The 57,671-nt window shown below is 69.1% G+C and carries 51 protein-coding genes (1 of these 51 running past the window's edge); 11 read left to right on the plus strand and 40 right to left on the minus strand.

Features of this window, described 5'->3' with window-relative positions; genetic code table 11:
- The 4 genes from IT359_20940 to argF form a co-directional block, all read right to left on the minus strand.
- Positions 1-1,545, minus strand: partial view of a sigma-54-dependent Fis family transcriptional regulator gene (locus IT359_20940; protein ID MCC6931468.1) — the 5' portion only. 171 nt of this gene lie to the left of the window's left edge; only the first 1,545 of its 1,716 coding nucleotides appear in the window; its start codon is at positions 1,543-1,545; its stop codon lies beyond the left edge, outside the window.
- The gene (locus IT359_20945) at positions 1,542-2,051 is read right to left on the minus strand and encodes a MogA/MoaB family molybdenum cofactor biosynthesis protein (GenBank protein MCC6931469.1); all 510 of its coding nucleotides are present in this window, start codon (positions 2,049-2,051) and stop codon (positions 1,542-1,544) included. The genes IT359_20940 and IT359_20945 overlap by 4 nt, the downstream gene beginning before the upstream one ends.
- A 35-nt stretch (positions 2,052-2,086) precedes the next feature.
- Complete coding sequence (gcvT, locus tag IT359_20950; GenBank protein MCC6931470.1) at positions 2,087-3,199, minus strand: glycine cleavage system aminomethyltransferase GcvT; 1,113 nt, start codon at positions 3,197-3,199, stop codon at positions 2,087-2,089.
- A gap of 66 nt (positions 3,200-3,265) precedes the next feature.
- A complete protein-coding gene (gene argF, locus IT359_20955; protein MCC6931471.1) occupies positions 3,266-4,177 on the minus strand; it encodes an ornithine carbamoyltransferase in 912 nt (303 codons plus the stop codon).
- Positions 4,178-4,473: 296 nt separating this feature from the next.
- Here argF and IT359_20960 point away from each other — a divergent pair, with 296 nt between their 5' ends.
- Positions 4,474-6,672, plus strand: coding sequence for a PAS domain-containing protein (locus IT359_20960; GenBank protein ID MCC6931472.1), 2,199 nt, complete (start codon positions 4,474-4,476; stop codon positions 6,670-6,672).
- A gap of 48 nt (positions 6,673-6,720) precedes the next feature.
- Here the strand turns inward: IT359_20960 and hslU are convergent, their stop codons facing one another.
- The 23 genes from hslU to IT359_21075 form a co-directional block, all read right to left on the minus strand.
- On the minus strand, positions 6,721-8,181 hold the full coding sequence (gene hslU, locus IT359_20965) for an ATP-dependent protease ATPase subunit HslU (GenBank protein ID MCC6931473.1): 1,461 nt from the start codon (positions 8,179-8,181) through the stop codon (positions 6,721-6,723).
- A 97-nt stretch (positions 8,182-8,278) separates the two neighbouring features.
- Positions 8,279-8,839 (minus strand): ATP-dependent protease subunit HslV, encoded by a 561-nt coding sequence (gene hslV / locus IT359_20970; GenBank protein ID MCC6931474.1) that lies wholly within the window; start codon positions 8,837-8,839, stop codon positions 8,279-8,281.
- Between the two features lie 4 nt (positions 8,840-8,843).
- Positions 8,844-9,782, minus strand: a complete 939-nt coding sequence (locus tag IT359_20975) for a tyrosine recombinase XerC (GenBank protein MCC6931475.1) — start codon at positions 9,780-9,782, stop codon at positions 8,844-8,846.
- Positions 9,779-11,140: a methylenetetrahydrofolate--tRNA-(uracil(54)-C(5))-methyltransferase (FADH(2)-oxidizing) TrmFO gene (trmFO, locus tag IT359_20980; protein MCC6931476.1), complete on the minus strand. Its 1,362-nt coding sequence runs from the start codon at positions 11,138-11,140 to the stop codon at positions 9,779-9,781. Before trmFO ends, IT359_20975 begins: the two co-directional genes overlap by 4 nt.
- Before the next feature lie 136 nt (positions 11,141-11,276).
- On the minus strand, positions 11,277-13,841 hold the full coding sequence (topA, locus tag IT359_20985; protein MCC6931477.1) for a type I DNA topoisomerase: 2,565 nt from the start codon (positions 13,839-13,841) through the stop codon (positions 11,277-11,279).
- Between the two features lie 3 nt (positions 13,842-13,844).
- On the minus strand, positions 13,845-14,276 hold the full coding sequence (locus tag IT359_20990) for a DUF494 family protein (GenBank protein MCC6931478.1): 432 nt from the start codon (positions 14,274-14,276) through the stop codon (positions 13,845-13,847).
- A gap of 3 nt (positions 14,277-14,279) precedes the next feature.
- Positions 14,280-14,834, minus strand: coding sequence for a hypothetical protein (locus IT359_20995; protein ID MCC6931479.1), 555 nt, complete (start codon positions 14,832-14,834; stop codon positions 14,280-14,282).
- The gene (gene aroC / locus IT359_21000; GenBank protein MCC6931480.1) at positions 14,831-16,141 is read right to left on the minus strand and encodes a chorismate synthase; all 1,311 of its coding nucleotides are present in this window, start codon (positions 16,139-16,141) and stop codon (positions 14,831-14,833) included. Before aroC ends, IT359_20995 begins: the two co-directional genes overlap by 4 nt.
- A gap of 109 nt (positions 16,142-16,250) precedes the next feature.
- On the minus strand, positions 16,251-18,707 hold the full coding sequence (locus tag IT359_21005; GenBank protein MCC6931481.1) for a hypothetical protein: 2,457 nt from the start codon (positions 18,705-18,707) through the stop codon (positions 16,251-16,253).
- Positions 18,708-18,728: 21 nt separating this feature from the next.
- A complete protein-coding gene (locus IT359_21010) occupies positions 18,729-20,819 on the minus strand; it encodes an AMIN domain-containing protein (GenBank protein ID MCC6931482.1) in 2,091 nt (696 codons plus the stop codon).
- The gene (locus IT359_21015) at positions 20,816-21,427 is read right to left on the minus strand and encodes a hypothetical protein (protein ID MCC6931483.1); all 612 of its coding nucleotides are present in this window, start codon (positions 21,425-21,427) and stop codon (positions 20,816-20,818) included. Before IT359_21015 ends, IT359_21010 begins: the two co-directional genes overlap by 4 nt.
- Positions 21,424-22,044 (minus strand): type 4a pilus biogenesis protein PilO, encoded by a 621-nt coding sequence (gene pilO / locus IT359_21020; protein ID MCC6931484.1) that lies wholly within the window; start codon positions 22,042-22,044, stop codon positions 21,424-21,426. The genes IT359_21015 and pilO overlap by 4 nt, the downstream gene beginning before the upstream one ends.
- Before the next feature lie 2 nt (positions 22,045-22,046).
- Positions 22,047-22,808 carry a PilN domain-containing protein gene (locus IT359_21025; protein MCC6931485.1) on the minus strand — a complete coding sequence of 254 codons (762 nt, stop codon included), beginning with the start codon at positions 22,806-22,808 and terminating at the stop codon, positions 22,047-22,049.
- Between the two features lie 22 nt (positions 22,809-22,830).
- Positions 22,831-23,874: a type IV pilus assembly protein PilM gene (pilM, locus tag IT359_21030; GenBank protein ID MCC6931486.1), complete on the minus strand. Its 1,044-nt coding sequence runs from the start codon at positions 23,872-23,874 to the stop codon at positions 22,831-22,833.
- Between the two features lie 332 nt (positions 23,875-24,206).
- The gene (locus IT359_21035; GenBank protein MCC6931487.1) at positions 24,207-25,355 is read right to left on the minus strand and encodes a hypothetical protein; all 1,149 of its coding nucleotides are present in this window, start codon (positions 25,353-25,355) and stop codon (positions 24,207-24,209) included.
- On the minus strand, positions 25,352-26,293 hold the full coding sequence (locus IT359_21040) for a hypothetical protein (protein ID MCC6931488.1): 942 nt from the start codon (positions 26,291-26,293) through the stop codon (positions 25,352-25,354). Before IT359_21040 ends, IT359_21035 begins: the two co-directional genes overlap by 4 nt.
- Positions 26,284-26,658: a prepilin-type N-terminal cleavage/methylation domain-containing protein gene (locus IT359_21045; GenBank protein ID MCC6931489.1), complete on the minus strand. Its 375-nt coding sequence runs from the start codon at positions 26,656-26,658 to the stop codon at positions 26,284-26,286. The genes IT359_21040 and IT359_21045 overlap by 10 nt, the downstream gene beginning before the upstream one ends.
- 179 nt (positions 26,659-26,837) lie before the next feature.
- Positions 26,838-27,245: a prepilin-type N-terminal cleavage/methylation domain-containing protein gene (locus tag IT359_21050; protein MCC6931490.1), complete on the minus strand. Its 408-nt coding sequence runs from the start codon at positions 27,243-27,245 to the stop codon at positions 26,838-26,840.
- A gap of 381 nt (positions 27,246-27,626) precedes the next feature.
- Entirely contained in the window at positions 27,627-28,406 is a 780-nt protein-coding gene (locus IT359_21055; GenBank protein MCC6931491.1) for a glycosyltransferase family 2 protein, read from the minus strand.
- On the minus strand, positions 28,403-29,992 hold the full coding sequence (locus tag IT359_21060) for a hypothetical protein (GenBank protein MCC6931492.1): 1,590 nt from the start codon (positions 29,990-29,992) through the stop codon (positions 28,403-28,405). Before IT359_21060 ends, IT359_21055 begins: the two co-directional genes overlap by 4 nt.
- The gene (locus IT359_21065) at positions 29,992-31,662 is read right to left on the minus strand and encodes a glycosyltransferase family 39 protein (protein ID MCC6931493.1); all 1,671 of its coding nucleotides are present in this window, start codon (positions 31,660-31,662) and stop codon (positions 29,992-29,994) included. Before IT359_21065 ends, IT359_21060 begins: the two co-directional genes overlap by 1 nt.
- On the minus strand, positions 31,659-33,086 hold the full coding sequence (locus IT359_21070; GenBank protein ID MCC6931494.1) for a sigma-54-dependent Fis family transcriptional regulator: 1,428 nt from the start codon (positions 33,084-33,086) through the stop codon (positions 31,659-31,661). Before IT359_21070 ends, IT359_21065 begins: the two co-directional genes overlap by 4 nt.
- A 2-nt stretch (positions 33,087-33,088) precedes the next feature.
- Positions 33,089-34,762 (minus strand): PAS domain-containing protein, encoded by a 1,674-nt coding sequence (locus IT359_21075; protein ID MCC6931495.1) that lies wholly within the window; start codon positions 34,760-34,762, stop codon positions 33,089-33,091.
- 353 nt (positions 34,763-35,115) lie between these two features.
- Between IT359_21075 and IT359_21080 the strand changes: the two genes are divergently transcribed.
- The 7 genes from IT359_21080 to IT359_21110 all read left to right on the plus strand — a co-directional run bounded on the left by IT359_21080 (position 35,116) and on the right by IT359_21110 (position 39,032).
- Complete coding sequence (locus IT359_21080) at positions 35,116-35,868, plus strand: methyltransferase domain-containing protein (GenBank protein ID MCC6931496.1); 753 nt, start codon at positions 35,116-35,118, stop codon at positions 35,866-35,868.
- Positions 35,869-35,890: 22 nt separating this feature from the next.
- The gene (locus IT359_21085) at positions 35,891-37,210 is read left to right on the plus strand and encodes an HlyC/CorC family transporter (GenBank protein MCC6931497.1); all 1,320 of its coding nucleotides are present in this window, start codon (positions 35,891-35,893) and stop codon (positions 37,208-37,210) included.
- A 9-nt stretch (positions 37,211-37,219) separates the two neighbouring features.
- Positions 37,220-37,699, plus strand: a complete 480-nt coding sequence (gene arfB / locus IT359_21090; GenBank protein ID MCC6931498.1) for an aminoacyl-tRNA hydrolase — start codon at positions 37,220-37,222, stop codon at positions 37,697-37,699.
- A gap of 73 nt (positions 37,700-37,772) precedes the next feature.
- Positions 37,773-38,024 carry an AbrB/MazE/SpoVT family DNA-binding domain-containing protein gene (locus IT359_21095; GenBank protein ID MCC6931499.1) on the plus strand — a complete coding sequence of 84 codons (252 nt, stop codon included), beginning with the start codon at positions 37,773-37,775 and terminating at the stop codon, positions 38,022-38,024.
- Complete coding sequence (locus tag IT359_21100) at positions 38,015-38,161, plus strand: type II toxin-antitoxin system PemK/MazF family toxin (GenBank protein ID MCC6931500.1); 147 nt, start codon at positions 38,015-38,017, stop codon at positions 38,159-38,161. Before IT359_21095 ends, IT359_21100 begins: the two co-directional genes overlap by 10 nt.
- The gene (locus tag IT359_21105) at positions 38,158-38,343 is read left to right on the plus strand and encodes a type II toxin-antitoxin system PemK/MazF family toxin (GenBank protein ID MCC6931501.1); all 186 of its coding nucleotides are present in this window, start codon (positions 38,158-38,160) and stop codon (positions 38,341-38,343) included. The genes IT359_21100 and IT359_21105 overlap by 4 nt, the downstream gene beginning before the upstream one ends.
- A 128-nt stretch (positions 38,344-38,471) precedes the next feature.
- Positions 38,472-39,032 carry a DNA-3-methyladenine glycosylase I gene (locus IT359_21110; protein ID MCC6931502.1) on the plus strand — a complete coding sequence of 187 codons (561 nt, stop codon included), beginning with the start codon at positions 38,472-38,474 and terminating at the stop codon, positions 39,030-39,032.
- On the opposite strand, the gene IT359_21115 is transcribed toward IT359_21110, so the two are convergent.
- From IT359_21115 to IT359_21140, 6 genes are all read right to left on the minus strand, one after another.
- Positions 39,016-39,681 carry a cyclic nucleotide-binding domain-containing protein gene (locus IT359_21115; protein MCC6931503.1) on the minus strand — a complete coding sequence of 222 codons (666 nt, stop codon included), beginning with the start codon at positions 39,679-39,681 and terminating at the stop codon, positions 39,016-39,018. The two genes, IT359_21110 and IT359_21115, sit on opposite strands and share 17 nt — an antisense overlap.
- Positions 39,682-39,797: 116 nt before the next feature.
- Entirely contained in the window at positions 39,798-42,935 is a 3,138-nt protein-coding gene (locus tag IT359_21120) for a hypothetical protein (protein ID MCC6931504.1), read from the minus strand.
- Between the two features lie 138 nt (positions 42,936-43,073).
- A complete protein-coding gene (locus IT359_21125; GenBank protein MCC6931505.1) occupies positions 43,074-43,730 on the minus strand; it encodes a hypothetical protein in 657 nt (218 codons plus the stop codon).
- An 816-nt stretch (positions 43,731-44,546) separates the two neighbouring features.
- The gene (locus tag IT359_21130) at positions 44,547-45,446 is read right to left on the minus strand and encodes a DUF4105 domain-containing protein (GenBank protein MCC6931506.1); all 900 of its coding nucleotides are present in this window, start codon (positions 45,444-45,446) and stop codon (positions 44,547-44,549) included.
- Positions 45,447-45,448: 2 nt separating this feature from the next.
- Positions 45,449-46,729 carry a dicarboxylate/amino acid:cation symporter gene (locus IT359_21135; protein MCC6931507.1) on the minus strand — a complete coding sequence of 427 codons (1,281 nt, stop codon included), beginning with the start codon at positions 46,727-46,729 and terminating at the stop codon, positions 45,449-45,451.
- Positions 46,730-46,832: 103 nt separating this feature from the next.
- Entirely contained in the window at positions 46,833-47,597 is a 765-nt protein-coding gene (locus IT359_21140; protein MCC6931508.1) for a hypothetical protein, read from the minus strand.
- Positions 47,598-47,826: 229 nt separating this feature from the next.
- On the opposite strand from IT359_21140, the gene IT359_21145 reads away from it, so the two are divergent.
- The gene (locus IT359_21145) at positions 47,827-48,822 is read left to right on the plus strand and encodes a threonine/serine dehydratase (GenBank protein MCC6931509.1); all 996 of its coding nucleotides are present in this window, start codon (positions 47,827-47,829) and stop codon (positions 48,820-48,822) included.
- Positions 48,823-48,873: 51 nt separating this feature from the next.
- Here IT359_21145 and IT359_21150 read toward each other — a convergent pair whose 3' ends face one another.
- On the minus strand, positions 48,874-50,835 hold the full coding sequence (locus tag IT359_21150) for a PAS domain S-box protein (GenBank protein MCC6931510.1): 1,962 nt from the start codon (positions 50,833-50,835) through the stop codon (positions 48,874-48,876).
- Positions 50,836-50,953: 118 nt separating this feature from the next.
- On the opposite strand from IT359_21150, the gene IT359_21155 reads away from it, so the two are divergent.
- On the plus strand, positions 50,954-51,358 hold the full coding sequence (locus tag IT359_21155; protein ID MCC6931511.1) for an RNA-binding S4 domain-containing protein: 405 nt from the start codon (positions 50,954-50,956) through the stop codon (positions 51,356-51,358).
- A gap of 44 nt (positions 51,359-51,402) precedes the next feature.
- On the opposite strand, the gene IT359_21160 is transcribed toward IT359_21155, so the two are convergent.
- The 5 genes from IT359_21160 to IT359_21180 all read right to left on the minus strand — a co-directional run bounded on the left by IT359_21160 (position 51,403) and on the right by IT359_21180 (position 54,457).
- Positions 51,403-52,113 (minus strand): hypothetical protein, encoded by a 711-nt coding sequence (locus tag IT359_21160; GenBank protein ID MCC6931512.1) that lies wholly within the window; start codon positions 52,111-52,113, stop codon positions 51,403-51,405.
- Positions 52,110-52,871 (minus strand): LysM peptidoglycan-binding domain-containing protein, encoded by a 762-nt coding sequence (locus tag IT359_21165; protein ID MCC6931513.1) that lies wholly within the window; start codon positions 52,869-52,871, stop codon positions 52,110-52,112. Before IT359_21165 ends, IT359_21160 begins: the two co-directional genes overlap by 4 nt.
- Complete coding sequence (locus IT359_21170; GenBank protein ID MCC6931514.1) at positions 52,868-53,425, minus strand: hypothetical protein; 558 nt, start codon at positions 53,423-53,425, stop codon at positions 52,868-52,870. Before IT359_21170 ends, IT359_21165 begins: the two co-directional genes overlap by 4 nt.
- Positions 53,426-53,536: 111 nt before the next feature.
- A complete protein-coding gene (locus IT359_21175) occupies positions 53,537-53,791 on the minus strand; it encodes a hypothetical protein (GenBank protein ID MCC6931515.1) in 255 nt (84 codons plus the stop codon).
- Positions 53,792-53,899: 108 nt separating this feature from the next.
- Complete coding sequence (locus IT359_21180) at positions 53,900-54,457, minus strand: thioredoxin family protein (GenBank protein MCC6931516.1); 558 nt, start codon at positions 54,455-54,457, stop codon at positions 53,900-53,902.
- Between the two features lie 248 nt (positions 54,458-54,705).
- Here IT359_21180 and IT359_21185 point away from each other — a divergent pair, with 248 nt between their 5' ends.
- The gene (locus tag IT359_21185) at positions 54,706-56,808 is read left to right on the plus strand and encodes a S9 family peptidase (GenBank protein MCC6931517.1); all 2,103 of its coding nucleotides are present in this window, start codon (positions 54,706-54,708) and stop codon (positions 56,806-56,808) included.
- 67 nt (positions 56,809-56,875) lie between these two features.
- On the opposite strand, the gene IT359_21190 is transcribed toward IT359_21185, so the two are convergent.
- Positions 56,876-57,610, minus strand: a complete 735-nt coding sequence (locus tag IT359_21190) for a FadR family transcriptional regulator (protein ID MCC6931518.1) — start codon at positions 57,608-57,610, stop codon at positions 56,876-56,878.
- Positions 57,611-57,671: the final 61 nt, after the last annotated feature.

Consider the following 57,671-nt stretch of genomic DNA (forward strand, 5'->3'; position numbering starts at 1 on the left):
CACTTCGGCGGCCTTTCGACGGTTGCCCCTGGTGTTTCGCAACGCGGATTCGATCGCGGCGCGCTCGATCTCGGCCATGGTCATCCCCGGCCGCAGCGTGACGCCGACATCCGCAGGCGCCACGCCGATGGGCTCGAGCCCACCCACCAGCCCGGCGTATCCATCCGGAGCGCGCACGTCACCGATCCATTGCCCCGCCACCTGGCCGGCGAGCGTGGCCGCCGAGCCGTGGGGCCCCGACAAGTGCGGGAAATGCGCGCCAGGCCCCCCAATCGGCTGCGACGCCTCGTCCATCCGGCGGCGGAGTTCCTCGACTTGCAGCTTGAGCTCGAGGAGTGAGCGCACGATGAACTCGAGTTCTCGCCCCTCGGCCCCCGCGTGCGCGCGCACCACCGGGCCGATGGGGACCGGGAGGAGGCGCGAGCCGCCATCTCGAATCTGCGGCGGGATGTCGGCCGGCCCTATCTCGCGACCGGGCGCCAGCACGACCATGCTCTCCACCAGGTTCCGCAGCTCGCGCACGTTGCCCGGCCACGGATAGTCGATCAGGCGCTGCATGGCCTCGGCGCTGATGCCATGGAACTGCCGGTCGTGCAGCTGCGACAGCTCGCGCACGAAGCGGCGCACCAGGATCGGGATGTCGCCGCGGCGCTCGCGAAGCGGGGGGAGGTAGATCTGCAGCACGTTGAGCCGGTAGTACAAGTCGGCGCGGAATGCCCCCTGCTCCACCGCTTCGCGGAGCGGGGAGTTGGTCGCCGCCACCACGCGCACATCGACCGGTATGGTCGCCGTGCCGCCCACGCGCGTCACCTCGCGCTGTTCCAGGACGCGCAGGAGCTTGACCTGCACGTTGGGCGGGATCTCGCCGATCTCGTCGAGGAAGATGGTCCCGCCGTGCGCGAGTTCGAAGCGCCCCAGGCGTCGCTCGGCGGCTCCAGTGAACGCCCCCTTCTCGTGCCCGAACAGCTCGGACTCGAGGAGCGTCTCGGGGAGCGCCCCCACATTCACGGCGATGAACGGCTTGTTGCGCCGCGGACTGAGCTGGTGAATGGCGCGGGCGATGAGTTCCTTCCCGGTCCCGCTCTCTCCCTCGATGAGGACGGTGCTGCTGACGGGGGCGATCTGCTCGACCTTCACCAGCACTTCGCGAATTGCCTCCGACTCGCCGATGAGCCCAGTCTCGCGCGCGAGGCGTTGCCGCTCGAGGATGCGACGCACGCCGGCAGAGGCCTCGTCGATCACCACCGGCTTTCCGAACACCTCGACATACCCAACGAGGCGCAACCGCTCGTCGATGGCGGGATCGCGCACGTCGGCGAAGCCGATGACGGCCACGTCCTGCCACAGCAGCTCGCGCACGACGGCCACGTTGGCCGGATCGAGGAGCCCGCCGGTGAGGACGACGACGGTCGGCTTGGTGCGGCGAATCGTGGCCCGCACGTCGTCGAGCGGGGAGACGACTTCGGTGTCGATCCCCGACTGCTCCAGGGCGGCGTTGAGCCGCACCGCCGGCTCGACATCGGTGAGGGTGATGAGGACGCTCATGGAGCCGCGCGCCCCGCAGCGCCGGGGGAGTGATCGGTGGAGTGGTCGCGTATGACGGCGACGGCGTGCTCGAGGACCGGTTCCAGCGCGGCGAGGCCGTCGCGCACACCGCTGGTGGAGCCGGGAAGGTTGACGATCAGCGTGCGAGCGCGCGTGCCGGCGATGGCGCGTGAGAGCGCCGCGCGCGGGAAGCGTTCGATCTCGACGCCGCGCATGCGCTCGGCGAGCCCCGGCGCCTCGCGCTCGAGCACCGCGCGTGTGGCCTCGGGGGTGACGTCGCGCGGGGAGAGCCCGGTGCCACCGGTGGTGAAGACGACGTCGGCCTCGTCGCCGTCGCACCACGCGACCAACGCCTGCACGATGGCCACGGACTCGTCGGCGACGAGTCGGCGCGCGGCCAGCGTATGGCCATGCGCCGCGGCCCACGCGGCGATGGCATCGCCCGACGCATCGGCGCGCAGCCCGCGCGCACCGGCGTCGGAGACGGTCAGGATGGCGAGGCGCATGCCGTCACGGCCCCGTGCGTGGGCGCTGCCAACGCTTAGAGGTGGGAGGCGTTCTTGTAGAACGGCATCTTCACCACGGTGGCGGCGACGCGCTTGCCGCGAATCTCGACCTCGAACGCGCTCCCTTCGCCCGACGGTGCCGTGGGCAGGTAGCATGTCCCGATCGGAATGCCGAGCGATGGGCTCATCGTCCCCGAGCAAACCGTCCCCGAGGGCTCGCCGTTGCAGAAGACCGGATAGCCATGGCGCGGGATGGCGCGCTCGGTGAAGGTGAAGCCGACGAGCTTGCGCGGGACACCGGCCGCCTTCTGCCTGACGAGTGCCTCGCGCCCCACGAAGTCGCCCTTCGAAATCTTCGTGATCCACCCGAGGTTGGCCTCGAGCGGAGTCACAGTGTCGTCGATGTCGTTCCCGTACAGCGCCATCCCCATCTCCAGGCGCAACGAATCGCGGCAGCCGAGTCCCGTGGGGGTCACGCGCGCATCGGCGGTGAGGGCGTTCCACACCGTCACGGCATGCGCCGGCGGGAAGTACAGCTCGAAGCCGTCCTCGCCGGTGTACCCCGTGCGCGAGACGCACACGTTCGGCACGCCGGCCACGCTCCCCATCACGAAGTGATAGTACTGGATGGCCGAAAGGTCGACGTCGGTCAGCGGCTGCAGGACGTCCTTGGCCACCGGCCCCTGCAGGGCGAGCAGGGCAACGTCGTCGCTGACGTCGGTGAGGGTGCAGTCGAACTTCGCGAGCTGGGTGGAGATGTGGGCAAAGTCCTTGTCCTTGTTGGACGCGTTCACGACCATGAGGATGCCGTCACCTTCGCGATACACGAGACAGTCGTCCTCGAAGGTCCCGCGGTCGTTCAGGATCCCCGAGTATTGCACCTGGCCACTGGCGAGCGAGGCGGCGTTGTTGGTGGTCACGTAGTTCACGAAGTCCACCGCCTGCGGGCCGCGCACGAGGAACTCGCCCATGTGCGACACGTCGAAGAGACCGCACTGCTCGCGCACCGCCTTGTGCTCCACGGTGATCCCAGTGGGATACTGCACCGGCATCTCGTACCCAGCGAAGGGGACGAGCTTGGCGCCCAGGGCTACGTGGAGGTCGTGGAAGGGGGTGCGCTTGAGGGGGGCGGTCGTCGCGTCGGACATGATGGCTCAGGAAGGAGGAAAGCTGCGGAGGAAATATGCCCGCGGGGGGTGGCGAAGGCGACCGGCCTACAGCGCCTCGCCACCCATCAGCACGGCCATGATCGCCTTCTGGATGTGCAGCCGGTTCTCGGCTTCGTCCCAGACGCGGCTCTGATCGCCGTCGATCACCTCGGCGCTCACCTCCTCACCGCGATGCGCGGGAAGACAATGCAGGAAGATCGCGTTAGGCTCGGCGTTGGCCATGAGGGCGCGATCGACGGTGAAGCCGGCAAAGGCCCGCTCGCGCGCCGCCTGCTCCTCTTCCTGCCCCATCGATGCCCAGACATCGGTGGTGACGACGGTGGCCCCCCGCGCCGCCTCGCGCGGGTCGCGGACGAGCTCGACGCGCGTTCGCTCGCGGGCCCGCGCGAGGAGCCCGGCGTCGGGATCGAATCCCTCGGGACAGGCGAGGCGCAGCTCGAAGCCCAGGCGGTACGCGGCGTTGATCCAGGAGTTGGCCATGTTGTTCCCGTCGCCAACCCAGGCCACCACCTGCCCCTCGTGCGTTCCCAGGTGCTGCCGCATGGTGAGCACGTCGGCGAGCACCTGGCACGGATGCAGGAAGTCGGTGAGCCCGTTGATCACCGGAATCGACGCGTGCGTCGCGATCTCCACCGCATCCTGATGCGAGAAGGTGCGGATCATGATCCCGTTCACGTACCGGCTCAGGACGCGCGCCGTATCGCCAATCGGCTCGCCACGCCCGATCTGCACGTCGCGCGGCGAGAGGAACCAGGCGGCGCCGCCCAGCTGCCACGTCCCCACCTCGAACGAGACGCGGGTGCGGGTGGACGACTTCATGAAGATCATCGCCAGCGACTTCCCTATGAGCGGCTTCTTGTCGTACCGCCCGCTTCGCATGGACTCGGCGAGGTCGAAGAGCGCCAGCAGCTCGTCGCTGGTGAAGTCGGGAATGGCGAGGAAATCGCGGTGCGACATGTGCGGGATATGGCGGGAATTCGTCGAGCGGCCGAGGCGTGCGCGCCTGGAGGCGTGCGCCCAGCCGGGCATCGATCCAGAGGGGGGAATAAGCTAAGGGCGCCTCGCGGGGGGCGGCACCCCACGCAGGGCTCGGCGGGAGCCGGAATACCCTCGCAATCCTTCAAACGACTTCATCCCGGATCGCCTCCAAAAAACCGCAGCGCCGCGCTCCACTTTCCCTGCGCGCGGGTCGAGACTTCGAGGCGGGTGGCGGCGGACGCACGGCGTCACCTCGTTCCCGTCACCAACTCCGAATGCCGGATCCCGTCCATCCGTCAACCGTTTCCGTTGCTCCTGACGCCTCGTGCGCCGCGGAGCACACGCGCGACCGGTCCCACCTGGTCGCGCAGAGCGCGCGCGATGGCCTCTGGGACTGGGACATGCGCACCAATGCGATCTTTCTCTCGCCCGAGTGGAAGCGCATTTGCGGCTACGCGGACGACGAGCTCCCTAACGAGCTGGTGACGTGGCCGCGGCTGGTGCACCCGGACGAGTTGCCGGGCGCCCTCGCACAGCTGCAATCGGCCATTGCCGGGGAGTCGGCCGTGTACGAGGCCGAGTTCCGCATGCGGCACAAGGATGGCTCGTACCGCTGGGTCGTGGCGCGCGCCGTGGTGCTGCGCGACGAGCAGGGGGAGCCGGTGCGCATGACCGGCTGGCACCGCGACATCACGGATCACATGCGCTCGCTGGAGCGCGTGGAGCGGCGCCCCGCGCAGGGGGCGATGGAGCGCGCCTACTCCAACCAGCGCGTGCTGACGTCGCTGTTGCGCGCCGGCCTGGACGACGCCGAGCTCCCCGAGCTGTTGCGCCGGGCGCTGGAGACGATGGCGTCGGCGCCGATGTTCGGCCCGCGGGCGCGCCTGGCGATCGTCCTCGCCGACGAATCGTTCGGATCGCTCAAGTGCGCGGCGAAGTGGGGGGCGGGGGCATGCGATGCGGCCATGGAGCAACTCGCCCATCGCGTCGCGGAGGAACAGCCACTCGCCGCGCGCATCTTCACCTCGACGCCCATCCATCGCTCGGCCACGCTGAGTGCTGCCGCAGGCGACGGCGTGACCGCCGAGTCGACGTGCGCGGTTCCGATCATGTCGGACGGGGCAACCATCGGCCTCTTCCTGTCGCAGGCGCTGGAGGCGAGAGCGAACAACGCGCAGGACGACGAGTTCCTCTTCGCGGCGGCGAGCATCCTGGCGGGGATGATCCGGCGGCGGCGCATGGAGGAGGAGCTGCGTCGCGCGCGCGACGCGGCGGAGGCGGCCAACCGCGCCAAGTCCGACTTCCTGGCGACGATGAGCCACGAGATCCGCACGCCGATGAACGGGGTGATGGGGATGCTCAGCCTGCTCCTCGACACGCCGCTCTCGCACGACCAGCGCGAGTTTGCGGAGACGTCGCTGGCGTCGGCGCAATCGCTGCTGTCGATCCTGAACGACATCCTCGACCTCTCGAAGATCGAGGCCGGCAAGCTGGCGTTGGAGCCGGTGCCGTTCGCGCCGGGGCCTGCGCTGCGCGACACGGTGGAGTTGCTGCGCGCGGGGGCGCAGGCCAAGGGGCTGGCGCTTACCATGACGTGCGCGCCGGACCTTCCCGGGCGCGTGCTGGTCGACGCCACGCGCCTGCGGCAGATCGTGACCAACCTCGTGGGGAACGCCGTCAAGTTCACCGCCAGCGGCGGCGTGCACGTCGCGCTCGAGACCGCGGGCGACCGCGCGCATCCGGCGCTGCAGCTGACGGTGAAGGACACGGGGATCGGCATCGCCCCCGAACAGCGGAAGTACATCTTCGAGAAGTTCACGCAGGCCGACACGTCGACCACGCGGCGCTACGGCGGGACCGGGCTCGGGCTGGCCATTGTCCAGCACCTCGTCGTGCTCCTGGGGGGGACGCTCACCGTCGAGAGCACCGTGAACGTGGGGAGTTCCTTCGCGGTGACGATCCCGGTGGAGGTGCTGGACTGGCTCCCCTCGGAATCGACGCTCAGCGATGAGCGGCTCGGCGTGCGGGCGCGCGCGCGCACCCCGTCGACCATCGCCTCGCTGCAGGCTCCGCGGCATGTCCTCCTCGTGGAGGACAACGACATCAACGCGCTCGTCGCCTCGCAGCTCCTGCAACGCGCGGGGCACCGGGTCACGCACGCCGGCAACGGGCGCGAGGCCATCGAGGCATTCGAGCGGGCGACGCTTGCGATGCACGCCTTCGACCTGGTGCTGATGGACTGCATGATGCCCGAGATGGACGGCTTCGAGGCCACCTCGCGCATCCGGGCGCTCGAGCGCCCGCGCGGCATGCATACGCCGATCGTGGCGATGACGGCCAACGCCTTCCAGCAGGATCGCGAGCACTGCCTCGCGGCGGGGATGGACAACTACATCGCCAAGCCGCTGGACCAGCGCTCGATTGCGCGCCTCTTCGAACTGTTAGGCGCCGACAACCCCGTCACCGCCCGGTAGCGCGCACTGCGCGAAGCCGCGCACCCGCCAGGTGCACGGCACCGCCGGTCAGAGGATGTACTTCCGCAGGTCCTCGTCTTCCAGCACGCCCTTGAGGCGAGCCTGCACCATGGCCCGGTCCACGGTCACCAAAGTGGTGTCCGGGTCAGGGAGCGTGTAGAGGATCTCCTCGAGCAGCGTGGTCATCACCGTGTGCAGCCGCCGTGCCCCGATGTTCTCCATGCGCACGTTGGCCAGCGCCGCCAGGCGCGCCAGCTCCGCCACGCCGTCGTCGGTGAAGGTCAGCGACGCCCCATCGGCCTCGACCAGCGCCGCGTACTGTTTTGTCAGCGCATTCTCCGGCTCCGTCATGATGCGGACGAAGTCGCCCTCGGTGAGCGGCTTGAGCTCGACGCGGATCGGGAAGCGACCCTGCAACTCGGGAATGAGGTCGCTCGGCTTCGACACATGGAAGGCGCCGGCGGCGATGAAGAGGACATGGTCCGTCTTCACCATCCCGTGCTTCGTCTGCACGTTGGAACCCTCGACAATGGGAAGGAGGTCGCGTTGCACCCCCTCGCGCGACACGTCGGGGCCGTGCGTCTCGCCGCGCGTGCCGGCGATCTTGTCGATCTCGTCGAGGAAGATGATCCCCATCTTCTCCACACGGTCGAGCGCATCGGTCACCACGTCTTCCGTGTCGATGAGCTTTTGCGATTCCTGCTCCAGGAGGATGCGCCGAGCGTCGGCGACCTTGAGCATGCGCTTCCTGGGGCGCCGGTGGAGCATGTCCTGGAGCATGTCGGAGATCGACTCCATCCCCTCCCGCGACCCCGGCATCGTCGACACGTCGAACATGGGCGCTGGCGGCGGCATGACCTCGACCTCCACCTCGCGCTGCTCGAGCTGCCCGTCCTTGAGCAGCTGACGGAGCTTGTCGCGCGTGCGCTGGTAGCGTTCGCGCGCCGCGTCGGTGTCCTTCTCCTGCTGCACGGCGCCGCTGGAGGACACGAGGAAGACGTTGCTGCCTGACGAGCCATCGCCCCCTGGCTCAGTCGCTGCCGCTGGTTTGGCTTCGGCGGGGACCGGGAGGAGGAGGTCGAGCAGGCGCTCGTCGACGCGCTCCTGCGCGACGTCCTCGACCTCGCCCTCACGCTCGGTGCGCACCATGTCGATCGCGCTCTCGACCAGGTCGCGCACCATCGCCTCCACGTCGCGCCCCACGTACCCCACCTCGGTGAACTTGGAGGCCTCGACCTTCACGAACGGCGCACCGGAGAGGCGCGCCAGCCGCCGCGCAATCTCCGTCTTCCCCACGCCAGTGGGGCCGATGAGGATGATGTTGTTCGGCGAGATCTCGGTGCGGATCGGCTCCGCGGCGCGCTGCCGCCGCCAGCGATTGCGGAGCGCGATGGCGACGGCCTTCTTGGCGTCGTGCTGCCCGACGATGTAGCGATCGAGCTCGGCGACGATCTGCCGCGGGGTCAGGTCTGCAAGGCGCTCGAGCGCCTGGTCGATTCTCGAGTTCATGACGTTCTCTGGACGGGAGACGGGGGAACGCTTGCCCCAGCGAAGGCTGGGGGGGGACGGAAGTGCGGCGGCCGCGGGCCGCGCGCTCGCGTCCTCGTCAGGCGGTCGGCTCCAGGACGGTGATGTTCTGGTTGGTGTAGACGCAGATGTCGCCGGCAATCTCCAGCGACTTGCGGACGATCTCGGCCGGGGTGAGGGTCGTGTTGCCTGCCAGGGCGCGCGCAGCGGCGAGCGCGTAGCTCCCGCCGGAGCCAATGGCGAGGATCCCGTCGTCGGGTTCGATGACGTCGCCGGTGCCGGAGAGGAGGAAGCCGTTGTTGGCATCGGCCACGATGAGGAGCGCCTCGAGGCGTCGCAGGACGCGGTCGGAACGCCAGTCGCGCGCGAGCTCGACGGCGGCACGCGGCAGGTTGCCGCTGTAGCGCTCGAGCTTTTCCTCGAACTTGTCAAAGAGGGTGAAGGCGTCGGCGGTGGCCCCGGCAAAGCCGGCGACGATGCGACCGCCGGCCAGCGTCCGCACCTTCTGGGCGCGCGCCTTCATGACCGTGTCGCCCTGTGTCACTTGTCCGTCGCCACCAATGGCGATCTTGCCGTCGCGGCGCACGGCGATGATGGTCGTGGCGTGAAAGCCGGGGAACGAGGCGGAGTGCGAAGACATGGCGTTAGGCTCGGGGGTGTGCCTTCTGGTGCACCTGCTTGAGGCGCTCGACGCTGGTGTGCGTGTAGATCTGCGTGGTGGAGATGCTGGCGTGGCCCAGGAGCTCCTGCACGGCGCGCAGGTCGGCGCCGGCGTCGAGGAGGTGCGTGGCAAAGGTATGGCGCAGCGAGTGCGTCGAGAGCCCCGCGTCCTCGTCCACCTGGTCCAGGAAGCGCGTGACCACGAGCTGGATGGCACGGGCACTCATCCGCTTGCCGGTGCGCGAGAGGAAGAAGGCGCGCCGGTCGCCGGCATTCCCCACCTGGCGCAGCAGCTCGTCACGCCGCGCTTCGTAGTTCCGCAGCGCGCGCTGCGCGTGGTCGCCAACGGGTACAATGCGTTCCTTGCGCCCCTTGCCGCGCACCTTGACCTGCTGCGAGACCAGGTCCAGGTCGCCCGTGCTGATCCCGCGCAGCTCCGACAGGCGCAATCCGGTGGAGTAGAACAGCTCGAGGATGGCGAAGTTGCGCACGTCGGGAAACGCCCCCTCCCACGCGCGCGCCTCGGCTGCCTGGAAAAGGATGTCCACCTGGGCGCGATCGAGGTAACCGGGGAGGTACTTCTCCAGCTTCGGCGAGCCGACGGCGCGTGCCGGGTTGGCGTCGACGACCTCCTCGCGCTGCAGGAAGCGATAGAAGGTGCGCAGCGCCGACAGGGCGCGCGCAATCGACCGCTTGCCCAGTCCCTTGCGGGTGAGGTAGCCCAGGTAGCCGCGCATCACCAGGCGGTCCACGCCATCCCACGCCAACGACTCGCTGCCGCGCTGCTGCGAGAGATAGCTCACGAAGCCGTCCAGGTCGCGCGCATACGCCTTGAGCGTGTGCGGCGACACGTCGCGCTCCTTCTCCAGGTGGAGGAGAAACTCGGCGAGCTCGCCGGGGCGGGGCGGCCGCTCGTCGCTCATCGCGCGCCGACGCTCACCGGCGCCTCGCCGGTGGCGGCCATCCACTCCGCCAGCTCGCCTAACGCGCGCTCCGACAGCCGCTCCTTCTTGAGCCGCTTGTCGCGCGGCGGGTCGGGGAGCTCGTCCAGCAATCCGAAGTTGGCGTTCATTGGCTGGAAGTGGCGCGGATCGGCCTCGCGCAGGTAGCGATAGAGCGCACCCAGCATGGTGCGTGGCGGCGGGAGCACCGGCGCCTCGCCGCGCAGGAGTCGCGACAGGTTGATCCCCGCCAGCAGCCCGGTCGCCGAGCTTTCCGTGTATCCCTCCACCCCGGTGAGCTGCCCGGCAAAGAGCAGCTGCGCATCGTCGCGCAGCGAGAGATGCGGCGTGAGCGAGGCCGGCGTGTTGAGGTAGCTGTTGCGGTGGATGGAGCCGTAGCGCAGGAACTCGGCCTCGGCGAGCCCCGGGACCATGCGGAAGACGCGCTGCTGCTCGGGGATCCGAAGCCGCGTCTGGAAACCCACCATGTTCCACATCTGGCCACCCTTGTCCTCGCGCCGCAGCTGCAACGCCGCCCACGGACGGCGCCCGGTGCGCGGGTCGGTGAGCCCCACCGGCTTCATGGGCCCGAACCGCAGCGTGTCGCGCCCGCGCTTCACCATCTCCTCGGCGGGCATGCACCCCTCGAAGTACGGGACCGCGTCGAACTCATGCGCATGAAACTGGTCCGCCGAGCCTAACGCGTCGATGAAGGCCTCGTACTCGGCGCGCGTGAACGGGCAGTTGAGGTACGCCCCTTCGTCACTCGCCCCATCCATTGTCTCCTTGTCGTAGCGCGAGGCGCGAAAGGCGACCGTGTGGTCGATCGAGTCGACGGCGATGATGGGCGCGATGGCGTCGTAGAAGGCAAGCGCCTCGCCGCCCAGGCGCGCGCGGATCGCCTCGGCCAGCGCGCTGGATGTCAGCGGCCCCGTAGCGATGATTCCCGGCGAGGGAAGCGCGGTCACCTCCTCGCGCACCACCGTCAGGCGCGGATGCGCCAGCAGGCGATCGTGCACTCCCGCCGAGAAGAGGTCGCGGTCCACCGCCAGCGCCGAACCGGCCGCGACACGTGCCTCGTCGGCCGCCGTGAGGATGAGCGAGCCGAGTGCGCGCATCTCGGCTTTGAGCAGTCCGTGCGCGTTGGAAAGTTCGGTGCTCTTGAAGGTGTTGGAGCAGACGAGTTCGGCCAGCCGGTCGGTCTTGTGCGCCTCCGTGCCGCGCACCGGCCGCATTTCATGCAGCACCACCGCGTGCCCACGCTCGGCGAGCTGCCACGCCGCCTCGCTCCCGGCGAGCCCTCCGCCGACGATGTGAACCGCGCTCCCGGACTTCGACATACCGCGACAATCTAGAGGACGAGAGGACGAGAAGACGAGAAGACGAGAGGACGAGAAGGGCGTACCCCGCGCCGAGTCTGGCGCTCGAGGGTCCAAACCTCGTCTTCTCGTCCTCTCGTCTTCTCGTCTTCTCACCTCAGACTGCTGCCGCCACTTCCTCCTCGGGGCGCGTCACGTCCCACTCGTTCTGGCACTTGAGGCAGCGGCGGTACTCGCCGCGCGTCTTGTTCGACTTGCCCTCGGCGCCGACGTAGCCGCACTCCGGGCAGGTCTCGGCAACGGGGCGGTCCCACACCACGAAGTCGCAGTTGGGGTAGTTCTCGCAGCCGAAGAAGATCTTCCCGCGCGCCTTGCTGCGGCGCTGGGCGATTTCTCCGTTGTCCTTGGGGCAGCGCACCCCGGTGGGCATGGAGCGCGTGCCGCGACACTTGGGAAACTTCGAGCAACCGAGGAAGTCGCCGGTGCGGCCATGGCGCACGACCATTGGCGCGCCGCATTCGTGGCACTTGTACTCCGTCAGCTGCGCCGGCTTGCGCTCACCGGAGACGGGGCGCGTGTAGTCGCAGTTCTTGGGATGGTTCTCGCAGGCGACGAACGGGCCGAAGAAGCCCCCCTTGGGCACCAGCTTGCCACCGCACTTGGGGCAGCGCTCCTTGTCCAGCGCCGAGAGGTCGTGCGCCTCGCCGATGAGCGCCGGAAGGTCGACGTCCTCGAGCGATTCCTCGAACGGGCGCCAGAAGTCCTTCAGCACGCGGCGCCACTCGAGCGAGCCGTCCTCGATCTTGTCGAGTTCCTCCTCCATCTCCGACGTGAAGCCCACGTTGAAGACGTTGGGGAACTGCTTGACCATCACCTTCTCCACGCTCTCGCCTAACGACGTGGGGGTGAAGCGGCGCTGCTCCAGCAGGACGTAGCGCCGGTCAGCCAGCGTGGAGATGATCGACGCGTACGTCGACGGGCGCCCGATCCCCAGCCGCTCCAGCTCCTTCACCAGCGACGCCTCGGAGTAGCGCGGCGGCGGCTCCGTGAAGTGCTGGTTGGGGGTGAGCGCGTTGAGCGGGATCTTCTCCCCCACCTCGGCCACCGGGAGCGCCTGCTCGTCCTCGAGCGCCTTCCCCTCGCCGTCCTCGCGCGCCTCGCGATAGAGCGCCAGGAAGCCGCGGAACTTCACCACGGAGCCGGTTGCACGGAACTGGTAGCGCCGCGCGTCGCCCTCGACCTTGAAGTCGATGGTGGTCGTGTCGAAGATCGCCGGCGCCATCTGCGACGCCATGAAGCGCTGCCAGATGAGCTGGTACAACTTGAACTGGTCGTCCTTGAGGTACTTCCGCACCGAATCGGGGGTGCGCGACGGGTCGGTGGGGCGCACGCTTTCGTGCGCGTCCTGCGCGTTGGCCGCCTGTGCCGCCTGTCCGCGCGCCGACGTCGAGCCGTAGAGCTGCGGCGCCGTGGCCAGGTATCCCTTGCCGAACTGCTGCTCCAGCACCTCGCGCGCCTGCAGCGCCGCGCTCTCCGCCACGCGCGTGGAGTCGGTACGCATGTACGAGATGAGGCCGACCGCCCCTTCATCCTTCCCCAGCTCGATCCCCTCGTAGAGATCCTGCGCCAGGCGCATGGTGCGCTTGGAGCCGAAGCCGAGCTTCTTGGCCGCCTCCTGCTGCAGCGTCGAGGTGGTGAACGGCGCCGCCGGGTTCTTGCGGCGCTCGCGGCGCTTGACGTCGGCGACAGGAAAGACGCCTAACGCCCCCTGCGCCGACTTCTTCAGCGACGCCGCCAGCTGCGCCGCGGCGCGCGTCACGTCGTCCACGATCCCCGTCGCCATTCCCGCGTTGGGGATCTCCACCTTCTTCTCGTCGATCGCGTGCAGCTTGGCGGTGAACTTCTGCCCGCCCTTCTCCAGCTCCGCGGCAACCGACCAGTACTCCTGCGCCCGGAATGCGCGAATCTCGCGCTCGCGCTCGACAATCAGCCGCAACGCCACGGTCTGCACGCGCCCCGCCGAGAGCCCCTTCTTCACCGTCTTCCACAGCAGTGGCGACGCCTTGTAGCCGACGAGGCGGTCCAGCACGCGCCGCGCCTGTTGCGCGTCGACGAGCTTCATGTCGATGTCGCGCGGGCGATCCATCGCCGAGCGCACCGCATCCTTGGTGATCTCATGGAAGAGGATGCGCCGGATCGGCGCCCCCCCCTTCCGGCGGATCTGCTCCGCCACGTGCCAGCCGATTGCCTCGCCCTCGCGATCAGGGTCGGTGGCGATGAAGACGGCGGTCGATTCCTTCGCCGCAGCCTTCAACTCGGCCATCGTCTTCTCCTTCCCGGCAATCGTGACGTACTCGGGCTCGAATCCCTTGTCGACATCGATCCCCAGCTTCTTCTCCGGGAGGTCACGCACGTGCCCGATGGTCGCCTTCACGCGATAGCCGCGCCCCAGGTACTTCCCGATGGTCTTGGCCTTGGCCGGCGACTCGACGATCACCAGCGCCGACGTTCCGGCGACAACTGGCTCCTCGACCTCGGCGACAGCGGCGCTTCGCCGAGTGCGCGTCGACGCGGCGGGAGCCTTGGTCGACTTGCTCCGCTTGGCCGCCGCCGTGCGCTTGGTGCTCTTCTTGGCCGACGGTCGTGCAGAAGCGCCACGCCCCGCAATGCGGCGCGTGGTTGGCGCTTCGGTCTCGTCGACAGCTTTCTTCTTGACTGGCATGGCTCAGTGTATGGTCACATGGTCGGGAGGGGGGCCCAACTCGTCGGGCCCTCCCGACTCCATCAGTGCGCGAAGATCATCCAGGGCGATGCGTCCCTCGAGCTGCGAGAGCGCGCGATCGATGACCCCTTCCAGCTCGGTGGCGGTCACCAGGCCGGCGTGGGAGAGCGAGAGCAGGTGCCCCCACGCCTCGGTCGTGAAGCGCCCGCGCTCGTGCGGGCCGAGTACCCGGAACGGGATGGACGACGACTTGACCGAAGCCGGCCGGGGTTCGGCGTGCAGTGAATTATCGGTGAGCCAAGCCAACATGATCTCACCGATTTCGCGCCGATCGTACCCTTCCGACGACAGGAATGCCTCGACCTCCGAGACCTCCGCGCCGCCGGGAAAGCGTTCGCGGAGCCGGGTCAGGAGGTGCGACAGGCGATCGTCCATGGCCTAACCTATCCCCACGCCCCAAGACGTGGCAAGCTCGGCCGCCCTTGAGACAAGTTCTTGCAACGCAAGAGTTTCGGTATCCAGTACGGCGTCTGCCGTGGCGTACGCCGCCGCTCGTTCCCGCTCCAGGCGGGCCAGTTGGGCCAGCGGATCGCTCCCCCTAAGTAGAGGACGGAGGCCCACTTCGTTCCCCATCCGGGCCAGCGCGGTGGCCGGCGAGACGCGCAGGTGGACGATGCGCGCGGGGGGGCGAAGGAGCGACACCACGTCGGGCTGCGTGATCCATCCCCCCCCCGGCGACACCACCCCTGACGGGGCCAGCGCCAGTCGCCGCGTCGCCTCCCGTTCCAGGGCGCGAAAGCCCCCTTCCCCGTCGCGCGCGAAGATCTCGGCGACGCTTTGCCCCGCCTCCCGCTCGATTTCCCGGTCCAGGTCGACGAACGGGACGCCGAGGTGCGACGCCAGGCGCTCGCCCATCGTCGACTTCCCCGCCCCCGGGAGCCCGACCAGGACGAGGTGAACGCTGCGAGCCGCTGTCGCTGCCGGCGCGCTCACGCGGGGTCCGCGACCGTCGCGCCGTCTGGCCGCGCGGCGGCAGGCGCCGGAGCGCTGTCGGGCGCCGCATCGCCGGTGGAACTTCCGTCAGCCGCAACGGCCGCCGCCAGGCGCCCGCTCCCCACGCGCTGCGCCACGCGCCCCAGGTAGCCCTCGACGTTGCGCCTGGTCTCGCGCAGCGAGTCGCCGCCGAACTTCTCCAGCCACGCCTGCGCGAGCACGAACGCAACCATCGCCTCGGCGATGACTCCCATTGCCGGCACGGCCGTGACGTCGGAGCGCTCGGCCACCGCCGCCGCCGCCTCGCCCGTGGGAATCTCCACCGTGCCTAACGGGCGCATGAGCGTGGCAATCGGCTTCATGGCCACGCGCACAACGAGCGGCTCCCCCGTGGTGATCCCTCCCTCCAACCCGCCGGCGCGATTGCTGCGCCGCTGGACGTTGCCGGCCAGCGTGCGGCCGGCGGCGGCGTCGATCTCGTCGTGCACCTGCGAGCCCGGGCGCTCGGCCGCCTCGAAGCCCAGCCCGATCTCGACCCCCTTCACGGCGGGAATCGACATCACGGCCGCCGCGAGCCGCCCATCGAGCTTGCGGTCCCACGACACGTGCGACCCCAACCCTACGGGGAGCCCGCTCACCAGCACCTCGCACACGCCGCCTAACGTGTTGCCGGCGCGCTTGGCCTCGTCGATCAGCTCGATCATCCGCTGCTCGGCATCGGGGTCGAGCGTGCGCACGGGCGAGGCGTCGGCCACCAGGTTGAGGTCGTGCGGAAGAAGCGCCGGGATCTTGGCATCGATCCCGCCCAGCGAGATGACATGCGACTCGACGCGGACGCCAAAGGCGGCGAGCAGTTGGCGGCAGATGGCGCCGGCGGCCACGCGCGCCGTCGTCTCGCGCGCCGAGGCGCGCTCCAGGATGTCGCGGGCGTCGTCGCGATCGTACTTGAGGAGCCCCGCCAGGTCGGCGTGTCCCGGCCGCGGGCGCGTCACCGCGCGCTTGCGCGCCCCTGAGGCATCCTCGGGGCGCAACGCCGGGTCCATGATCTCCGCCCAGTTCTTCCAGTCGCGGTTGCGCACCAGCATCGCCACCGGACCGCCTAACGTCTCGCCGCCGCGCACCCCCGACAGGAACTCGATCTCGTCCTTCTCGATCTGCATGCGCCGCCCGCGGCCGTACCCCTGCTGGCGGCGGGAAAGGTCGGCGTTGACCTGCTCGGCGGTGACCGGGAGTCCGGCCGGGACCCCCTCGAGGATCGAGACGAGCGCGGGACCGTGCGACTCGCCCGCGGTGGTGAAACGGAGCATTGGATCGCGTCCTGGGAAAAAACGCGCGAGCCCGGCGGATGGCCGGGCTCGCGAGTCGGTGGAAGCGGCCGAAGCCGCCCGTGTGCGGCTCAGGTCGAGCCGCACCTCGTCATCGTGGCACGTTGTCGATATCGCCTGTCCGAACATCTATGACCACGAGTCCCTCTTTGGTCAAGCCGAAGAGCTTCACCACCAGGGTCGGGTCGGCCGACCGTTCGGCCGGCGACGGGAGGGTTGCGCGGAGCGGGCCATACAGATTCTCGCGAATCGGGATGCGGCCGCGCAGGCGATAGCTGTAGGAATCGACGATCTGGATCGACTTGTCGCCCGAGGCCACGAAGGCCACGCGCGCGGTGCTGTCCGCGGTGTTCTCGTTGAAGTTGCGCGGATGGAAGGCGATCCCGGCGCCGGAGTTGAACGTGGCGTACTTCCCCTGCAGCCGCAGCGAGGAGTCGGCGAAGAAGGTTTCCTCGCCGTGCACGCCGATGTTCGACGAGTTCCGGTTGATGTCGAGGCCGTAAACCTTGTCCGACGCGTTGTCGGTGAGGTCGGCGACTTCGATGGGCTGCGAGTACACCGCCCCGTTGGCCGGCGTCCCGCTGGGGTCGTAGACCAGGAGAACGCGCCCCGCACGATTCGGGGTGTTCCCCTCGCCGAAGGCCACGCGGCGACGGTCACCGCCCACCGCCACGAAGTTCGTGTCGGGGAGGGCCAGCGACCCCACGTCGAGGTCCTTGATCGCTTCCACGTTCCCGTTGATCGGGTCCGTGCGCAGCGCGGCGACGGCCGCCTCGACCGTGGTCGAGTTCACGCACACCGCGGAGTCGGGCGACTGCCCCGGCGTGTGCTCGCAGATGATGATCTTGTCGGGGACGCCGCTCTGTCCCTCGATCACGTCGACGAAGTCGGCGTTGATGATGACGTAGTGGTTCTTGAGGAAGGCCCCGTACTGCCAGATCTGGCGCGGCTCGGCGCGGGCATCGAGGAAGTTGTCGATGCGGCGCAGCGTGCCGGGCGTGGCGGTCGCGGTGGGCCTGGTCGAGTAGTACAGCGCACCCGACGCGGCCTGCGCGATGTACTGCGGGCGGTCCGAGTAGTCGATGGGGGGCGGCACCTTGAACTTGAAGCCGCCGCTGGTCTCGTCCTTGGAGTACGTCACGTCGTACACGTACTCGTTGGACGTCTTCACGCGCCCCACTTCCTGGCGGTCGATGAGCGACACCTTGGACACGTTGGTCCCCGCCGAGTTGGCGACGAGGAGGAGCGAGCCCGAGTTGTCGATGATCATCCCCCACGGCTGCGCGCCGACGGCAATGGCCGGGAGCGACTGCAGGGTGGCGGAGTAGTTCCACGCCTCGACCTGGTTCTTGGTGAGGTTGGAGACAAACACTCGCGTGCGGGTGGTGTCGACGGTGATGTCGGCGCCAAGGCTCCCGTCGGGCATCCCGTAGGTGAGGCCGTAGGCGTAGACGGTGGCGTCGCGCTTGGCGAGCGTGTCGCTGTTCACCGGGACGCTGGCCCCCGTGGGGACGGCGTAGCCGGTCCGCCCCGCCACGTCGGTGGCGTACGCGGTGATGAACAGCGCCTGGCCGCGCAGCGCGATGGGCGCGCCCCACAGCTTCCGCCGGGTCACCTGCTGGACCGGGGTCGCCAGGGTGTCGGCGGCGCGATAGATGACCGTTCCCGCGGAGTTCTTGGCGATGAAGCCGATGATGCGGACGAGTCCATCGGAGTCGCGCGCCGAGAGTTCGACCGAATCGGGGGTCTCGAGGCGCGCCGGGATGTCCTGGTAGACGACCGGCGGCAGGAGGTCGGGTCCGGCAGCCGCAATGCGCACCTGGAAGGTTTCCCCGCTTCCACGCAGCGCATCCCGGTTCTCGGCGAACGGCGTGATGCTGATATTGGTGCCGGCGGCGAGCCCGTTCGGGATCTGGAACGTGTAGGTGACGGTATCGCCCTTGGGGTACGGGACCGCGAAGAGCGTCGAGTCGCCCTTGGCGAAGCCGGTGGCGGTGGCGCGGTAGCCTACCTTCGTGATGCCGGTGGTGTCGAGCACCGCCAGGTCGAAGGAGTAGGTGCCGCCCACGATCACGTTCGGCTGCGGCTGCACGAAGGCGATGTGCGGGACGTTGGGGTCGAAGGCGATGGCCGAGGCCTCGCCGCTCGCCGCGTTGCCCGCGCCGTCCACGACGGAGCTGAGCACCCTGACCTTCTGGCCCGGGCGGACCCCGGCGAGGGTGATCTTGAGGGTCTTGGTGAACTCGGACAGCCCCGCGCTCACGGCGCTGGAGTCGCGCCCCACGAGAAAGCTGTCGGCGTACACACGGGTCACCACCCACTGCAGGGCGGAGTTGTCCTTCGCGTCGATCGCGACGGACAGCGGCGCGCGGACCGAGACGGAATCGTTCCCGGCGCTCCCCACCGTCCCCGTGAGGGCGATGGTGAGCTGGGGGATGATCTTGTCAGCGGCCGACGACGCGATCTCCGTGCTGCCGCAGCCCGCGGCCCAGCTTCCTGCCAGGGCCGTGAGCAGCGCCGGGGCGACGCGACGAATGTTGGTCTTCATCGGGTTAGGCTCCGGATTGGTTTACTTGCTGCTCCCATCGGGCGGGCGAACGGCTTCGCCTTCGTCGATGATGTGCGGCGTGATGAGGATCAGCAGGTCCTTCTTCTCCTCGCGCGTCTCGGTCTGCGAGAAGAGCCTGCCGATGAGCGGAAGCTCGGAAAGGATCGGGATCCCCGACTTGTTCTTGTTGACCTGCGTCTGCGTGAGCCCGCCGATGACCGCCGTCTCGCCGTTGTTCACGAGGAGCTGCGTCTTGGCGTTGCGCTTGTTGATGATGAAGCCCAGGTCGCCGCCGACGATGTTGAGGTCCGACTGCTCGGCCTCCATGGTCATGCGGATCTGCCGGTTGTTGGTGATGTGCGGCGTGACCGTGAGGATGATGCCGGTCTCGCGGAACTGCACGTTGGCGCGGGCCGGCGCCCCGATCTGGGCGATAGACCCGGCGTCGATCACGCGGACCGGCGTCTCCTGGCCCACGAACATGCGGGCCTGGCGGTTGTCGAGCGTGACGATGCTCGGCTCGGCCTGGATGTCCGACAGCTGCGTCTCGCGCAGCGCGTCGAGGAACGACGTGAGCGAGTACTTGCCTAACGCGGTGGAGAAGATCAGGTTGAGCGCCGAGCCCTGCTTGTACTTGCGCGTGGCGTTCGAGACGCCGGCCAGCGCGTCACCGCCCAGCTCCACGCGCGAGTCGAACGTTCCCGGCGAGGTCTGCCCCTCGGGAATGCGCGGGAGGAGCGTGTTGAAGAAGGTCCCGCTCGAGCCCAGGTCGTACGACAGGCCGAGTTGCTCGATCTGCGTGCGCGACACCGAGATGATCTTCGCCTTGAGCGCCACCTGCGGCGTGCGGACGTCGAGTCCCTTCACGTACTGCAGGAGGTCGGGGAGGCGCGACGTGACTTCGGTGATGATGAGCGAGTTGGTGCCGCTGTCGGCGGCAACCGTGCCGCGGATGATGCAGCCACTGTTCATCCCCGCCGCACCCCCCTGCCCGGGGTTTCCGCCCCCCGTGGAGGCGCCGATCGGGCATTCCTTGTACAGGAGCCCCTGTACCGTACTCACCAGCGAGGTGGCCGCGACATAGTTGATGTTGACCATCTGCGTCGTGACCGGCTCGCTCGACTGCTTCTCGAGGATGTTCTTGTAGCTGTCGACCGTGATGATCCCGGACGGGTCCTCGCTCGCGGCGAGTCCCTGCGCCTCGAGAATCGCCTTGAGGGCGACGTCCCAGGGCTGGTCCTTGATCTCGGCCGTCACCGTTCCCGTCACTTCCTTCCCCACCACGAGCGTGCGCCCGGAGAAGGTGGCAAAGCCGGCGAGGACGTCGCGGATGTCGGCGTCCGACCAGGTGACGGTGATGCGCGGCTGCTGCGCGGGGCGCTGCTGCGCGCGCGCGGCGGGCTGCGCCGGACGCGCCGATTCCGTATCGGCCGGCGCGGCGCGCTCGGCGCGCGGCTCGGCGCGCGGCTCGGCGCGGGCCTGCGATGCGGCGCGGGCGATCGCCGCCTCAACCGCGGACGTGGTGTCGTCCTGCGTTGCCGGGGCGGCGTCGGACTTCTCGACGGCGCCGGCGGAGACTTCCGTCGTCACCTTCTCCTCGGCGCGCGGCGCGGCCGGCGTCGGCGCGGAGGGCGCGATCGACTCGGCGAGGAGGGCGCCTGACGAGTGCCAGGCGGCGAACGAGGCGTCACCCTTGATGGCGATGCGCACTTCGCCGTCGCCACGCGTCACCGTGTAGGCGCGCGGGCCATCGACATCGAGCACCACGCGCACCACGTCGACGCGGTACTGCGACGTGCGGATGTTGGTAATCCCGCCGCGGGCGACGCGATCGTAGCCCGTTCCCAGCGACCCGAGGCGGGCGCCGGTGAGGTCGAGCACGATGCGGTGCGGGGTGGGGACGGTGAAGTCCTGTACCGCGACCGGTCCGGAGAGCGCGATCACCACTTCTGCCTGCCCCTGGCCCGGCACGAGCGAGAGCCCGGTGACCGCGCTGGCGGCGTCGACTGGCGTGCGAACATCCGACGGATCGATGTGCGCAGCGCGCGCGGTCGACGCGCCGACGCACAGCGCGACGGCCGGCAGTGCGGCCAGCGTCCAGAAACGCCTCATTGCTTCCTCTCTTTGTTGGAATCCCCGAGGGCCAGCGTCTCCTGCCGGCTGTACCCGAACTCTTCGATCGTGAACACCACCGCCTTCGGGGTGATGCTCGCCACGCGCATGCGGCCTAACGACTGGCCGACGCGCACGCGGTATTGGTCCTTCGTGCCGACGTCGCGCAGGACGGCGACCGAGTTGCGCCCGGACTCGTCGTAGGTGACGCCGACGAGGCGCAGGTCCGACACCAGCGGGCGCAATTCACTGGTGGTCATGAGCGAGATGAACGGGTCGCGGCGCCCGCTGCGGTCGTAGGCGAACGTTTCGCGCTCGAACGCGGCGCCAGCCGACTTGGCCGGGGCGCTGGACACCGCCGCCGAGCCGGCGGCACTGTCGGTGGCTGTGACGCGGCCGCTGGCGGAGGGGCGACCGCTCTTCTCCCCCTTGGCGCCGGTGTCGGCCGCCGACTCGTCCGGCAGCGTGGAGTTTGCCGCCACCTGCCGGTTGGTCGCTGCCACCGCACGCTCGGCCGTGCGCTTGGGCTGCATGATGTTGGGGATCGACTGCGCCGCCACCGGAGTGGCCGCCAGCAGCAATCCCATCGCGAACGCGGCGCGCGTCATGACTTCCCTCCCTTGGGGCTCCCCGACGTCCTGGCGACGTAGGTCTGGATCTCGAACTTCGTGTCGAGCTGCGAGCCGCCGACCGACCGCTTGTCCTTCGCGCCGCCGTCGCGGGAGCCCATCGCCGACGGCGTGAGCGCCACGTTGACCGGCGCGATGATGCGGGTGAGCGAGCCCACGTTCGTGAGGAACTCGGCGACCGAGTGGTAGCCACCCGTCACCATGATCTTGTAGCGATACGTGTCGAACTGGTCGCCCTCGATCACCGGCTCCGGCTGCACCGTCGCGATGTCGAGCCCCACGCGGCGTGCCGCGGTGGAGACCTGTTCGAGGAGCGCCGGGACCTCGTTCCCCGTGGGGACGAGCTGGCGCATGACTTCGAGGTCGCGCGCATGCTGCGCCGCCTCGGCCTTGAGCGCCTCGACATTCCCCGTCTTGAGTTCGGCGCGGGCGCGGCCGTTGCGCGACTCCAGCGTGTCGACGCGCTGCGTGAGCGTCACGATCTCCGCGCCCTTGGGCGAGAAGACGTACGTCCAGTAGAGACCAATGAGGGCGAGCGCCGCGATGCTCACGAGGAGCATGGCCTGCTCGCGCTGGGACTTCGGAGGGAAGGCCATGGCTACTTCACCGAGAGGGAAACGGGGGCGGTCGTGATGAGTGCCTTCTCCGGGCGCTCGTATTCGGCGTCCAGCTGGAACTCGGTGACTTCCTTGCCATCGACCATCACCAGCTCCGAGCGCGCCAGCTGCACGTTCTGCACGAACGGCGACGTTTCGAGGAGCTTCATGAAGCGCGTCAGCGCCTGGATGTCGACCGTGTTGCCGATCAGGCGAAAGCGCAGCGCCTCGGTGCTGGGCTGCGGGTCCTGCTTCTTCGCGGCGGCGGCGGCGGGAGTCTCACCCGCTGCTGCCGTCTGTTTGGGGTCCTTGGCCGGGGCGGCGGGGCCGGCCGCCGGCGCCGATGTCCCGCTCGTCTGCGAGATCGACTTGAGCCAGGTGTACGGCGGGAGCGCGCGCGACACCTCGTCGAGGATGTGCGGCCAGACGAAGCGATCGTTGTCGATCGAGCGGATGATCTCGAGCTGGCGAACCACCGAGTCACGCTTGGCTTCGGCCTTGCGACGTTCCTTGAGCACGACGGCAAAGCGCGACGAGTCGCGCACCGCCTGTTGCTCCCGCACCTCGAGCTCGGAGAGCCTGGATCGCTGGGTGAGGTGCATCCCGCCGATGGCAGCGGCGGCAATGACGACGCAGGCCACGGCGGAGATGAGATAGGGATCGCGCACGCGCGCCGAGGCACCGGCCACGGCGGTCTTGAGCGAGAACCCCGCTCCGCGCCCCTTCGACTTGTCGGCGCCTGGGAGAAGATTGATTTCGATCATCGTTGGAATCTCTCGGGATCGCTCAGGCAGCCTTGCGCAGGGCGAGGCCAATGGGGAGCATGAGGAGCGGGGCGACTTCGTCGGTGACGAGGTTGTCGAGCGCGCCCTCGCGCACGCGGATGTTGGCGAGCGGGTTGGCCTGCTCCACCGGGAGGCGCAGGCGGCGTCCCAATGCATCGGCGAGCCCCGGGACGCGGGCACCACCGCCGCAGAGGTACACGGCGCGCATCTGCCCGCCGGAGCGCGACGACGACGCCAGGAAGGCGGCGGCGCGCTCGACACCGACGGCGATCTCCTCACCGCGGTTCTCGATCACCGCATCCAGGTGCGGCGAGCGATCGTAGCCCTGCAGGAGCGCCTCGGCCTCATCGGCGCCGAGCCCGCGCTCGCGCTGCAGATCCTCGCGGAAGCGGCGCGTCCCCACCGTGAGGTCACGGGTGAGGATCGGGACGCCTTCGTCGAGGATGTTGATGTTGGTGACTTCGTGGCCGATGTTGATCAGCCCCACCACACCGCTCATCGCGTCCGGGTGGTTGACCTCGAAGGCGTTATGCAGCGCGAAGGCGTCGACGTCGACGATCGCGGTGCCGAGCCCGGCGTCGGTGAGGAGGCGCATCTTCGTCTCGATGAGGTCGCGCTTGGCGGCGACGAGCAGGACGCTCATCTCCATGCCATCGCCCTCGGGATCGAGGATCTGGAAGTCGAGTTCCACCGACTCCATGTCGAAGGGGACGTGCTGCTCGGCTTCCCAGCGCATCAGTTCGCGCGCCTGCTGCTCCTTGACGCGCTCGATCTGGATCTTCTTGATGATGACGTCGCGCCCGCCGACGGCCGTCACGACGTCTTTCGTCTTTAGGCCAGACTGTTCGATGGCGCTGCGGATGGCATCGGTGACGATACCGGGATCCATGATCTCGCCCTCGACGATCGCGTCGGCGAGCAACGGCGTGATGACGACTTTTGCGAGTTCCGGCTCGCCGCGGCCGTGGTCGATGACCGCGACCTTGATGAGCCCCGAGCCGACGTCGAGGCCAATCGTCGTCTTCTTGCGACCGAAGAGCGCCATATCGAGAGGGAGGGTGCGGTGGAGGAGCGAGGGGTGCGCGCGGAGTGCGCGGACTGGGACATGCGAGACGATTTGACCGAAGGATCGGTCGATACTGCCATTCACACGACCGCCTATGGCGCGGGGTAACAGCAGAATGCGCGTGCTGTTGCGTTTTCTGGTGGGCGTGCGTCATATCACCATCGGGGCGTGACTGGCCGTCCCGACCCCCCGCGGCACGCGCACCTGGTGCGTGCATGGCGCGCATCGCCTGCATCGCCTGCGTCGCCTGCATCGCCTGCGTCGCGCGCATCGAGCGGTAGTCGCGCCGAGCACCCGTCAGGCGCTGTGCCTCAACGGAACGGGCTCCAGGAGCGCTTCGCCACGCGAACCAGGGGAGCCGCACGCTCCAGCGCGAGGTCGACGGCGCAGCGCGAACGCTGCACCAGCGTCTGCCCGTCCAGGATGCTATGATCGCCAGCTGCAACGTTGCGGTCGCCCGCCAGCGCAAGACCGAGCAGCGTCCCGCCAATGCCCGACGAGCGCAGGTCGTCGCGCACGATCACCACGCCGGCAAAGCGCGCCCCCGCACTCAGCGTCAGGTCGCCCTCGACCAGCAGCACCCCCTGCCCCGCCCCACCACGCACCTCCACGTCGCCCTGCGCCCAGATGAGCGGCGCGTACGACGCGCAGGGACCGACCCCGCCAGGATCGCCCCAGTTGGAGCTCACGCTACGGTCGCATTGACCGGCCGCGAGCACGCTCGCCGGCGTGACGATCCCCCCTGGGGGAACGACGATGGTCGCCCTGCTCGTCAGGCTCGCCCACGTCTCACCGCCAAAGACGGAATAGCGCGACGCGAATGCCGCCGACGAGTCGGACGTGAGGGCGGGGAGCCCCGTTGCGCGCCCTCCGCTCCCCGCCCCGCACACGCCGTCGCACAGGTGCGTGGTGTCGGGCATGGCGATGGCCGCCGTGTGCGAGAGCGGCGCGCACAGCCCTCCCCACCCGACGAGCGCGGTGTCAGTCCCGACTACACGCGCGCTGCCGGCGAGCGTGACGCTGTCGCGCGCCACCAGCGCCGCGTTGGCCGGCACGTCGGGAATGGCGAGGCGATACGCGACCTGCACGGTGCGGCGCGCCAGGGTGTGCTGCGCCGAGTCCCCCGCGCTTCCCGTGCTCACGCTCCACCACGCGGTGCGCGTGAGACGTGTCAACCATCGCTCGGCGCTGCCGCCGATGAGCGCGACGGTGTCGGGGCCGATGGTCGCGCCAACCGGAAGCCCCTCATGCGGCATGGCCTGCCAGGCGCGCAAGAGGTCGTAGGCGCCGGCATCGGCGGCGTTGGAGGCCCGGCGCATGGTGGACTCGTCGCGCGCGCGGCGAAAGTCGGCGTGCGCGAGGTGCATGCTGGCCACCGAGAGGAGCGCGACCAGGAGGAGCGCCACCAGCGCGACGAAGAGCGCGATCCCGCGGCGCGGGCGCTGCGCACGGTGTGTCATGGCGAGTTGCGGAGCACGAGGCGAAGGGTGAGCGAGTCGCGGCGCGCTCCGCGCGCAACGCCGTCCACGCGGACCTGCTGGCGCGTGGTGGCGCCTAACGCCACGTAGGCACCGCGGGCGGTGCTGGCCGGCGTGGGGGTGACCGAGGCACCGGCGGAGTCGACCCACCGGACCGAGAAGCCGCTCGTTGCGCCGGGAGCGGCATAGGGGAGGAGCGGCCCCGCCACCGGCTGGATGGTGTTCCACGCCGCGGCGCCGTGGTTCCACTCCGTCCAGCCGAGCATCCACTCGCCGGCCGAACGATAGAGCGCGAAGCGTTCGGCGCGTCGCACCCGGACCACCGAACCGGGTAGCACGGTGGCCGGCAGCGACGGCGACAGCGTGAGGCGCCACCCCTGCGTCGCGGCGTCGGCGATGGAATCGAGATAGGGCGAGTGCAGGCACGGTGCGGCGCGCAGCGCAATCGCGGTGATGGCCCCGTGATACCACGCGTCGTCGTGGCCCGCTGGCGAGGCCCCCTCGTCGAGGATCGCGACCGAGTCCCCCGGTTGCGGCGCGGTGTTCCACCAGGTGAGCGTGGCCCCGGAGGAGAGGTGCGGATCGGCAACGTCTATCGATCCGGCGCCGACGGCGCAGGCGACGGCACATCCCACGGTGCCCTGCAGATGAATCGAGGAGTCGCTCCCCGCCACAAGGTCGCCGTCGCCAGGCGCGACCGCCGCCAGCGCCCCATCCACCGCGAAGGCCGCAACGGCAAGCTGCGCGCGCTGGTCGGCCATCGTGGCGACGCCGCGCGCGAAGCGATTCGAGCGGTCAAGCAGGCGCACAACCGCCGCCCCCAGGAGGAGGGTGATGACGAGTGCCGCCAGCAACTCCACCAGGGCGAAGCCGAGTGGTGGCGAGGGGAGGTGAGCCCCAGGGCGCGACGTTACTCGCACGGGATGATGGCCTCCTCCACCACCGGGGTGCCGACGCGCGGCGATGTGGGGGTGAGGACGGCGTGCACCCGACGTGTCCCGGCCGGCGCTGCCACCGACCATCGCACGACTCCCGCGCTCGTGCTCGCGGTGCCGGCGGCAAGCGCATGGCAGGGGGCCGCGCGCAGCGAATCGACGACGTGTGCCGTCTCCCGCGTCGCGAGCGCCACGGCGCGCGCCGTTGCGGCGAGCCGCGCCACGAAGGTGGAGACGGAGGCAACGCCGAGCGCGGCGATGGCGAGGAGGACCAGCGCCACGACCGTCTCGACCAGGGTGAATCCCGGCCGCGATGGAGGCGTGGGGTGACGACGAGCGATGCGAGACATGCCGGAACGTTAGGCATGCCTCGCGCGCATCTCCCTACCGAAATCGTGCGCCTTGTACCAAAAGCGCGGCAACTTGGCGGTACGGGGGGGGAAAGCATCGAGGGCGACGCCGGGGAGCGTCGCCCTCGAGAGGAGCAGCCGGAAGGGAGGTGGCTGCGTCCTATCCCATCAGGTCGTGCTTAGTTGCACTTCGGCTCGGCTTCGACCGTCGCCGGCGAAACCGCGGCGACACCGACGAAGATGGCGCAGGTGCGGGTCGTGGCGGTGTGGCCAGCAGTGGCGCTCCAGCCCGTGCCGCCCGAGGCGCTCGCGGTCACCGTCACGCCAGCCGATGGGACGAAGCCGTACAGCGAGCTCGTGCCGCCCGACGTGTTCGCCGCCGAACCCGCGACGTACACCTGGTTGTCCGCGAAGTAGGACTCCTGCGTGGTGGCCATGTTGCGGAGGTCCGACTTCATCGACGCGAGGTACGCCTTCTCCTTCGTGTTGGCAAACTTCGGGATCGCGATCGCGGCCAGGATGCCGATGATCACGACGACGATGAGGAGTTCGATCAGCGTGAAGCCCTTGCGAGTCTTGTTCAGCATTGGTGGTCTCCGGGTTGTCCGACAGGGGATGGTGAAGTGAGCTAGAGGACTGGGCCGTTCTCGGGACTCAGGAAAAGCAATCGGTGGACCAGCGGCGGATACTCTGTCGAAGTGCTTGTTCGACAACGAGTTGGATGATTTCTTGGACTGCCAGCAGACCGCGAGTTCTGGAGTGTTTTGCACGCTGTCTTGCAGTCTGCCACACGTCCAACATCGTCGCGTGGCGCCCTCAGGTCCGTCCATGCCCTTCCGATCAGTCCGTCGTGCGACCGTCCGGCAGGTCACTCGCTAGACGCGGGGAATCCGGACTTCGTAACACGCACTGCCCAAACGACCTAAACCCTGCCGAGCGCGTGGGCAAACGGTGTCGTGAATCACCACTCAGAGAAGATTGAAGCGCACAATGTGCCAGAAGGCGGCGACGCCGTCCTTCCAGTTGATCTTCTTCCCTTCGGCGTACGTGCGGCCCGCGTAGGTGATGGGGACTTCATAGATGCGCGCCTTGACCTGCGCCAGGCGCGCCGTGATCTCCGGCTCGAAGCCGAAGCGATCGGTCGTGAGCGTCAATGAACGCGCCACCTCGCCACGCACCGCCTTGTAGCACGTCTCCATGTCGGTGAGGTTGAGGTTCGTGAACATGTTGCTCACCGTGGTGAGGATGAAGTTCCCCACCGAGTGCCAGAAGTAGAGGACGCGATGCGGCCCGCCAAGGAATCGCGAGCCGAAGACGGCGTCGGCCTTCCCCTCGATGATTGGGTCGAGCAGCACCGGCCAGTCCGCGGGGTCGTATTCCAGGTCGGCGTCCTGCACGATGACGATGTTGCCGCTGCTGGCGGCGAGCGCGGTCCGAATGGCCGCGCCCTTGCCGCGATTCACCGGTTGGTGAATCAGCGTGTCGATGAGCCCTTCCGCATGCAGCCCGTCGAGGATCTCGCGCGTGCCGTCGGTCGAGCAGTCGTTGACGCAGATGATCTGTTTGCGAACGGGGACGGCGTGCACCTGGTCGAGGATGAGGCGGATGGTGTGGCGCTCGTTGTAGACCGGAATGAGCACCGAGAGCACCACATCCTCGCGCACGAGCGGCGTGCGCCCCCGCATGTAGGGGGTGCTCCCTTCGATGGTGCCGGTGAACGACGGCGTGGGAATGCGCGGTAAGGTCATCGAGCGACTCGTTCGAAGATCATAACGTGCGGCGTCTGCGCCGCTTCGCGAAGGACGGGCGGGGTGCGCGCCGACAGGGTGCGCGCGGTGCGCACGCCCACCTCGCTGGAGACGATGAACCAGCGCGGACTATAGATGGAGAACAGCTCGTCGACCACGGCGACATCCTCGGCGTCCGTGAGGGGGCGCACGCGCTCGGCGGCGGTGAAGGTCGACGTGGGGACCGACTTGCGCCCCGTGTACAGGTACACGATGAGGTCATCCTCGGTGGAGAGCACATCGGTGGGCGCCGTGTGGCGCGCGACCCATTCCACCGTGGGACGTGCGCGAACACCCGCTTTCTGCTGCACCGCGATCCACCACTTCTTTCGGTAGCCAGTTCCGTTGTACCACAGGTAGCCGCCGGCCATTCCGAGTGCGACGATCGCGACCACCGCGCGCCATGGCGGCACGGCCAGGCGCGGTAGAGGTAACGACCAGCAGGCCATCACGCCGTACCCCGCCAAAGGGAAGAAGAGCGGCCAGATGGCCAGGAGGAAGCGGTTGGGTTCAAAAGGCCACAGCATGACGACCAACATATAGCACGCGAGGTAGGTTACCGTCACCGGGGCATTGCGTGCGTACCGTTTCGTTCCCGAGAGGAGGAAGACGACGAGCGCCGTGATGGCGATGGCGCGTGGCCAGGTCGCAACCACCGGGAAGAGCATGTAGCTGACGGTGGAGTCGATGTCCTGGAAGTTCTTGAGGATGGAGGCGCGGGCAAAGTCCCACCCGCCCTGCGAGTACCCTTCCACCAGCCACGCCCCATACGAGCCGTACTTCCCCACCAGGGGGTGCGCCATCTCGCCCTGGTAGGCGCCAACCCAGGTTTGCCACGGCACGAGGAAGATCGCGGCGCCAACGCCTAACGCGATGATGGCCCCCCACCGGCGGCGGAGGAGGAGAATGAGCCCCGCCGCGGGTACGGCGAACACCCCCAGCGTACGCACCATCGCCAGGAGTCCGATGAGGAGACCGGCGATGAAGGCGGTGCGCAGGTCGCCGCGGTCGGCGGCGCGCTCGGTGATGAGGAGCGTCGGGAAGAGGAGGGCGAGAAAGAGCGGTTCGGAGAGGACGACGCCGGTCACGAGGAGGACGGTGACCGAGAGCGTCCCGACGATCGCCGTCAGCGACGCCTGCCAGGGGAGGAAGCCCAGCCGCCGGCGGGTGAAGATCCACGTCCCGGCCGCGGCGGCCGCGAGGAAGAAGGCGTTGGCGAACTTGAAGAGGACGATGTTGTCGGGGAACGACGGCCACAGCTTCCACAGGGCGGCGAGTACGAGCGGATACGCCGGCGGGTAGTGCGTATTGTGCGGGGAGCCCGGGAGGTTGATGAGGCGGAAGCCCTCGCCGGTGGCCAGCGACTTGGCGAGCACCGTATAGATGGCGTCGTCCTGGAAGGCCCCCACCGGCCACGGGGCAATGGTGAGGATGGCGACGACGAGGACGGCGGCGGTGACGGCGAAGAGGGCGAGTCGTTCGCGCGCGAGGTCGGGGGGGGAGGTCGTCCCCTCGGCTTGCGGCACTTGATCGGTAGGCGCGCTCATCACCGGCTCGCTCCGGTTGCAATACCCGGCTGCACCGGCGCGAAGATGGCGCCTGACGAGAGCGCGCGCACGATGCGAAGCTCGCTCGGCGCCGCCTGCACGAGCCCGCGAACTGCATACGTCCCGTACTGCGTCGACGCGAGCACGTAGTCCACGTGATAGGTGGAGAGGATCGTGCGCAGCGAAGCGATGGCGAAGGCCGGAGTCTGCGCCACCAGGTGCTCCTGCGGCGTGAATGCCCCGTTGGGGATTGCGCGGCGCCCGGTGTAGAGGTGGATCAGGACGTCGTCGTCGGTCGCGACGACGGCGTTGCTATCAGTATTGGCCACGACCCACTCGGCGAGCGGTCGCGCGCGGTTGGCGACGGAGCCCTGCACCACGCCCCACCAGTCGCGCGAGACGCCGAGGGCGTTGTAGCCGCCGTAGCCCACCGCGAGAGCGGCGAGCGAGGCCAGGGCGAGCGGTCGCAAGAAGCGTGAGGGAGGAGAGTGGCTTGCTTCGCGCGCGAATGATCCTGTGTGCGCGGAAATGGTTTGGTCGGTGGAGGTGTCGGATGGCATGTTGTTCTTGGGGGGGGCCCCCCACTCCCACACACTCACCACCGACAGCGTAAAGACCAACCCCACCAGCGGCCACACCCCCCACGTGAAGCGAGCGGGCGCGAACGGCCAGATCACCACGATGCCGAGGTACATGACGAGGAAGATCGCCGTGGCCGGCGTCCGTCGCGCCAGCCCCCCCATCCCCAACCCGAAAAAGAAGGCGAGCGCGATCGAGGTCGTGTTCCTCACATACACATTGAGCGTGTCGGTCGCCGTCGACGCCCACCCCTGCGCCACGAGGCTCTTGAGGTTGGCCCACGCCACGTCGCCGAGGAAGACGACGCCGTCGCGGCGCACCGCACCCACGAGCCAGCCGAGATACGACCCGTACTTCCCCAGGTAGATCTCCGGGACTTCCAGCGCATGCGCCCCGACCCACAGCTGCCAGGGGATCGACAGCACGACCGCAGTGGCGCCCAGGGCGAAGGCCGCGCGCCACTGCCGCCTGGCCGCCAGCACCAGCACGGTGGCCGGAACGACGAGGATGCCTAACGTGCGCACCAGCGCCAGCACGGCCGCCGCGGCGCCGGCCACCATCGCATCTGACACGCGGCCGCTCGAGGCGGCGCGTTCGCACGCCAGCAGCGTCGCCGCCAGCAGGCAGAGGAACATCGGCTCCGACAGCACCATCACCGACAACAGGACGACCGGGGCGCATGCGGTGAACAGTGCCACGCCAAGCGCCGCGGCCACCGGCGTGAGTCGCAGCCAGCGGCGGGCAAAGGCGTAGAACAGCGCCGCCGAGGCGCCCAACCAGACGGCGTTGGCGAACTTGAACAGGGTCACGTTCTGCGGAAACGACGGACTCACCTTCCACAACAGCGCCAGCCACGCCGGAAAGAGCGGCGGGTAGTGCGTCGCGTTAGGCGCTCCCGGGATGTTGAGGTAGCGATAGCCCTCCCCGGTGGCCAGCGACTTGGCGAGGACGACGTAGATCCCGTCGTCCTGGAAGACGCCGACCGGCCACGGCCCGATCGCCGCCACCACGGCGCCGAACGCGGCGAGCGCGAGGAGCCAGGGGATGAGTCGCGCGTAGTCGCGCGACGCCGCCGTGTGCCCTGGACTCAAGTCTCGGTCCCGAAGCGCTGCAGCTTCCGATGCAGCGTGGACGGGTCGATGCCTAACGCCTCGGCGGCCCGCGTCTTGTTCCCACCTTCGGATTGCAGCACCCAGAGGATGTAGGCCCGCTCGATCACGTCGAGTGGCGGATTGGGCGTCGCGCGCTCCTCCACCAGCCGCTCCGGGGTGTGCGTCGAGAGCTTCTCGGGGAGCGCCGCCAGCTCGATCGTCGTCCCCTCGGTGAGGATCCACGCGCGCTCCAGCGCGTTCTCCAGCTCGCGCACGTTCCCCGGCCATGGGTAGCGCATCACCATGTCCAGCGCCTGCTCGCTGAGCTGCTTGATTGCCTGGCCGCGCTGCTGCGCGCTGCGCTGCAGGAAGGCGTCGATGAGGAGCGGGATGTCATCGCGGCGCTCGCGCAGCGGCGGCAGGTGGATCGCGATCACGTTGAGGCGATAGTACAGGTCGCGCCGGAAGCTCCCGCGCCGGATCTCCTCCTCGAGGTCACGATTCGTCGCCGCCAGCAGGCGCGTGTTTATCGGGATAGGCTCGGTGGCGCCCACGGGAATGATCTGCCGCTGCTGCAACACGCGCAGCAGCTTGACCTGCGTGGCCGGCGTCGTCTCGCCGATCTCGTCGAGGAAGAAGGTCCCCTTCTCCGCCGAGGCGAAGAGTCCCGACTTGTCCTTCACCGCGCCGGTGAACGACCCCTTCACGTGGCCGAACAGTTCGCTTTCCAGCAGGCTCTCGGGAAGCGCACCGCAGTTGATCGACAGGAAGGGCCCCTCCGTGCGCTGCGACAGCTCGTGGATGTAGCGCGCGATGACCTCCTTCCCCGTCCCCGACTCGCCCTGGATGAGCACCGTCGAGTCGGTGGGGGCGACGGTCTCCGCCAGGCGCAACACGTCCTGCCAGGGCTTGCTCTTCCCCACGGGACGCGACGCCCCCGTCTTGTCGCGGCGCTTGATCTCCTGCTTCAGCACCTTGTTCTCCACCCGCAGGTGGCGGTGCTCCGTGGCTCGGCGCAGGATGGCCAGCAACTCGTCGTTGCGGAATGGCTTCTGGATGTAGTAGAACGCCCCCTCGTTCACGGCCTGCATCGCCGACTGCAAGGTGGCCTGCGCGGTCATGAGGATCACCGGCATGTCAGGGTCCTTCTGCCGGGCGGCACCGAGAATCTCCAGCCCACCAACCGCCGGCATCCGGATGTCGCTCAGCACCACGTCCGGTGCCAGCGTCTCGATCTGCTCCAGCCCCTGCCGCCCGCCTAACGCCACGTGCGGCGTGAAGCCCTCGTTCTTGAGCAGGATGCGCAGCGACTCGAGGATCCCCGCCTCGTCGTCCACCACCAACACGTTGGGGCCGTTGTTGCCATGGCCGGCGTTGCCGCTGCCGTTGCCGTTGCTGTTGCCGTTGCCGTTGCGGTCGGTCACGTTCACTCTCCCGGGTCAACCTGGGACGTGGGTAGCAGGACGGTGACGCGCGTCCCGCGCACGTCGCTGTCGACGAAGACGAAACCGCGGTGCGACTCGATGGCGCGATGCACCACCGACAGCCCCAACCCGGTGCCGCCGGGCTTCGTCGTGAAGAACGGATCAAACAGCCGGTCGCGAATCTCGGTCGGGATCCCGTCCCCCTCATCCGAGACCCGTACGGCGACGCCCCCCTGGTCGAACGAGACGCCAGCCGGCGCATCGTCCGAGGTGAGCGGCGCGATCTCGATGCGCACCGTCCCCGGATGTGTCGACGCCTGCACGGCGTTGAGCGCCAGGTTGAACACCGCGCGGTGCAGCAGGTCCTCGTCCCCTTCCACCACGAGCGGCGTGTCGGGGACGACGCATTGCACCTGCACCCCTTCGGTGCGGTCCGGGTGCGCCGCGGCGAGCGAACTCGCCCCGCGCACCACGGCGGCCATGTCCACCGCCCCCATGCGCGTCACGCGCACGCGGGCAAAGTCGAGGAACTCGCTCAACAGCCGCGACAGGCGGTCGGACTCGCGCACGATGAGCGACGACAGCGAGCGCTCGTCGTCATTGGCGCGCGGCGAACGCCCGAGCTGTTCCACCGCCGAGCGAATGGAGGCCAGCGGGTTCTTGATCTCGTGGGCCAGCGATGCGCTCAGTTCGGCCACCGCCTCCAGCCGCTCGGCGCGCATGTGCAGCGTGTCGAGCCGCTTCTGGTCGGAGATGTCCTGGAAGATCACCGTCGCCGTCGCCCCCTCCCCCGGCTCCCCGTTGCCCCCGTTAGGCGAGGAGACCGTCGTGTTCAACCCGATCGGGAAGGAGCGCGTCGCCGTCGAGACGGTTCCCTCGGCGCGCGTCGTGCGCACGCCATCACGCGCCGCCCGCTCGATGGCGCGCGCCAGCACGGGCGACACCGGCTCGATGAGCGCCAGCGCCGGCCGCCCCACCTGGGACTCGAGCGGGAGGCCAAGGAGCGCCTCCGCCGTCGGGTTGGCGTAGAGCAGCGTCCCGCGCGCGTCGATGGTGACGATGCCGCTGCGGATGTTGCGCAGGATGTCGCTGGCCTCGAGCCGCACCTTCACCAGTTCGGCGGCTAACTGTTCCGTGCCGGCGCGCGCCTCGCGCAGCCGCGCGGCGATGTACCACGAGGAGAGCGCGACCAGCGCGAACACCAGGAGCTGCAACAGGAGCGCGGCGTTGATCGGCGAGCGCGTGAGGAGGATGACGTCGCCGAAGTAGAGGACGCAGGCCAGCGCCGCCGTGAGGAAGGCGCCCGACGTGGTCAGCAACACGGCGGCCAGGGCGATGACGAGGATGTAGAGCGCCGCAAACTGCGACGTCCCGCCCCCCGTGATGTGCACGATCCCCGTCACCAGGGCGAGGTCGAAGACCGCCTGGATGGAGAGGAAGGTCGACCCGGGAAGCGCGTCGCGATCCTCGCTGAACAGCGCCGACCCCGCCGTGAAGACCAGCGCCACCGTGATCAGGAGCGACGCCATCAGCGTGTCGCCGCGATCGGCGTCGCTCCACGCGAAGATGGCCGCGAGGTAGATCGCCGTCGTCGTGATGAGGCGCCCCACATATATGAAGCGCAGCAGGCGACGCGGCTCGAAGAGCGCTCGGGCTTCCGGGTTGATCGACTTCACGCGGGGGGCGTCGGGTGGCGCCTTGCATCCTGCAACGAACGGGATGCGCAGCCGGGGATGGCAAAGTGCCACTCTCAGGACGACTGGCGGCGGAACGCGTTTCCCCGCATGGCGTTGAGGCTGTAGCGAAATGCCGTGCCCGGGTTAGGCTTGATCGAGGTCGCGGTCCCAGCCTGGTCCACCTCCCCCCGTGCTCGAAGACTTTCCGCCCAGTGCCCGTCCCCCAACCACCTGAACCGTCGAGCGTTCGGCTCTCGGCTCCCGCCCTGGGCCGGCGGAGGGCGTCCCTCGTGAGGCGGGTGCGGCGCGCCTGCGGCGTGGGAATGGTGGCGACCCTCGCCCCGGCTCTGGCCGTGATCGGGAGCGCCGCCTGCGGCTCCTCCAAGGCGGCCCCGGCCGAACGGGCCGCCCCCGATTCGCAATGGACCTCGTTTGCCCGCGGGCTCCCGGCCGACTCGTTCCCGCCCCCCAGCCGCCGCTTCTCCGATATCGTCGCACCGCGCTGGACCGACGAAACGACGCGCGATGCCGCCAACGAGGCCGAGACGGTGATGAGCGCGTTGGGCGTTCACCCCGGGATGCGCGTGGCCGACGTGGGGGCCGGCGACGGCTACTACGTGAGCCGGCTCGCACAGCGGGTGGGGGCGGCTGGGCACGTCTATGGGGAGGACATCGTCCCCGACTATCTCACGCTCCTGGCGCGACGGGTGACCGACGAGCGGCTGGGGAACGTGACGGTGATCCGCGGCGACGCGCACGATCCCCGGCTCCCGCGTGACACGGCTGAGCGGGTCGACGTGGTGACGATGATCCACATGTATCATGAAGTCACGGATCCGTATGCCTTCCTCTGGAACCTGGCGCATTCGCTCAAGCCCGGGGCGCTGGTCGGCGTCCTCGACATGACCTTCGCGACCGATCGACACGGGACGCCGCCCTGGCTCCTCGACTGCGAGCTGGGCGTGGTTGGCTACCGCAAGGTGCGCCAGCAGGAGACCGGGGCCGACGAGTACCTGGCGATCTTCCGCGCCCCGGCCGCCGACTCGCTCCGCTCTCCCGCGGCCATCCGCGAGGCTGTGCGCGGCGGCGCCTGCCAGCAGCGTTAGGCACCCCTTACCACCGGTCGCCGTGGACACGCTGTCGCTGTCGTCGTTAGGTGGGCGCCTGGCCGCCGTCTTCCTGCTCGTCCTCCTCAACGGCTTCTTCGTCATGGCGGAGTTTGCCCTGGTGGGGGCACGGCGATCGCGCCTGGCCGCGATGGCCGAGGCGGGGGACCGCGGGGCGCGACGCGCCCAGCAGGCCATCGCCGACCTCGATCGCTACATCTCGGGGACGCAGCTCGGCATCACGCTCGCCTCGCTCGCCCTGGGGTGGATCGGCGAGCCGGCACTCGCCGTCGTCGTCGACCGGCTCCTCGCCCGGTTCGGGATCGACGTCCCGCCGGGGATGGCGCACACGGCCGCGGGGACCATCACCGCGTTCATCATCATCACCTTCCTGCACATCGTGCTTGGAGAGCTGGCCCCCAAGTCGGTCGCCCTCGTCATGCCCGAGAAGATCAGCGGCTGCGTCGCGCTCCCGCTGATGGCGTTCTCGCGCCTGATGTCGCCCTTCATCTGGTTGCTGAACGGGACGGCCAACGCGCTGCTGCGCCTCATTGGCATCCGTCCGCTGTCGGAGGCGCTGCACGCGCACACGCCCGACGAATTGCGCCTCCTCGTCATGCAGGCGCGCGGCGCCGGGACGCTCAACGAGACCGACTCGGCGATGCTCGCCGGGATCTTCGACTTCGCGGCCAAGCGCGTGCACGACGTCATGCGCCCGCGCACGGAGATCGTCGCCCTCCCCATCGACGCCACCGAGGGGGAGGTGCGCGTCGTGGTGAAGCGCGAGCGCTACTCGCGCTATCCCGTGTACGACGAGTCGCTCGACGACATCGTCGGCGTATTCCTCTCCAAGGATCTCTGGCTCCGCGACGAGTCGCGCCCCTTCGTGCTGCGCGAACTCCTGCGGGAGCCGCTCCTCGTCCCGGCGTCGCGATCGGCGGAGCGCGTCCTCGACGATCTGCGCCGCACGCGCGCCCAGATGGCCGTCGTCCTCGACGAGTTCGGGGGGACGGCCGGGATCGTGACGATGGAGGATCTGATCGAGGAAGTGGTGGGCGACATCGCCGACGAGTACGACATGGCGTCGCGCGACGTGGTCGAGGTGGATGGCGTCCTCGAACTCTCGGGCGCGCTGTCGCTGGTCGACATCCGCTCCGACCATCGTCTCCCCATCCCCGACGGCGAGTGGACCACGCTGGGGGGTTACGTCTTCGCGCGGCTGGGGCGCATTCCGGCGCTAGGCGACCGGGCCCAGTATCCCGGCGGCGAGCTGGAGGTCATCGCCATGGACAAACGACGCGTAGCTGCTGTGCGCGTGCACCGCACGCCCGCCGTGCGTTAGGAGCGACACATGCCTCCTCGTCCCGCAGCCGAACGCGCAGCGCGTAGCGACGACGACGCGCCAGACCGCGACCTGGTCGTCGACGCCGGGCACGTCATTCCGCGGCGCGAACTCAGCGCTCGCGCCTCGCGAGCCGGCGGTGCTGGGGGGCAGCACGTCAACACCTCGTCGACGCGCGTGGAGGTGCTGTGGAACCCGGCCACCTCGCGCGCGCTGACCGATGACGAACGCGCGCGGGTGGTCGAGAAGCTCGGCGCGCGCCTCGACGCCGAGGGGCGCGTACGCGTGGTCGCCAGCGACACGCGGAGCCAGCGCCAGAACCGCGAACTCGCCGAGACTCGGCTCGCCGAACTCGTCAGGCGGGCGTTGCACGTGCCGCGCAAGCGCAAGGCGACGCGCCCCACGCGTGCCTCGCAGGAGCGCCGGCTGGACGAGAAGCGGCGCTCGTCGGAGAAGAAGAGCGCTCGGCGGTCGAAAGACTGGGAGTAGGCGTCCGCGAGGCCGCCACCCCGACTGGCGTCCGCGACGGGGCGTGATTACCATGTAATCACGGAGGTGACCCATGAAGACGCGGATCGTGCGCATCGGCAATTCCCAGGGCGTTCGGCTCCCTCGTCCGCTGCTCGAGACCGCCGGCCTGGGCGAAGACGTCGTGCTGCGCGCTGCGCCCGGTCGGATTGTGATCGAAGCCGCGCGCGCTCCGCGCTCCGGCTGGGCCGACGCCGCCAAGGCCATGCACGCGGCCGTCGACGACGTCTTGCTCGACGCCCCCAACGCGACTCGCTTTGACCGCGAGGAGTGGGAATGGCGTTAACGCCGCGCCGGGGCGACGTCCTCCTGGTCGCACTCGATCCGACCCGAGGGAGTGAGATCCAGAAGACGCGCCCCTGTGTTGTCGTGTCGCCCGACGAACTCAACGGCACCTGCGCACGCTCATCGTCGCCCCGATGACCACATCCGGACAGGCCTATCCGTGGCGGGTCGCCTGCCGCTTTCAGCGGAAGGACGGTTTCATCGCGCTCGACCAGTTGCGGACGATCGATCGCGAGCGTGTGACCCGAAAGCTCGGGCGCCTAGCCGCTCCCGCTCTCGGAGCGATGCTGGCGCTGCTGCAGGAACTCTTCGCGCCGTAGTCACGCGCCGGTGCAAGCCGACATGCATGGGAGCAGTCGTCTCCGAGAGGGACGTCGCGCTGATCCAGGCATTCGTCTGCCGCGAGCATCCATCGCCCCTCAGCGCACCACCCTGTAGCTTCGCTCGCATGACGACCTACTGCGACGTGGCGCGCGGCCACGAGTTCCACGGTCCCTATCACGACCGCGAGTACGGCTTCCCCATCACCGACGACAACCGCCTCTTCGAACGCCTGATGCTCGAGGTCAACCAGGCGGGATTGTCGTGGCTGACGATCCTCAAGAAGCGCCAGCACTTCACGCGCGCCTACCACGATTTCGAGATCGACCGCGTTGCGCGCTACACCGCGCGAGATGAGACGCGCCTCCTGGCCGACGCCGGGATCATCCGCAACCGGCTCAAGGTGAAGGCGGCGATCGAGAATGCGCGTCGCATCCAGGCGCTGCAGCAATCACACGGCTCGTTCGTTGCCTGGCTCGATGCGCATCACCCGCTGGAGCGCGCCGAGTGGCAGAAGCTGTTCAAGAAGACCTTCGTCTTCACCGGGGGCGAGATCGTGCACGAGTTCCTGCTCAGCACGGGCTACCTTCCGGGAGCACACGCCCCCACGTGCCCCATCCACGCCAAGGTCCTGAAGAAGCGCCCGCCGTGGTCGCGTACCAGTGCCAGCGCTACAGCTCGTCGTTAGGCCCGGCGTCCGTGTGTGCGGCGTGCGATTCGGGACCGCCGCGATCGACGTGCGCTTCCCGCGCATCCCGCGCATCCCGCGCATCACGCGCATCACGCGCATCACGCGCGTGCACCTCGAGATGGTCGACGAGCGTCCCGGTGGTCTGACGCAGGAGTTGCGACACCGCTTCGGCCACCATGAGCGTGAACTTGAGCGCGATGTCCGGGCGCGCCTCGCACATCTCGTCGAAGTCGTCGCGCGAGAGCACGAGGATGTCGGTCTGCTCGGTGGCGACCGCGGTCGCCGAGCGCGCCGCGCCGTCGATCAACGACATCTCGCCGACCATCTTCCCTTCGGTGAGGTGCGCGACGGTGCGCAGCTTCTGCGACGAGTCCCCCTTCCGGATCTCGAGCGCTCCCGCGGTGATGATCGCGGCAAAGGCGTCGTGGTCCCCTTCCTTGAAGAGAACGGTCCCGGCCGGGAGCCGGAAGTACTCGAGGTAGAGCCCGATCCCTTCCTCTTCCTTCCACGACAAGCGGTGCGCCCACCGCGTCGCGTCGAGGCGCTCGGCGCGCTCGCGGGGCGTGGACGAGAGCAACAGGGCGCCGCGGTGCTGCAGCGTCTGTCGCGCAGGCGGTTTCGGCGGAACGATGCTGATCCGGCTCATCGCGTCTGAGTATCGGCCGCTCGGCCGCCGGCGTTAACGCACGGCGCGGGGGGTGGTGGGATGGGGGGGACCGGTCGCCCGGGGAGGCGCCGGTGCCCCGCCAGGGGCGAATCGCCCTACTTCACCCTGGCCACCAGCCCCGCCAGTTCGCGCAGCGCCGCCGCCGACGCCAGCCGCACCTGCGACGTGGGGGCGTAGTCGGCGCCGTCAACCGTATCGAGGAGCTGCGCCAGGCTCCCGCTCACGCGGGCGAGCGACGGGGCGCCGCGCGGCGCGAAGAAGCCCCCTCCGCTCCCGATCAACGTCCCCAGCTCCTGCACGCGCGCCGTGTTCCCCGCGGTGCGCGCCGCGTCTTGCAGCTGTCGAGCACGGGCCATGGCGTCGGCTGCCCGCCCAATCCCCGCGTGCAGCTCCATCGCCAGCGCGTGCTGCGCCACGATCCCCGCCGCCGGCGTCTTCACGCGCGGGTCCATGCGCACCACCAGCGGCTGCGTGAGTGTTGTCCCATCGACCGTGAGCCGCACCGTGTAGCGCCCCGGCGCCACGAAGGGGCCCAACGGCTCCGGCACTCCCTGGCCCGGCACCGACGAGATGGGGAAGGAGAACGACTCCACCCTGGGACGCGGGTGGCGCAGGTCCCACACGAAGCGGTGCAACCCGGGCTCGGGGCTCAGCACCGGCGACGGACGGATCCACCAGTCCGGCCAGTGCCCCTCGGCGCGCGGGTCGGGATCGGCGTTCAGTCCCTTCTCGTAGCGCCGTACCACCGTGCCGGCGGCGTCGACGACTTCGAGCGATAGCGACGACGCCGCCCCCTTGAGCCAGTAGTGCAGCACGGCGCCATCGGGCGGGTTCACGGCGCGCGGCTCGTCAGGCGGGAGCGGAGTGTCGGTGTACATCGAGAAGCGCACGCGCGTCGCCTCGCCAGGCGCAAAGAGATGCGCCGCCTTCTGCGTGGGCCTGTCGGCCAGCTCGCGCAGCGGCGTGATGTCGTCGAGGATCCAGAAGCCGCGCCCGTGCGTTGCCACCACCAGGTCGTTGTCCTTGATGACGAGGTCGCGGATGGAGGTGGCCGGCATCTTCCCCTGCAGCGGCTCCCAGTGATCGCCGTCGTCGAACGAGACCCAGACCCTGGTCTCGCTCCCGGCAAAGAGCAGTCCTTTTCGCTTCGGGTCCTCGCGCACCGCGTTGATTGTCGCGCCGCTGTCGATCCCGTTCACGATGCGCGTCCAGCTCTTCCCGCCGTCGTGCGTGCGGAAGATGTGCGGCCGCAGGTCGTCGAGGCGCAGCGTGTTCACGGCCGCGTACGCCGTGAGCGTGTCGAAGTGCCCCGCATCCATCAGCGAGACCTTGGCCCACGGCACCAGCTCTGGCGGCGTGACATTCTTCCATGTGCGCCCGCCGTTCATCGTCACGTGAATGAGGCCGTCGTCCGACCCGGCCCAGATCACGTTCTCGCGACGGTAGCTCGGTGCAATCGTGTAGACCACGCCCGGATGCCGCATCGTCGCGCTGCGCTCCCCTGCGTACTTCCCCACGCTGGCCGGGACAATCGAGTCCTTGCGCGTGAGGTCGGGCGAGATTTCGCTCCAGCTGTTCCCGCCGTTGGTCGTTTGCCAGATGGTGTTGGCGCCGAAGTAGAGCTTGCGCGGGTTGGTCGGCGCAAACAGGATGGGCGCCGTACGCAGCATTCGGTAGTTGGGGTCGCGGAACGGCTTGGGGGCAACGTTCTGCGTCTGCCCGGTGCGATAGTCGAACCTGGTCACCTTCCCGCCGTACATGATGTTGGGGTCGAGCGGGTCGGGGGCGACGTAGCCGTATTCCTCCACGCCAACGGGGCGCCACTCGCGGAAGGTGAGCTGCCCGTCGTTGCCGCGGCTCTGCACGCACGCCGACCCCGACTCCTGCTGCCCGCCGCACACGCGATACGGGAAGGAGTTGTCGGTGGTGACATGGTAGAACTGCGCCGTGGGCTGGTTGTACCACGAACTCCAGCTCTCGCCGCCGTTCACCGTGATGATCGCCCCCTGGTCGGCGGCTATGAGGAGGATGTCGGGATTGTCCGGATTGATCCAGATACGATGGTAGTCATCGCCGCCAGGTGCACCGCGAATCATCTTCCAGTTCACGCCGGCGTCGGTCGACTTCCACACCACGATGCTGCCGCTGTACACGATGTCCGCATTCTTCGGGTCGACCTTCACCTCGGCGAAGTCGGAGCCGCGGTTGTGCACGCGTTCGTCCGTCGACGTCTTCATCCATGACGCACCCGCATCGTCGGACCGATAGATCCCGCTCCTGTCGCCGGCATCGACCGTGACGAAGAGACGGCTCGCGCGGCTCGGCGCGATCGCGATCCCGATGCGCCCCAACCCCTCGGCCGGCGTCGGGAGCCCGTTCATGATCTTCGTCCACGTGTCGCCGCCGTCCGTCGTCTTGAAGAGCCCCGACCCCGGCCCCTGCCACACCCCGTTCTCCCACGGCCCCTGTCGCGCCTCCCACAGCGCGGCATAGAGCGTGTTGGGATCGTCCGGCGACATCACCACGTCAATTGCGCCGGTGTTCTCGTCGGGGCCGAGGACCTTCTTGAACGTGCGAGCGCCATCGAGCGATCGATAGAGGCCGCGTTCCTCGTTAGGGCCGTACGGGTGACCGAGTACCGCGACGAAGAGGCGGTCCGGATTGCGCGGGTCGATCACGATCTGTGGGATCTGCTGACCGTTTCGCAGCCCCAGGTGCGTCCAGCTCTTCCCCGCGTCGGTGCTCTTGTAGATCCCGTCGCCGGTGGAGAGGTCGGGGCGTTGCAGCCCTTCGCCACTCCCGATGTAGATGATGTTCGGATCGCTCGGCGCCACCGCCAGCGCGCCGATCGAGCCGCTCGGCTGTCCGTCGAAGATCGGGTTCCAGGTGCGCCCGTAGTCTGTCGTGCGCCAGGCCCCGCCGTTCACCGCGGCGATGTAGAAGACGTTAGGCTGCTGCCGGACGCCAGTTGCCGCCTTCGTGCGCCCGGCGCGGAACGGACCGATGTGCCGCCACGCGAGTTCCCGGAACAGGGGCGACGTTGGCGCCTGCGCGCCCAGGCGCGAGGCCAACAGCGACGAGGGCGGCGATGCCGGCGCCAGCGAGATGGCGAGAGCACTCGCGGCGACGAGTCGGACAACCGGCGCTGCGGAGTGACGTCGGAGCGACGGACGCGTGAGGCGCGTGAGGCGCGTGGGGCGCGTGGGGCGCGTGGCGAGCGAGGAGAACGACATTGCTGGGGCGCGGAGTGGGAGGCGCGGCAGGCGGATGCGGAATGAACGCGTCGTCGACCCGAGTGCGTGCGCGAACGACGCCTCCATTTCTTACGTGCCACGCCCCTTCACCGCTAGACGGGATGCCCCGCCGGCGCGTCAGTCCAGCGACGTCTTCGCGTCTCCACGTGCGTCCTTGAGGCGCCGCAGCGCCGAGCGCGCCCCGTCCGCCTCTCGCGTCCCCGGAAAGCGCTCGGCGATGCGCCGCAGCTCGACCAGGGCGCGCCCGTCGTCACCTAACGGGCCGAGGTACAGGTCCGCCAGGCGCTGCGTGGCGTACAGTTCGTCTTCGCGCGATGTCGCCACGCGCCGCACCGCGGCGAACAGTTCGGCGGCGCGCGGCGCGTGCCCCGCCCGCACGTGCAACTCCGCCGCCTGGCGCAGCGCGCGCACGTTCTCCGGCTGCTCGCGGACCGTCGCCTCGTATGCCTCGATGGCGCCGGCCACATCCCCCGTCGCCTCGAGCGCGTCGTGGGCGGAGAACGACGGCTCGTACGGCGTGCTGTTGCCGCTGGGATGGACGAAGGCGGCGAGTGCGCGCGCGCTCCCGTCGGCGATCCCGGTGCTCACGTAGCGCACGATGAGTCCCGCGACCGCCCCGACCACGAGCCCGGACAAGAGGAGCCACCCGCCCCGCACTCCAACGAGATACCCGAGCGGGACGCCGACCAGCCCGAAGATGAGCGCCAGCACGCCGCCGACGATCCTCCCTTTCGCCGTGGTGGCGTGGTCGACGGTGCTAGGTCCCCGTGCCATGCTCGTCAGGCGCAACCACGGTGGACGAACCGGGCGTCCCGCGCGCGTCGATCGGCCCCAGCGAGAGGGCAAGTTCGTCGGTGTATCCAAGGAGAATCGTCTGCAGCGGTCGACGGGATGCGTCCCGGGATCATCCGGTGCACGTGATGGCTCACTCAGCGGCCCACTACACTTTCGTCAGGGTGGTTCTGAGCGTGAACCCGTCGCGTTGAAGGCGCGGGCAACCATCGCCAAGCCGGTTGTAGTCTGCGGTGAAGTTGACCGTTCGTGCGTGAAAGCCAGGCGCGCTGATCGTCATTTCATATGGCCCCTCGCTCGATGCAAAGCCGCATGTCACGACACAGCGCACTGCATCACCCTCAACGGTCGCCTGCCGAACGGGCGCACGAGCTGGGTCAACAAGGGACGTAGCCAACAGAGGGGGAAAGTCGCCATAACGCACGTTGCTGACAAAGACCACGGGAACCGGAGCTCCGGACGCAGAATCGGCGACAAGTTCTACCGTTATGAGCGGTTCAGCCGCCTGAATTGCGCATGCCTCATCACCTGTCAGGCTGCAAGCGCCCAATGTACTTGCGACCACGAATGGGGTTAAGCATCTCATGATAGAGCCGGCCTCCGAAGTGATTCGAACCCGCAGGTAGTGTGTCAGGTACACAAGGCACCACCTGGTCACTCGAGACTGATGTCTTCTGGTCACGCTCCAGGCTGTCATGCATCACAGCATGATTGCCCGCGGCCACCGCTGTACCGAGACTATTCACGGTATCCTTGGCAAATGCAATGCCTTCGGACGAGAACTTCCGGGACGGCACGCTAACGCCCCGCCGCACTATCGTCAGGCGCAAACTCTGCCGGAGAGCCGCTCATCTCGCGCCGGATAGCACGCGAGAAGTCCTCGCCCTCCCTGGCCTGGCGCGCCCGCTCGTTGATGCGAAAGCGCGCCCGCACGTCGTCCAGCGTCCCGCGCGCGTCGATCAGCCCCAGCGAGAGGGCGAGTTCGTCGGCATAGCCCGGGAGGATGGTCTGCAGCGACGACGGGATGCGCCCCGGGATCATCCGGTTCACGTGATCGACGAGGTTGGAGGTGCAGTTGCTGGTGAGCGTGTTGTAGAACTCGGGATGATCCTGCACGCCGTTGGCGCGCTGCAGCATCTCCACGAATAGCTGGCGTATGCGCGCCTGCGGCGAGGTAATGGGGTAGAGGAAGACATCGTCGCCGTCGAACAGGGCGCGCCGGCCAATGAGGTCGCGTTCTGTTCCCACGATGTAGGCCAGCTCGAAGCGCCGCAGCAACCCCGGCACCAGGCCGTAGGTCTCGCCCTTCTCACGCCGCGCCTCGACGGAGATCGACACGAACTGGCCGCCGCGAAAGCCGAACGAGACAAAGGCGTGCGCCGGCCCGCGCCACGTGGACGAGAACGGAGTCAGGACGAACCACGCCGACTCGATGGAGTCGAGGGAAAAGCGCTGCTTCACGTAGCCCGGCGTGTACGCGGTACTCGACGTGTAGGCAAAGTCGCGCACGTCGCGAACGGTGACTGCGCTATCGCCCTCGAACGTGGCGCGCGCCAACCGGGCATGGTCGCCATCCCAGTCTCGCATCGACGAGGGGTGGCGCGGGAGCGCGACAATGACCCACGCCAGCACAGCGAGCAGGGCGGTGGCGGCCACCACCATCCCCGCGGTGCGCACCACACGGCGCAGCGACGCCACCGTCAGGCGCTTCGCGCCGGCCGGCGCGTCGCACGCCCCAGCACGGAGGCCACCGTCATGTGTCCGGTGACGTTGAGCGTGGTCTTGAAGATGTCGGGCACCGCATCGAGGGCGATGAGGATCCCCACCCCTTCCACCGGCAATCCGACGGTAGGGAAGAGCGGCGCAATGATGAAGAGCGACCCGCTCGGAATGCCGGGGACGGAGAACGACATCAGCACCGCCGCCACGTAGAACGTCGCCAGCGAGGCAAGGCCGAACGGGACGCCGTACAGGTGGGCGATGAACAGCCCTCCCACGATCCACGACACCGCGAGGTTGAGGCGAAGGGTGGAGACGGCGAGCGGGAGGACGAACCCCGACACCTCGCGCGGCAGCTGCAACTGCTGCTCCGCGGCGTCGAGCATCGCGGGGAGCGCGGCGAGCGACGAGCGCGTCCCCATCGCCACGGCCTGCGCCGGGAGTGCGGCTCGCGCAAAGGTGGCCGGCGACACGCGCCCCAGCAGCACCGCTACCGGATACAGCAGGAGGATTGCCGCGATCAGGATCGCGATGTGCGTCGCGAGGTAGAAGCCGATGGCGCCGGCCCCCGACACGCCAAGCTTGGCGCCGAGCGAGAGGGCGAGCGCGAAGATCCCTAGCGGCGAAAGCCAGAGCACCGCGCGCACCAGCACGAGCATCGCGTCACCCGTGGCCTGGAAGACGCCAAGTACCGCGCCGCGCGTCTCGTCCGCCAGCCGCGAGACCGCCAGCGCAAACGCCACGGTGAAGACGATGAGCGGGAGCATGGCGCCGTCCACGGCGGCCGCGAGCGGATTCACGGGAACGAGCGACGTGAGCCAGGTGGCGAAGCTGGGGAGCGGCGGCACGGTCGTCGCGCCCCCCGTCACACGCGCGCGCAGCGCCGCCGACGACGCCGGGTCGACCGTCAGCTGCTCGTACAGCGGCGGCGCGACGATCGCCGTGAACAGCGCAATGCCCGCCAGCAGCGCCACGAACATGAGGAGCGCTCTCCCACCTAGTCGCCCCACGGTGCCCAGGTCGCGCATCCCGGCAATCCCCGTTATGAGGAGCGACACCACGAGCGGGATGACCGTCATGCGGATGGCGTTCACCCACAGCGTCCCCACGGGATCGCTCACCGCCAGCACGCCCTTGGCGGCACTCTCCGACACCGACGCGATACCGGCGCCAATCGCGAAGCCGATGGCGAGGGCAAGGATGGCGGCCGGGCCGCCGCTGAGACGGCGGCCCGGGCCGCCGCTGAGGCGGCGTGAATTCATGGCCGGAATGCTAGGGCGCGCAACCGTGGTCGTCCACCACCGGCGCGCGCCCTGTGACTCCCGATTCGTCGCCCCGCTTCGTTAGGCCGGGGCAATCACACCCTCAGAACAGCCCCCACTTCAGCCCCAGGCGCCACATCAGCATCGGCGTCTCCCCCTCGTTCACGCGCAGCTGCACGTTCCCGTTCGGAAGGTCGAGAATGTCGCCGCGCTTGAGGTATCGCGTGTTCCCGTTCCCGTTCCACCGCACACCGAAGTCGATCGCCCCTTCCTTCGACGTTCCCACGGGGATGAGGAAGCCACCCCCCGCCGTCCAGGCAAAGGTCGCGTCGTTGTAGTTGTTGGTGGAGGCGAACGTCTCGTTGTCGTAGTCCCCCTTCACGCTCGACTCGGTCCAGAAGACGGCGAAGCCCGCGGTGCCGTTGACATACGGACGAATCGGCCCCGACGGAGCGGTGATCTGGGGGCCAAGCCCCATCCAGAAGACGTTGTTCGACGTGGTGACGTCAACGAGGATGCGCCCGCCGATGGTGGAGCTGAGCGGGACACGATTGGTCTCGCGCCCGTAACCCAGGAAGCCGAGTTCTGCGCCAAGCCCCACGACTCCCTGGCGATCGAGCTTGAAGTGCACGTTGCCGTCGGCGCCGAAGCCCTGCCTCACGTTCTGCCGAAAGCCGCGCTGCGGGACCGCGTAGGTGAAGGCCACGCCCGCCAGCACCGGCGAGCGCCGCGGTCCGGCGGTCCGCCCAACGGAATCCCGCCCGACGGAGAATACCTGCGCCGACGCCGTCGCCGGCTGCATTCCGATCGCGGCAGCGGCCGCCACCATCGCCACCATCATCGCCCTCACCATCGCAACCTTCGCCACGACCTCTACAGAACGCGCGTACCGCATGTCGACCTCGAACACCCGCTTGGGGGGAAAGAACGTGTGTCGCGCCGGCATCGAGTCGCGCCGCGCGATGGGTACTGGTACGCCACTCGGCCGGCGAGTGTTTCACCCGTACGTGGCGCCACCTGATGAAAGCTCGCCTCCACCCCTGGTACGCCTCACGGCGCGGTCGACCATTCAGGAGATGGCCGCTAGCTTTGGCACGATGACGACCCACGCAACGACGCCCGACTGGCCCATCTCGATCGACGACGTGCGCGCCGCCCACGCGCGCATCGCCCCATATGTGCCGCGCTCGCCGCTGTACAACTATCCGCTGCTGGACGAGGCGGTGGGGCATGGGATCCGCGTGCTGGTCAAGCACGAGAACTTCAACCCCACCAATTCGTTCAAGGTTCGCAACGGACTGTCGTTCATGACGGCGCTCCCCGAGGCTGAGCGCGCGCGCGGCGTCGTGGCCGCTACGCGCGGCAATCACGGGCTCGGGATTGCCTACGCCGGCCGCACCTTTGACGTGCGCACCGTGATCTGCGTCCCGCTGGGGAACAACCCGGACAAGAACGCGGGGATGCGCGCGTTAGGCGCGCGCGTCATCGAGGAGGGGCGCGACTACGACGAGTCGGTGCAGGTGGCCCACCGCCTCGTCGCCGACGAGGGAATGGTGCTGGCCCACTCCACCAACGACCGCCACGTCCTGGCGGGGGCGGCCACGCTCTCGCTGGAGATGTTCGAGCAAGCCGGCGGGCTCGACGCCGTGGTGGCGGTGGTGGGGGGTGGGTCGCAGGCGGTGGGGGCGCTCACGGTGGCGCGCGCCCTCTCGCCGCACACCAGGGTCTACGCGGTGCAAGCCACGGGCGCATCGGCCGCGCACGACTCGTGGCACACGGGCGAACGACGCACCGCCGAGCGCGCCGACACCTTTGCCGATGGCCTGGCCACGCGCAGCACCTACGACCTCACCTTTCCTGCCTTGCGCGCCGGCCTCGCGGGCTTTGTCACCGTGAGCGACGCTGAACTGGCCGACGCGTTGCGCCTCCTCCTCTCCACGACGCACTCACTGGTGGAGGGGGCGGGTGCCGGCGGCCTGGCCGGCCTTCGCCGCCTGGCACCGCAGCTCGCCGGCCAGCGCGTGGGAATCATCGTCAGCGGGGGCAACATCGACGAAGCCACGCTGCGACGCATCGTCAACCACGAGCTGTGACGCCTGGCGCCGAGCGTCAGGCACGACGCTCACCTACACGCGAAATGCCGGTCAGGCGGCGTGGGGCGTCTGGTCCAGCAGCAAGCGCACGCGCCCGCGCAGCTCTTCCAGCGTGAACGGCTTGTGCAGGAAGTGCGAGATCCCGCCCCCGGCACTCAGGTGCGCGTCGCGCTCGTGCGTGTAGCCTGACATGAAGAGGATCGTGAGCGACGGTCTCTCCTGCGCGAGCGCGGCCGCCAGCTCGCGCCCCCCCATGACCGGCATGACGATGTCGGTGATGACCAGGTCGAGGCGCTCCCCCAGTTCGCGCGCGATGGTGAGAGCCTCCGCGCCGTTGGCTGCCTCGTACACACTGTAACCCGCCCGCTCCAGCGTGCGCCGCGTCATGGTGCGCACCAGGTGCTCGTCCTCGGCCACGAGGATCGTCTCCGAACCGTGACGTGCCTCCTTGGCCGCGGCGCGCGTCGTCACCGCACGTCCCGCCATGGCGGTGCGCGGCAGGTAGATGCTGAAGGTCGCCCCCGCGCCGGGGGCGCTGTCGACCCAGATGAAGCCGCCGCTCTGCTTCACCACGCCATAGACCGTCGACAGGCCCATCCCTCGCCCCTGCCCCATCGCCTTCGTGGTGAAGAAGGGCTCGAAGGCGCGTGACTGCGTGAGCGCATCCATCCCGATGCCGGTGTCCTTCACCGTCAGCTGCACATAGTCGCCGGTGGGCATTGGCGGGTGCGCGCGCGCGAACGCCTCGTCGGCCAGGAGGTTGGCGGTCTCGATCACGAGGTGCCCGCCGGACGGCATCGCGTCGCGCGCGTTCACGACCAGGTTGAGCAGGACCTGCTCCACCTGCGCCGGGTCTGCGGTCACTGCGCCGAGTGCTTCGCCTTCGCGCAGCTCCAGCGTCACCGCGTCGCCCACGAGACGGTCCAGGAGCTTGTGCACCGAGCGCACCACCTCGTTCAGGTCCAGCGTGCGCGGCTGCAACACCTGCTGCTGGCTGAAGGCGAGCAGCTGACGGGTGAGGCTCGAGGCACGCTCGGCGGCCTGGGAGATCTCCTCCAGCTCCTCCTGCTGGTCGTTGGACAACCCGCCGCTGGCGTACATGAGCTGGGCGTTGCCGCGAATCACCGTGAGGAGGTTGTTGAAGTCGTGCGCCACACCTCCCGCCAGCCGCCCCACCGCCTCGATGCGCTGCGACTGGTGCAGGTGTGCCTGCAACTCCTCCAGCGCCGTCACGTCGCGCGACGTCGCCACCACGCCACGCACCGACGGGTCGTCGAGAAGGTTGCGCGCCGACGTCGTCAGCACGCGCCAGCTCCCGTCGGCGTGCCGCGAGCGGTACTGCATGCGCTGCATGGCCCACGGTTCGCGCACCACCTGGCGGAACGCTTCCCGCACCGACTCCTGGTCGTCGGGATGGATGCGCGCGATGGGGTTGCGCCCGAGCACATCCGTCGGCTGCAATCCCACCAGCGTCACCAGCGACGGCGAGGCGTACCGCACGCGCCCGTCGCGCTCGAGGATGAGGACCAGCTCGTAGGCGCTCTCGATGATGGTGCGATACAGCGCCGCCGACTGGCGCAACTCATCCTCGGCGTGCTTGCGCGTCGTGATGTCGTGCAGGTATTCGAGCACCCCGATCACGGCACCCGTGTCATCGCGGAACGGTTCGTAGCGCTCGCGCAGCCACGCCGAGTGTCCGTCGGGCGACTGCCAGCGCCGCGGCTCGGGGGCATGCACCACCTCACCGGCCAGCGCACGCTCGAGCAGCGTCTTCACGCCCTGCTCGCGCATCACCGGGAAGCAGTCGAAGGCGACGCGTCCAAGCACTGCGGCTGCCGGAGTACCCGTGCGCTCGGCGACGAACTGGTTCCACACCCGGTAGCGGAACTCGCGGTCGTACGCCACGATTCCTTCACCGGCACCGTCGAGGATTTTCGCCGCGACGCGCGCCGGATCCCAGAGCGTCGGGTCCGGCGAGTCAGCGGGCGGCGGCGACGGAGGCTGTGAGTTCACGCGCGTCGACTGGCACAGGATCGGTACGATTTGGTCACAGCGTCCACGGAATAGCCCGCCCGTCGGCGGACTGGTCCGCGGAATCTTCTCTTGATACCCGCTTTCGGAACAACGTTCAGTGACTGAGGACACACCAAGTGCGGGAAAGGTCCGGCTCGACAAGTGGCTGTGGGCCGCGCGCTTCTTCAAGACGCGCGCGCTGGCCGCGGAGTCGATCGACGCCGGCCACATCGAGGTGAATGGTGAACGCGCGAAGCGTTCAAAGCTCGTTCAAGGGGGCGATACGATCCGCGTGCGACGCCCGCCCTTCGAGCAGGTGGTGCGCGTGACCGATGTCTCGGAGCATCGCGGCTCGGCGACCATCGCCGCCGGTCTCTATCGGGAGACAGACGAGTCGGCGAAGTCGCGCCAGGCGCTCAGCGACCATCTGCGCGCAATGGGGCCGCCCGCCTTCCGCGACAAGGGCCGTCCCTCCAAGAAGGAACGCCGGGAGATCGACCGTTGGCGTGGGCGAGAGGAGTGAGCGCCGGCGCCTAACGGCGCGCGCCTGACGCTGCGCGCCTGACGTCACGCGTTGTCGGAATGCCCGGCGAGCGCCAGGAGGGTGCGCCGGTCCAGGCGGTGACCGCCGTCGAAGGGAAACTCGCGCATCGGGAGCTGAGCCTCCGCCAGCCGCGCGCGCATCGCGTCGAGGTTGATCCACGGGAGGTATTCGTCGCGCGTGCCATAGGCGACGTCGATGCCGTGGTCGGGGAACCGTTGTCGAGCCGCCACCAGGTCGAGATCGGCGGGGATCTCGCCGGCCCAGACGATCACCCGCGCCGCCGGCGTCGTTCCCATCGTCACCCAGCGCAGCAGCGTCGGCACGCCTTGGGAGAAGCCGAGCGCCGTCACCGGTCGCGTGCCCGCCAGCTGCGCGACGACGGTGTCGAGGTAGGCGACGTAGTCGGCGATCTCGTTGTCGCGATCCTCGCGCGTCATCCACGTCGCGCCCACGGGACGTCCGGCGTGCCCTCCCCCCGTCTCCTTCCCCGTGTAGAAGCGATTGAGCGCCTCGGGGGCAAGCACGGCGCAGTCGGCGCCAGCGACGGCGCGGAACGGTTGGAGGAAGTCGGCGGCGAGCTGGCCGTAGCCGTGCAGCACGACCCACACGTCGCGCGCGGTGGCCGGGTCACCTAACGACCGGATGCGCGCGGTGCGGGTAACGTGCAGCAGGTGCTCGCGCTGCGGGAGGACACGCGATTGATGGCCGCCCGCGTGGTGTCCGGTGTCGCTCATGGCGTGCCGGGTTTCACGAGGAGGCGGCGCCCCGCGGTGATGCGCGTGGTGGCGAGCGCGTTCCACTTCACGAGCGAGTCGGTGGGAACGCCGTAGCGCCTGGCAATGGTCTCGAGCGCCTCGCCGCGCTGCACCAGGTGATAGATGGCGCGGCGCGAGGCGGCGGCGGTCGCCTCGGCGGCGCGCCGCTCTGCCTCGCTCGCCGCACGGAGCGCCGCCTGCCGGCGTGCGACGAGCGAGAGGACGCTGTCCATGCGCGCCCGGTCGCGCGAGGCGAAGCCGAACGCCTCGTCGCCCTCGTTCGCCGTCAGCTGCACGCCGGGCATCGTCCCGAGAAAGACGCGCGAGAACTGCGACACGAGGGCGCGCTCGTAGGGAAACGATCGCTCGAGGAACTCCTGCGGCTCCTCTCCATGGGGGATGAACGGCTCGGGCGGGACGCCCACGTAAACGAGGCGACGGTCGGTCGCCGCCAGGACGCCGTGCGTGAGGCGGAAGCTGTCCCACCAGTGGCGCTGCACCACGGGGACGCGCCACGCCACGCGCTCGCCGCGCTCCAGCAGCGCCTCGATCTCGGCGTTGGCCAGGCGCGCGCTCCCCTCGGGATCGCCGCGATGGAAGAAGAGGAAGGCACCAATCGCGGCGATCGCCACGAGGACGACGGTGAGCCACGCCGAGGTGACGAGGAGTCGCACCACGCGGCGCGTGGACGCCGTGAGCCGCTTTCCGGTACGGCGCGGCGCGATGGCGCTCGTCACCGGGGCGCTTGGCGTTGCTCGTTAGGCTCGCCGGGGCGACGCCCCGCCCCCCGCTCGTCGCGCCGGTTGCGCGCCTCGCGCATCGCCTTCGACACCGAATCGGCCCTGGCCGCCTGTCGCGCATCGAGCAGGACGCCAATCTCGCGGCGCGCGCCGTCGTTGTTCACCTTGATCGAGTCCATCACCGGCGCGGCGACGAGCTGGAAGCGCCGCACCGCCTCGCGATCGTCCTCGGTCACGCGACGCCGCGACGTGAGGTCGACGCCCGAGAGTTCGCGCAGCGAATCCAGTTGGTGCATGAAGGGGGCGTTCTGCAGGCGAAGGCGCCGACGAATCTCGATCAGCCCGCTCTTCTGCGCGGGCGTGAGTTCGAGGACGCGCGCCCACTCCAAATAGAAGGAGACGGGCTCCCCATCGCTCAGGTCGAAGGCAAACTCGGGGCGCGGACCGCCAAACGGCGGAGCGCCACCCCCGCGCTGGGCGCGAGCCACGGAGCTGGTGGCGGCGAGTGCGATGATGGAGAGGACGAACGAGCGGGCAATCAGGCGGCGCATGGACTCACTCCACTGCGATCTTCGAAGGCGTGCAGCAACGACACGCCACCTGCCCTTGTACCCCGTCACGCCGCGTGGGTGACGGGGGTCGCGCGACTGCGACGACGGCCGTTAGTGCTTCGCCGCGCCTTCGGCCGCCGGCGCTGCCTCACCCGCGGGTGCGGCATGATCGCCGGCCGCGGCGGCGTGCTCGCCCCCGGCCACATGCTCGGCGCCACCGTTGGGGCGCATCGGATCGGTCGGGTGGAGATAGGTGCGCGACTTGATGGTCCCCGCCACGAAGAACGCCCCCACCGCCAGCGCGGTGATGAACGCGGCGATCCCCCATCCCTGCGAGAAGTTGGCTTCCTTGCGACCCTCGGCCATGTCGTCCTCGTGCTCGTGTGCGGGTACTCGATCCTCGCCCGTCGGCGCCCGCCCCGTTGACGGAGTGGGTACCGGCGCGGCCCTCCGGCCGCGCAGCGACGGCGTAACCTAGTGCATAACGCTCGGAATGCGCACCCCGTTCGACGCCGCCTCGGCAATCTCGAGGACCTCCTCGAGCGTGGAGCGCCCGCGGTCACGGGCATACCACGTCCGCGCCTGCTTGTAGCGTTCTCCCTTCTCCAGGCTCTGGCCTTCCGTCTTGAACCAGCGCTGCAACTCCGCCGGGCGCGGCCCCCACCATCCCACCTCCCGGAACGCCGAGTCGTAGACGATCACGATTGGAATGGCCCGCGCCGTCCCGTCGGTGAGGTGCGCATCCATGAGGTCGGGGTTCTCGTCGCGCTCCAGCAGCTTGAGCTCGAAGTTGGGGAGCTGTTCCACCAGCCTGGCCAGCACCGGGATCACGTTCACCGCGTCGCCGCACCAGTCCTCGACCAGGGCCACCAGCTTCCACTGTCCCGGAATCTCCCGTCCACGCGCGACCAGCTCCTCGGGAATGCGTGCGGTGCGGTGGACGGCTGGCCACATCTCCACGTTCTCCCGGATCTGCGACAGGAAAGCGGGGAAGTCGGGGGCAGCGGCAAAGCGGTCGGCAGTCATTTCCATAACCAAATCGGCATTTAGTTGATCGTAACCTACCGTAGTCTCGTCCCCAAAGACCGGTTCCCGTAGGCGGGAAAAGCCCGGCATCACTGTGCGCTATCCCCTTTCCGCTCGGTCGGGGTCCCGGCTAGCTTCGCCCCTCCACGGACCATTGGAGAGCGCACGAGATGGACGTTTGCAGCCCCCGGTCGCGCCCCCACAACGGACTTCCCCGCTGGGCAGTCCCCCTCCTCCTCATACTCGCCTGGCCGATGACCCTCGCCGGACAAGCGCTGAGCTACCCCCCGACCCGCCGCGGCGACGCCGTCGACACGCTGCACGGCCGGGAGATCGCCGATCCCTATCGCTGGCTGGAGGATCTCAACTCGCCCGAGACGGCCGCCTGGGTTGCCGCCCAGAACGCGACGACTGAGCGCTACCTGTCGTCGCTCCCGCAGCGCGCCGTGCTGCGCGAGCGCCTCACCGCGCTCTGGAACTACCCGCGTGTCACCCTCCCCCAACGGCTGGCCAACGGCGTCCTCTTCTACCGTCGCAATTCGGGGCTGCAGAAGCAATTCGTTGTCCTCGCACGCTCGTCGCCGAGCACTCCGGCCAAGGTCATCCTCGACCCCAACGCACTGTCGCCCGACGGGTCGATTGCCCTTTCCCAGTACGAGCCGGCCCCCGACGGGCGCCACGTGGCGTACGCCCTGTCGCAGGGAGGGGCCGACTGGCAGGACGTGAAGATCCGCCAGGTGCGCACCGGGAAGGACCTCGAGGAGACATTGTCGTGGGTGCGCTTCTCCGGGCTCTCGTGGACGCGCGACGGCAAGGGATTCTTCTACTCGCGCTATCCGGCGCGCACGCAGGCGGAGAAGCTCGTCTCGGCGCTGGAGCACCAGAAGGTCTATTACCATCGCCTGGGGACGCCGCAGTCGCAGGACGTCCTCGTGTACGAGCGCCCCGACCTCCCGACCTGGTTCGTGAGCGCCGCCGTGAGCGAGGACGGGCGCTACCTGGTGATCTCGATGGCGAAGGGGGCCGACAGCCGCAACCGCCTCTACGTCGCCGACCTGGGTGACCCCAAGGCCCCCAACGTCGCGGCGCGCGCGGTGCCGCTGGTGGAGGAAGACGACGGCGAGTTCGGCGTGGTGGGGAACGACGGCAGCACGTTGTTTGTCGTCACCGACCTCGGCGCGCCGCGCCGTCGCGTCGTGGCCATCGACCTCGCGCGTCCGCAACGCGCCCACTGGCGCACCCTCATCCCCGAGGGAGCGCACACCATCGAGGGGGTGCAACTGGCGAAGACCCACTTCATTGTCACGCGCCTGGTCGACGTGCGCAGCGAACTGTCGCTGTACACGCGCGAGGGGAAGGCGGCGGGGCGCGTGCAGCTCCCGGGGATCGGGACGGTGGCCGGCGTGAGCGCTACGCGCGACTTCAGCGGCTTCTACTACGCCTTCACCTCCCCGCTCTACCCCACCACGGTCTTTCGCTACGACGTGGCCGCGCGCAGCAGCACCGCGTTCGACGCACCGACCAGCGCCTTCGACCCCGCGCGTTTCGAAACGACGCAGCGCTTTGCCACCTCGGCGGACGGGACGCGCGTCCCCTACTTCATCACGCATCGCAAGGGGATTGCGCTCGACGGGAAGAACCCGACGCTGCTCTACGCCTACGGCGGCTTTGCCGTCTCCCTCGTCCCCTCGTTCTCGCCGGCCAACATCGCCTGGATGGAACAGGGGGGCGTGTGGGTGACGGCGTCGCTGCGCGGCGGAGGCGAGTACGGTGAGCAGTGGCACCAGGCGGGAATGCGCGAGAAGAAGCAGCGCGTCTTTGACGACTTCATTGCCGTGGCCGAACAGCTCATCGCCGACAAGGTCACCTCGAGCGCTCACCTCGCCATCGAGGGAGGCTCCAACGGCGGATTGCTGGTGGGGGCGGTGATGACGCAGCGTCCGGAGCTGGTGGCGGTCGCACTCCCAGCGGTCGGCGTGCTGGACATGCTGCGCTACCACAAGTTCACCGGCGGCGCCGCGTGGGCCACCGAATACGGCTCGGCCGACGACGCCGAGGCGTTCCCGTACCTGTACGCCTACTCGCCGCTGCACAACGTGAAGAAGGGGACGTGCTATCCCGCCACGCTCATCACCACCGCCGATCACGATGACCGCGTGGTCCCCTCGCACTCGTTCAAGTTCACGGCGGCGCTGCAGGAGGCGGCGCCACCCACCTGCACGCGCCCACTCCTGATTCGCGTGGAAACGCAGGGGAGCCACGGCTATCGCCCCACCGACAAGCTGATTGCCGAGACGGCGGACATTCTCGCCTTCACGCTGGCGCAGGCGGGACGCGCGGCGGCGCCCACGCCGTAGCCGTGCGCAGCGAGCGCCGTTAGGCGGCGGGAGGAGTTGGGCAGCGAGCGCCGTTAGGCGGCGACGGCTAGGCGCCGGCGGGGGCGTTTACCGGCGCCGGACCGCGTAACGATCGCAGCACCGCCGACACGTGCCGCAGGTGCTCGGCCATGGCCGCGGCGGCTGCCGCCGCGTCCTGCCGCTCCACCGCCGCCAGGATCGCGCCGTGGCTCTTGAGCGCCCCGCCAATCTCGTCGCGGAAGCCCACCATGAAGACGCGCTCCGAGCGCAGCATGGTGAGGAGCGTGCGGCTCACGATCTCCAACACCGGGTTGCCGGTGGCGCGGGCCAGCTCGTAGTGAAACTCGCCGTCGGCGTCGATGAAGGCCCGCGTGAGGTGCGCCTGCGCCTCCATCGTCGTCATCAACGCCTTGAGTCGCTCGAGGTTCTCGCTCGTGCGATGCGCGGCCGCCAGGCGCGCAATGGGGACTTCGAGGATCTCGCGCGCTTCCTGCAAGTGTTCCGGCGTGTTGCGCGCGTCGCGCAGGAGGAGCGACATCGACTCGACCACGTGGTCGGTCGTGAGCGCGGCCACGAAGGTGCCGCGCCCCACATGCACTTCCACCAGCCCCTTCTCGGCCAGCGACTTGATCGCCTCGCGCACCGCGGCGCGGCTCACGCCAAAGTGCGTCGCCAACTCGCGCTCGGCGGGGATGCGATCGCCCGGCTTCAGCTCTCCCGAGAGAATCTGCGCCTGCACGTGCTCCACGATCTCCTGGTACAGGCGCTCTTTCGGGCGAATGGGATCGAACGGGACGGACATGTCTCGGCATGGTGCGGAGAGGAGCGCAGCGCGCGAGGCGGCGCACGCGCGTGACGGGAAC

It is taken from the genome of Gemmatimonadaceae bacterium, from assembly GCA_020852815.1.
Classification (GTDB): Bacteria; Gemmatimonadota; Gemmatimonadetes; order Gemmatimonadales; family Gemmatimonadaceae; genus SCN-70-22.

Bases quoted from the DNA above. Each gene is read 5' to 3' on its own strand.
- IT359_20945 (MCC6931469.1), bottom strand. From the start codon at position 2,051: ATGCGCCTCGCCATCCTGACCGTCTCCGACGCCGGTGCGCGCGGGCTG.
- gcvT (MCC6931470.1), bottom strand. From the start codon at position 3,199: ATGTCCGACGCGACGACCGCCCCCCTCAAGCGCACCCCCTTCCACGAC.
- argF (MCC6931471.1), bottom strand. From the start codon at position 4,177: ATGTCGCACCGCGATTTCCTCGCCATTCCCGACTTCACCAGCGACGAG.
- IT359_20960 (MCC6931472.1), top strand. From the start codon at position 4,474: ATGCCGGATCCCGTCCATCCGTCAACCGTTTCCGTTGCTCCTGACGCC.
- hslU (MCC6931473.1), bottom strand. From the start codon at position 8,181: ATGAACTCGAGAATCGACCAGGCGCTCGAGCGCCTTGCAGACCTGACC.
- hslV (MCC6931474.1), bottom strand. From the start codon at position 8,839: ATGTCTTCGCACTCCGCCTCGTTCCCCGGCTTTCACGCCACGACCATC.
- IT359_20975 (MCC6931475.1), bottom strand. From the start codon at position 9,782: ATGAGCGACGAGCGGCCGCCCCGCCCCGGCGAGCTCGCCGAGTTTCTC.
- trmFO (MCC6931476.1), bottom strand. From the start codon at position 11,140: ATGTCGAAGTCCGGGAGCGCGGTTCACATCGTCGGCGGAGGGCTCGCC.
- topA (MCC6931477.1), bottom strand. From the start codon at position 13,841: ATGCCAGTCAAGAAGAAAGCTGTCGACGAGACCGAAGCGCCAACCACG.
- IT359_20990 (MCC6931478.1), bottom strand. From the start codon at position 14,276: ATGGACGATCGCCTGTCGCACCTCCTGACCCGGCTCCGCGAACGCTTT.
- aroC (MCC6931480.1), bottom strand. From the start codon at position 16,141: ATGCTCCGTTTCACCACCGCGGGCGAGTCGCACGGTCCCGCGCTCGTC.
- IT359_21005 (MCC6931481.1), bottom strand. From the start codon at position 18,707: ATGAAGACCAACATTCGTCGCGTCGCCCCGGCGCTGCTCACGGCCCTG.
- IT359_21010 (MCC6931482.1), bottom strand. From the start codon at position 20,819: ATGAGGCGTTTCTGGACGCTGGCCGCACTGCCGGCCGTCGCGCTGTGC.
- IT359_21015 (MCC6931483.1), bottom strand. From the start codon at position 21,427: ATGACGCGCGCCGCGTTCGCGATGGGATTGCTGCTGGCGGCCACTCCG.
- pilO (MCC6931484.1), bottom strand. From the start codon at position 22,044: ATGGCCTTCCCTCCGAAGTCCCAGCGCGAGCAGGCCATGCTCCTCGTG.
- IT359_21025 (MCC6931485.1), bottom strand. From the start codon at position 22,808: ATGATCGAAATCAATCTTCTCCCAGGCGCCGACAAGTCGAAGGGGCGC.
- pilM (MCC6931486.1), bottom strand. From the start codon at position 23,874: ATGGCGCTCTTCGGTCGCAAGAAGACGACGATTGGCCTCGACGTCGGC.
- IT359_21035 (MCC6931487.1), bottom strand. From the start codon at position 25,355: ATGACACACCGTGCGCAGCGCCCGCGCCGCGGGATCGCGCTCTTCGTC.
- IT359_21045 (MCC6931489.1), bottom strand. From the start codon at position 26,658: ATGTCTCGCATCGCTCGTCGTCACCCCACGCCTCCATCGCGGCCGGGA.
- IT359_21050 (MCC6931490.1), bottom strand. From the start codon at position 27,245: ATGCTGAACAAGACTCGCAAGGGCTTCACGCTGATCGAACTCCTCATC.
- IT359_21055 (MCC6931491.1), bottom strand. From the start codon at position 28,406: ATGACCTTACCGCGCATTCCCACGCCGTCGTTCACCGGCACCATCGAA.
- IT359_21060 (MCC6931492.1), bottom strand. From the start codon at position 29,992: ATGAGCGCGCCTACCGATCAAGTGCCGCAAGCCGAGGGGACGACCTCC.
- arfB (MCC6931498.1), top strand. From the start codon at position 37,220: ATGCCTCCTCGTCCCGCAGCCGAACGCGCAGCGCGTAGCGACGACGAC.
- IT359_21095 (MCC6931499.1), top strand. From the start codon at position 37,773: ATGAAGACGCGGATCGTGCGCATCGGCAATTCCCAGGGCGTTCGGCTC.
- IT359_21100 (MCC6931500.1), top strand. From the start codon at position 38,015: ATGGCGTTAACGCCGCGCCGGGGCGACGTCCTCCTGGTCGCACTCGAT.
- IT359_21105 (MCC6931501.1), top strand. From the start codon at position 38,158: ATGACCACATCCGGACAGGCCTATCCGTGGCGGGTCGCCTGCCGCTTT.
- IT359_21110 (MCC6931502.1), top strand. From the start codon at position 38,472: ATGACGACCTACTGCGACGTGGCGCGCGGCCACGAGTTCCACGGTCCC.
- IT359_21115 (MCC6931503.1), bottom strand. From the start codon at position 39,681: ATGAGCCGGATCAGCATCGTTCCGCCGAAACCGCCTGCGCGACAGACG.
- IT359_21120 (MCC6931504.1), bottom strand. From the start codon at position 42,935: ATGTCGTTCTCCTCGCTCGCCACGCGCCCCACGCGCCCCACGCGCCTC.
- IT359_21125 (MCC6931505.1), bottom strand. From the start codon at position 43,730: ATGGCACGGGGACCTAGCACCGTCGACCACGCCACCACGGCGAAAGGG.
- IT359_21135 (MCC6931507.1), bottom strand. From the start codon at position 46,729: ATGAATTCACGCCGCCTCAGCGGCGGCCCGGGCCGCCGTCTCAGCGGC.
- IT359_21145 (MCC6931509.1), top strand. From the start codon at position 47,827: ATGACGACCCACGCAACGACGCCCGACTGGCCCATCTCGATCGACGAC.
- IT359_21160 (MCC6931512.1), bottom strand. From the start codon at position 52,113: ATGAGCGACACCGGACACCACGCGGGCGGCCATCAATCGCGTGTCCTC.
- IT359_21170 (MCC6931514.1), bottom strand. From the start codon at position 53,425: ATGCGCCGCCTGATTGCCCGCTCGTTCGTCCTCTCCATCATCGCACTC.
- IT359_21175 (MCC6931515.1), bottom strand. From the start codon at position 53,791: ATGGCCGAGGGTCGCAAGGAAGCCAACTTCTCGCAGGGATGGGGGATC.
- IT359_21180 (MCC6931516.1), bottom strand. From the start codon at position 54,457: ATGGAAATGACTGCCGACCGCTTTGCCGCTGCCCCCGACTTCCCCGCT.
- IT359_21185 (MCC6931517.1), top strand. From the start codon at position 54,706: ATGACCCTCGCCGGACAAGCGCTGAGCTACCCCCCGACCCGCCGCGGC.
- IT359_21190 (MCC6931518.1), bottom strand. From the start codon at position 57,610: ATGTCCGTCCCGTTCGATCCCATTCGCCCGAAAGAGCGCCTGTACCAG.